This is a genomic window from Paenibacillus sp. FSL R10-2736, assembly GCF_038000245.1.
In the GTDB taxonomy this organism is placed as follows: Bacteria; Bacillota; Bacilli; order Paenibacillales; family Paenibacillaceae; genus Paenibacillus_AQ; species Paenibacillus_AQ phytohabitans.
In genome coordinates this window covers 3,227,570-3,285,240 of record NZ_JBBOBN010000001.1, presented here as the reverse complement: position 1 = coordinate 3,285,240, position 57,671 = coordinate 3,227,570, and the positions used below count along the sequence as shown (strand labels likewise).

At 50.0% G+C, this 57,671-nt stretch carries 57 protein-coding genes (2 of these 57 running past the window's edge); 8 read left to right on the top strand and 49 right to left on the bottom strand.

The genetic code is table 11. The features are described from left to right. The 8 genes from NSQ73_RS14360 to NSQ73_RS14325 all read right to left on the bottom strand — a co-directional run. Positions 1 to 2,872 carry the start of a beta-ketoacyl synthase N-terminal-like domain-containing protein gene (locus tag NSQ73_RS14360; protein WP_340986950.1) on the bottom strand. 3,434 nt of this gene lie to the left of the window's left edge, so only the first 2,872 of its 6,306 coding nucleotides appear in the window; its start codon is at positions 2,870 to 2,872; its stop codon lies beyond the left edge, outside the window. Between the two features lie 5 nt (positions 2,873 to 2,877). Further along, positions 2,878 to 11,337, bottom strand: coding sequence for an SDR family NAD(P)-dependent oxidoreductase (locus tag NSQ73_RS14355; protein ID WP_340986949.1), 8,460 nt, complete (start codon positions 11,335 to 11,337; stop codon positions 2,878 to 2,880). Next, positions 11,327 to 11,917 carry an indolepyruvate oxidoreductase subunit beta gene (locus NSQ73_RS14350; RefSeq protein ID WP_042137642.1) on the bottom strand — a complete coding sequence of 197 codons (591 nt, stop codon included), beginning with the start codon at positions 11,915 to 11,917 and terminating at the stop codon, positions 11,327 to 11,329. Before NSQ73_RS14350 ends, NSQ73_RS14355 begins: the two co-directional genes overlap by 11 nt. A 7-nt stretch (positions 11,918 to 11,924) precedes the next feature. Then, positions 11,925 to 13,673: an indolepyruvate ferredoxin oxidoreductase subunit alpha gene (iorA, locus tag NSQ73_RS14345; protein ID WP_340986948.1), complete on the bottom strand. Its 1,749-nt coding sequence runs from the start codon at positions 13,671 to 13,673 to the stop codon at positions 11,925 to 11,927. A 405-nt stretch (positions 13,674 to 14,078) separates the two neighbouring features. Further along, entirely contained in the window at positions 14,079 to 14,528 is a 450-nt protein-coding gene (locus NSQ73_RS14340; RefSeq protein WP_042137646.1) for a YdeI/OmpD-associated family protein, read from the bottom strand. A 186-nt stretch (positions 14,529 to 14,714) separates the two neighbouring features. Then, on the bottom strand, positions 14,715 to 15,695 hold the full coding sequence (locus tag NSQ73_RS14335) for a patatin-like phospholipase family protein (protein WP_340986947.1): 981 nt from the start codon (positions 15,693 to 15,695) through the stop codon (positions 14,715 to 14,717). A 144-nt stretch (positions 15,696 to 15,839) separates the two neighbouring features. Continuing rightward, on the bottom strand, positions 15,840 to 16,031 hold the full coding sequence (locus NSQ73_RS14330; protein ID WP_340986945.1) for a hypothetical protein: 192 nt from the start codon (positions 16,029 to 16,031) through the stop codon (positions 15,840 to 15,842). 77 nt (positions 16,032 to 16,108) lie between these two features. Then, positions 16,109 to 16,453 carry a hypothetical protein gene (locus tag NSQ73_RS14325; RefSeq protein WP_340986943.1) on the bottom strand — a complete coding sequence of 115 codons (345 nt, stop codon included), beginning with the start codon at positions 16,451 to 16,453 and terminating at the stop codon, positions 16,109 to 16,111. Between the two features lie 242 nt (positions 16,454 to 16,695). Between NSQ73_RS14325 and NSQ73_RS14320 the strand changes: the two genes are divergently transcribed. After that, positions 16,696 to 17,043, top strand: a complete 348-nt coding sequence (locus NSQ73_RS14320) for a ribosomal protein L7/L12 (RefSeq protein ID WP_042137651.1) — start codon at positions 16,696 to 16,698, stop codon at positions 17,041 to 17,043. Positions 17,044 to 17,141: 98 nt separating this feature from the next. Here the strand turns inward: NSQ73_RS14320 and NSQ73_RS14315 are convergent, their stop codons facing one another. From NSQ73_RS14315 to NSQ73_RS14305, 3 genes are read right to left on the bottom strand one after another with little or no spacing between them, the layout of a single operon-like run. Next, the gene (locus NSQ73_RS14315) at positions 17,142 to 17,780 is read right to left on the bottom strand and encodes an ABC-2 transporter permease (protein ID WP_340986941.1); all 639 of its coding nucleotides are present in this window, start codon (positions 17,778 to 17,780) and stop codon (positions 17,142 to 17,144) included. Continuing rightward, positions 17,773 to 18,642: an ABC transporter ATP-binding protein gene (locus tag NSQ73_RS14310; RefSeq protein WP_340986940.1), complete on the bottom strand. Its 870-nt coding sequence runs from the start codon at positions 18,640 to 18,642 to the stop codon at positions 17,773 to 17,775. Before NSQ73_RS14310 ends, NSQ73_RS14315 begins: the two co-directional genes overlap by 8 nt. Continuing rightward, positions 18,639 to 19,019, bottom strand: coding sequence for a GntR family transcriptional regulator (locus NSQ73_RS14305; protein WP_042137658.1), 381 nt, complete (start codon positions 19,017 to 19,019; stop codon positions 18,639 to 18,641). Before NSQ73_RS14305 ends, NSQ73_RS14310 begins: the two co-directional genes overlap by 4 nt. 221 nt (positions 19,020 to 19,240) lie before the next feature. Between NSQ73_RS14305 and NSQ73_RS14300 the strand changes: the two genes are divergently transcribed. Then, the gene (locus NSQ73_RS14300) at positions 19,241 to 20,725 is read left to right on the top strand and encodes a hypothetical protein (protein WP_340986938.1); all 1,485 of its coding nucleotides are present in this window, start codon (positions 19,241 to 19,243) and stop codon (positions 20,723 to 20,725) included. Positions 20,726 to 20,736: 11 nt separating this feature from the next. Here the strand turns inward: NSQ73_RS14300 and NSQ73_RS14295 are convergent, their stop codons facing one another. Both NSQ73_RS14295 and NSQ73_RS14290 read right to left on the bottom strand, forming a co-directional pair. Continuing rightward, positions 20,737 to 21,417, bottom strand: a complete 681-nt coding sequence (locus NSQ73_RS14295) for a succinylglutamate desuccinylase/aspartoacylase family protein (RefSeq protein ID WP_340986937.1) — start codon at positions 21,415 to 21,417, stop codon at positions 20,737 to 20,739. Between the two features lie 157 nt (positions 21,418 to 21,574). After that, complete coding sequence (locus NSQ73_RS14290; protein WP_340986936.1) at positions 21,575 to 24,121, bottom strand: diguanylate cyclase domain-containing protein; 2,547 nt, start codon at positions 24,119 to 24,121, stop codon at positions 21,575 to 21,577. A gap of 276 nt (positions 24,122 to 24,397) precedes the next feature. Here NSQ73_RS14290 and NSQ73_RS14285 point away from each other — a divergent pair, with 276 nt between their 5' ends. Together NSQ73_RS14285 and NSQ73_RS14280 are read left to right on the top strand one after the other, a co-directional pair. Then, entirely contained in the window at positions 24,398 to 24,619 is a 222-nt protein-coding gene (locus NSQ73_RS14285; protein WP_340986935.1) for a hypothetical protein, read from the top strand. A gap of 59 nt (positions 24,620 to 24,678) precedes the next feature. Next, positions 24,679 to 24,801 (top strand): hypothetical protein, encoded by a 123-nt coding sequence (locus tag NSQ73_RS14280; RefSeq protein WP_340986934.1) that lies wholly within the window; start codon positions 24,679 to 24,681, stop codon positions 24,799 to 24,801. Positions 24,802 to 25,246: 445 nt separating this feature from the next. Here NSQ73_RS14280 and NSQ73_RS14275 read toward each other — a convergent pair whose 3' ends face one another. Further along, complete coding sequence (locus NSQ73_RS14275) at positions 25,247 to 25,492, bottom strand: DUF7667 family protein (RefSeq protein WP_340986933.1); 246 nt, start codon at positions 25,490 to 25,492, stop codon at positions 25,247 to 25,249. Between the two features lie 126 nt (positions 25,493 to 25,618). Between NSQ73_RS14275 and NSQ73_RS14270 the strand changes: the two genes are divergently transcribed. After that, entirely contained in the window at positions 25,619 to 25,822 is a 204-nt protein-coding gene (locus NSQ73_RS14270) for a helix-turn-helix domain-containing protein (protein ID WP_340986932.1), read from the top strand. 24 nt (positions 25,823 to 25,846) lie between these two features. Continuing rightward, positions 25,847 to 26,083 (top strand): hypothetical protein, encoded by a 237-nt coding sequence (locus NSQ73_RS14265; protein ID WP_340986931.1) that lies wholly within the window; start codon positions 25,847 to 25,849, stop codon positions 26,081 to 26,083. 57 nt (positions 26,084 to 26,140) lie between these two features. Here the strand turns inward: NSQ73_RS14265 and NSQ73_RS14260 are convergent, their stop codons facing one another. Genes NSQ73_RS14260 through NSQ73_RS14250 form a run of 3 tightly spaced genes read right to left on the bottom strand, consistent with a single transcriptional unit; the run spans position 26,141 to position 26,979 of the window. Next, positions 26,141 to 26,467, bottom strand: a complete 327-nt coding sequence (locus NSQ73_RS14260) for a YolD-like family protein (RefSeq protein ID WP_340986930.1) — start codon at positions 26,465 to 26,467, stop codon at positions 26,141 to 26,143. Between the two features lie 13 nt (positions 26,468 to 26,480). Next, positions 26,481 to 26,804, bottom strand: coding sequence for a hypothetical protein (locus NSQ73_RS14255; protein WP_340986929.1), 324 nt, complete (start codon positions 26,802 to 26,804; stop codon positions 26,481 to 26,483). Beyond that, positions 26,779 to 26,979, bottom strand: a complete 201-nt coding sequence (locus NSQ73_RS14250; protein WP_340986928.1) for a hypothetical protein — start codon at positions 26,977 to 26,979, stop codon at positions 26,779 to 26,781. Before NSQ73_RS14250 ends, NSQ73_RS14255 begins: the two co-directional genes overlap by 26 nt. 298 nt (positions 26,980 to 27,277) lie before the next feature. Between NSQ73_RS14250 and NSQ73_RS14245 the strand changes: the two genes are divergently transcribed. Beyond that, positions 27,278 to 28,411 (top strand): cohesin domain-containing protein, encoded by a 1,134-nt coding sequence (locus NSQ73_RS14245; RefSeq protein WP_340986926.1) that lies wholly within the window; start codon positions 27,278 to 27,280, stop codon positions 28,409 to 28,411. Positions 28,412 to 28,932: 521 nt separating this feature from the next. Here NSQ73_RS14245 and NSQ73_RS14240 read toward each other — a convergent pair. Together NSQ73_RS14240 and NSQ73_RS14235 are read right to left on the bottom strand one after the other, a co-directional pair. After that, the gene (locus NSQ73_RS14240; RefSeq protein WP_340986925.1) at positions 28,933 to 30,273 is read right to left on the bottom strand and encodes a Kelch repeat-containing protein; all 1,341 of its coding nucleotides are present in this window, start codon (positions 30,271 to 30,273) and stop codon (positions 28,933 to 28,935) included. Positions 30,274 to 30,621: 348 nt separating this feature from the next. Beyond that, entirely contained in the window at positions 30,622 to 31,467 is an 846-nt protein-coding gene (locus NSQ73_RS14235; protein WP_340986924.1) for a trypsin-like serine peptidase, read from the bottom strand. A gap of 176 nt (positions 31,468 to 31,643) precedes the next feature. Between NSQ73_RS14235 and NSQ73_RS14230 the strand changes: the two genes are divergently transcribed. Next, positions 31,644 to 31,943: a hypothetical protein gene (locus NSQ73_RS14230; protein ID WP_039291881.1), complete on the top strand. Its 300-nt coding sequence runs from the start codon at positions 31,644 to 31,646 to the stop codon at positions 31,941 to 31,943. Positions 31,944 to 32,069: 126 nt separating this feature from the next. Here the strand turns inward: NSQ73_RS14230 and NSQ73_RS14225 are convergent, their stop codons facing one another. The 30 genes from NSQ73_RS14225 to NSQ73_RS14080 all read right to left on the bottom strand — a co-directional run. After that, positions 32,070 to 32,909 carry a M15 family metallopeptidase gene (locus NSQ73_RS14225; protein WP_340986922.1) on the bottom strand — a complete coding sequence of 280 codons (840 nt, stop codon included), beginning with the start codon at positions 32,907 to 32,909 and terminating at the stop codon, positions 32,070 to 32,072. Further along, positions 32,909 to 33,175, bottom strand: a complete 267-nt coding sequence (locus tag NSQ73_RS14220; RefSeq protein ID WP_340986921.1) for a phage holin family protein — start codon at positions 33,173 to 33,175, stop codon at positions 32,909 to 32,911. Before NSQ73_RS14220 ends, NSQ73_RS14225 begins: the two co-directional genes overlap by 1 nt. Further along, positions 33,175 to 33,468: a hypothetical protein gene (locus tag NSQ73_RS14215; protein WP_340986919.1), complete on the bottom strand. Its 294-nt coding sequence runs from the start codon at positions 33,466 to 33,468 to the stop codon at positions 33,175 to 33,177. The genes NSQ73_RS14220 and NSQ73_RS14215 overlap by 1 nt, the downstream gene beginning before the upstream one ends. A gap of 93 nt (positions 33,469 to 33,561) precedes the next feature. Further along, positions 33,562 to 33,666, bottom strand: coding sequence for a CD1375 family protein (locus tag NSQ73_RS14210; protein WP_340986918.1), 105 nt, complete (start codon positions 33,664 to 33,666; stop codon positions 33,562 to 33,564). After that, on the bottom strand, positions 33,659 to 34,231 hold the full coding sequence (locus NSQ73_RS14205; RefSeq protein WP_340986917.1) for a hypothetical protein: 573 nt from the start codon (positions 34,229 to 34,231) through the stop codon (positions 33,659 to 33,661). Before NSQ73_RS14205 ends, NSQ73_RS14210 begins: the two co-directional genes overlap by 8 nt. Before the next feature lie 151 nt (positions 34,232 to 34,382). After that, entirely contained in the window at positions 34,383 to 38,738 is a 4,356-nt protein-coding gene (locus NSQ73_RS14200; protein ID WP_340986916.1) for a pyocin knob domain-containing protein, read from the bottom strand. Continuing rightward, positions 38,728 to 39,051 (bottom strand): hypothetical protein, encoded by a 324-nt coding sequence (locus NSQ73_RS14195; RefSeq protein WP_152679657.1) that lies wholly within the window; start codon positions 39,049 to 39,051, stop codon positions 38,728 to 38,730. Before NSQ73_RS14195 ends, NSQ73_RS14200 begins: the two co-directional genes overlap by 11 nt. 5 nt (positions 39,052 to 39,056) lie before the next feature. Further along, the gene (locus NSQ73_RS14190; protein ID WP_340986915.1) at positions 39,057 to 39,596 is read right to left on the bottom strand and encodes a hypothetical protein; all 540 of its coding nucleotides are present in this window, start codon (positions 39,594 to 39,596) and stop codon (positions 39,057 to 39,059) included. Then, entirely contained in the window at positions 39,593 to 40,423 is an 831-nt protein-coding gene (locus NSQ73_RS14185; protein WP_039291867.1) for a baseplate J/gp47 family protein, read from the bottom strand. The genes NSQ73_RS14190 and NSQ73_RS14185 overlap by 4 nt, the downstream gene beginning before the upstream one ends. Beyond that, positions 40,420 to 40,860: a DUF2634 domain-containing protein gene (locus tag NSQ73_RS14180; protein WP_340986913.1), complete on the bottom strand. Its 441-nt coding sequence runs from the start codon at positions 40,858 to 40,860 to the stop codon at positions 40,420 to 40,422. The genes NSQ73_RS14185 and NSQ73_RS14180 overlap by 4 nt, the downstream gene beginning before the upstream one ends. Further along, positions 40,850 to 41,191, bottom strand: a complete 342-nt coding sequence (locus NSQ73_RS14175; protein ID WP_340986912.1) for a DUF2577 family protein — start codon at positions 41,189 to 41,191, stop codon at positions 40,850 to 40,852. Before NSQ73_RS14175 ends, NSQ73_RS14180 begins: the two co-directional genes overlap by 11 nt. A gap of 2 nt (positions 41,192 to 41,193) precedes the next feature. Next, a complete protein-coding gene (locus NSQ73_RS14170) occupies positions 41,194 to 42,174 on the bottom strand; it encodes an XkdQ/YqbQ family protein (protein ID WP_340986911.1) in 981 nt (326 codons plus the stop codon). A gap of 9 nt (positions 42,175 to 42,183) precedes the next feature. After that, entirely contained in the window at positions 42,184 to 42,813 is a 630-nt protein-coding gene (locus tag NSQ73_RS14165; protein WP_340986910.1) for a hypothetical protein, read from the bottom strand. A 2-nt stretch (positions 42,814 to 42,815) separates the two neighbouring features. Next, a complete protein-coding gene (locus NSQ73_RS14160; protein ID WP_340986909.1) occupies positions 42,816 to 46,682 on the bottom strand; it encodes a hypothetical protein in 3,867 nt (1,288 codons plus the stop codon). A gap of 351 nt (positions 46,683 to 47,033) precedes the next feature. Further along, a complete protein-coding gene (locus tag NSQ73_RS14155) occupies positions 47,034 to 47,162 on the bottom strand; it encodes a hypothetical protein (protein WP_340986908.1) in 129 nt (42 codons plus the stop codon). An 11-nt stretch (positions 47,163 to 47,173) separates the two neighbouring features. After that, on the bottom strand, positions 47,174 to 47,584 hold the full coding sequence (locus NSQ73_RS14150; RefSeq protein ID WP_340986907.1) for a hypothetical protein: 411 nt from the start codon (positions 47,582 to 47,584) through the stop codon (positions 47,174 to 47,176). 59 nt (positions 47,585 to 47,643) lie between these two features. Then, the gene (locus tag NSQ73_RS14145) at positions 47,644 to 48,087 is read right to left on the bottom strand and encodes a phage tail tube protein (RefSeq protein WP_340986906.1); all 444 of its coding nucleotides are present in this window, start codon (positions 48,085 to 48,087) and stop codon (positions 47,644 to 47,646) included. 3 nt (positions 48,088 to 48,090) lie between these two features. Then, positions 48,091 to 49,443: a phage tail sheath subtilisin-like domain-containing protein gene (locus tag NSQ73_RS14140; RefSeq protein WP_340986904.1), complete on the bottom strand. Its 1,353-nt coding sequence runs from the start codon at positions 49,441 to 49,443 to the stop codon at positions 48,091 to 48,093. Then, complete coding sequence (locus NSQ73_RS14135; protein ID WP_340986903.1) at positions 49,424 to 49,672, bottom strand: hypothetical protein; 249 nt, start codon at positions 49,670 to 49,672, stop codon at positions 49,424 to 49,426. Before NSQ73_RS14135 ends, NSQ73_RS14140 begins: the two co-directional genes overlap by 20 nt. 67 nt (positions 49,673 to 49,739) lie before the next feature. Then, positions 49,740 to 50,711 (bottom strand): DUF4238 domain-containing protein, encoded by a 972-nt coding sequence (locus NSQ73_RS14130; protein WP_340986902.1) that lies wholly within the window; start codon positions 50,709 to 50,711, stop codon positions 49,740 to 49,742. A 56-nt stretch (positions 50,712 to 50,767) separates the two neighbouring features. Further along, the gene (locus NSQ73_RS14125) at positions 50,768 to 51,241 is read right to left on the bottom strand and encodes a hypothetical protein (protein ID WP_340986901.1); all 474 of its coding nucleotides are present in this window, start codon (positions 51,239 to 51,241) and stop codon (positions 50,768 to 50,770) included. Further along, on the bottom strand, positions 51,238 to 51,756 hold the full coding sequence (locus NSQ73_RS14120) for an HK97 gp10 family phage protein (protein ID WP_340989271.1): 519 nt from the start codon (positions 51,754 to 51,756) through the stop codon (positions 51,238 to 51,240). The genes NSQ73_RS14125 and NSQ73_RS14120 overlap by 4 nt, the downstream gene beginning before the upstream one ends. Further along, positions 51,749 to 52,075 carry a hypothetical protein gene (locus NSQ73_RS14115; RefSeq protein WP_340986900.1) on the bottom strand — a complete coding sequence of 109 codons (327 nt, stop codon included), beginning with the start codon at positions 52,073 to 52,075 and terminating at the stop codon, positions 51,749 to 51,751. The genes NSQ73_RS14120 and NSQ73_RS14115 overlap by 8 nt, the downstream gene beginning before the upstream one ends. Continuing rightward, a complete protein-coding gene (locus tag NSQ73_RS14110; protein WP_340986899.1) occupies positions 52,072 to 52,458 on the bottom strand; it encodes a hypothetical protein in 387 nt (128 codons plus the stop codon). The genes NSQ73_RS14115 and NSQ73_RS14110 overlap by 4 nt, the downstream gene beginning before the upstream one ends. Beyond that, entirely contained in the window at positions 52,436 to 52,645 is a 210-nt protein-coding gene (locus NSQ73_RS14105) for a Rho termination factor N-terminal domain-containing protein (protein WP_340986898.1), read from the bottom strand. Before NSQ73_RS14105 ends, NSQ73_RS14110 begins: the two co-directional genes overlap by 23 nt. A 95-nt stretch (positions 52,646 to 52,740) precedes the next feature. Then, positions 52,741 to 53,688, bottom strand: a complete 948-nt coding sequence (locus tag NSQ73_RS14100) for a major capsid protein (RefSeq protein WP_340986897.1) — start codon at positions 53,686 to 53,688, stop codon at positions 52,741 to 52,743. Positions 53,689 to 53,708: 20 nt separating this feature from the next. Then, positions 53,709 to 54,944, bottom strand: a complete 1,236-nt coding sequence (locus NSQ73_RS14095; RefSeq protein ID WP_340986896.1) for an XkdF-like putative serine protease domain-containing protein — start codon at positions 54,942 to 54,944, stop codon at positions 53,709 to 53,711. 373 nt (positions 54,945 to 55,317) lie between these two features. Continuing rightward, a complete protein-coding gene (locus NSQ73_RS14090; protein WP_340986895.1) occupies positions 55,318 to 56,148 on the bottom strand; it encodes a phage minor head protein in 831 nt (276 codons plus the stop codon). Beyond that, the gene (locus tag NSQ73_RS14085; RefSeq protein WP_340986894.1) at positions 56,141 to 57,619 is read right to left on the bottom strand and encodes a phage portal protein; all 1,479 of its coding nucleotides are present in this window, start codon (positions 57,617 to 57,619) and stop codon (positions 56,141 to 56,143) included. The genes NSQ73_RS14090 and NSQ73_RS14085 overlap by 8 nt, the downstream gene beginning before the upstream one ends. Before the next feature lie 3 nt (positions 57,620 to 57,622). Beyond that, on the bottom strand, positions 57,623 to 57,671 hold the 3' end of the coding sequence (locus NSQ73_RS14080; protein WP_340986893.1) for a PBSX family phage terminase large subunit. The gene runs 1,268 nt beyond the window's last position; only the last 49 of its 1,317 coding nucleotides appear in the window; the start codon falls outside the window, past its right edge; it ends in the stop codon at positions 57,623 to 57,625.

The window sequence follows — 57,671 nt, the reverse complement described above, 5'->3', positions numbered from 1 at the left end:
ATTGCTCCCCGGTAACAATCTCACGGGTGCTGACGGGAACCATCTGGATGTTCTTAAAGGACAGCACCGCTTCACCTGACTCATTCAGCACATGAACGTCATAATGAAGCTCACCTCCGGCAGTCTCCAGACCACCCGACTGAAAATGAACATATTTCGCCGATGAGGCTTGGCGGATAAGCTGTATTTCACCGATCTCATAAGCTGCAGACGCCGTGCCGCCATTGCCGATAATGTCCATGTTCAGCCCCTGCAGGACGGCTTCAGTTAGCATAGCTGCCAGGACATCGTCCGCCGAATGGAACGGGCCTGGTGAAATTACCGCCAAGTGGTCTGTCAGGCTGCTGTACAAGCCTGTTATGATCTGTGCCTGTGCTTCATAAGCTATACCTTGATTCTCCAGTACCCGGTAGACTTCATCCCCAGTCCGAACCTGCACTGCTTCCTGCTTGAGCTTGCCTATATCCACCGTTGCCGGTTCGTGAGACGGATAAGCCAGGCCTGTTCTGGCCGTACCTGCTGCCAGGATATTCTGCTGCGGTCCTTCGCGCAGGACAGCGAACCGGAGGGAATCCCCCTCACCCTCACCTTGAAGTTGAATATTCAGTTTCACTTGCTGCTTGTCAGAAGCAGGATGGCAGAATTGAATCTGCTCCAGTGAGGCAATACCCGGAGCACCACTTCCCAGCAGTGCAGCCTGCGCGCCTATAGCCAGCAGAATAGCTTCGCTGAATACCGCTGCCCCATAAATAGACTTGCCGAACACGGCCTTTCCGGCAGCCTCCGGTTCACTTATGAAGCCGATTCCCTGCACCGTTGACACATTGCGGTGAACCAGCGGATGTAGCTGCCCCTCTGCCGCTGCTCCAGCACTTCCGGCAGCCCCGGCAGCTGAGCTGCTTCTGGATACTTGGTCAGCTCCTGTGGCAGCTCCGCCACTTCCGGATACTCCGCGAGCCCCTCCGGCAGCTGCGGTACTTCCGGCAGCTCCGCCATTCTCCGCGCTTCTCTTCTCATCCGCTGCCTCAATCCAGCAGCGCATATAATCGAAGGGATAGCCTGGAAGCGGCACTCTGCGGAAGCTCCCGGCAGCGGACAGGCTTTTGAAATCGGCTGCATAGCCTTTGATGTAATAATTGGCAATCAACTGCGCCGCCTTTGCCCGTTCCTGCGGAGTAAGCCGGTCCTGATGAAACTGGACCAGCAATTGCTCCATCTTGGATTTCAGCGCAGGGTTCACCCGCTCATTGCCGCCCGATCCGCCGCCGCTATACCAGCCTGAGCTTGGCTGCTTATGAAGATAAGCCTCCAGCTCCCGGACCAGCTCTTCCTGGCTTGCGGCAATGAACATGCTGCGGTAGGCGTAATGATCTCTTCCGGCCAGCAGTGTATACGATATATTGGCCAGTCTGCCCAAGCTTGTGCGCTCCTGCAGATAATCCCGCAGATGCTGTACCTTGGCCTCGAGTGCCGTATCGCTTTTTGCTGACAAAGCGAACAGCAGCACTTTCCCGTCATTGTCCCCGGCTTTGCCGGTGACGGCTTCTTCTTCCTGCTCTATATGCTCCGCAACCACCACATGGCAATTGGTTCCGCTCATTCCAAACGAGCTGACCGCTGCCATTCTTGGCCGTCCGGCTTCCCTGCGCCATTCCTCGGTCTCTTTTCCCACATAGAATGGGCTGTTCTTAAAATCGATCAGCTTGTTCCCCTCACCAGAGTGAAGCGTAGCGGGAATTCTGCCGTGCTGCAGGCTCAGGAGAACCTTGATCAGACCCGCCATGCCCGAGGCGGACAAGGTATGTCCTATGTTGCCTTTGACTGAGCCGAGATGGCAATATTGCTTCTTGTCCGTGAATGCGCCGAAGGTCTCCGTTAGGGCAGCGACCTCGATCGGATCCCCCAGCCGGGTGCCCGTGCCATGCGCCTCCACATAGCTGATGTGCTCAGGGTTAATCTGGAATTTCTCATAGACTTCACGTTCCAGCGCTGCCTGTGAGAGACCATTCGGGGCGGTAATGCCATTGGTTTTACCGTCCTGATTGACCCCGATGCCCTTGATGACTCCGTAGATATGGTCCCCGTCCCGCTTCGCGGCAGCATAATTCTTGAGGAGCACAGCGCCCACGCCTTCGCCCAGGCCTATGCCATCCGCCTCCTCGGCGAACGGCTTGCAGATTCCGTCGGTGTTCAACATCCCCAGCTTGCCCAGCGACATATAAATCCATGGCGTGAGCATAAGCTGGACACCTCCGGCGATCGCCATCTCGCTGCTGCCGTTATGCAGGCTGTCACAAGCGAGTGACAAAGCTACCAGTGACGAAGAGCAGGCCGTATCCAGGGCGATGCTCGGCCCCTTTAAATTCAGCAGATAGGAAATTCTCGCCGGAATGACCGACAAGCTGTTCCCCGTAGGGACATGCTCGTTCGTTTCACCCAGGAACCGCTCCAGATACTCCCCTTGCTGAAGGCCCACGAATATGCCGCATTTGCTGCCTGACATATCCTGCAGCGAATATCCCGCATCTTCTATGGCCTTCCAGGATTCTTCCAGAAACAGCCGTTGTCTGGGGTCCATATGCTCCGCTTCTTTGGGAGAGATGTGGAAGAACAAAGGATCGAATTGATCCGCGCCCGGGAGAAAGCCCCCATAACGGATATGTGCCCTCTGCGCCGGGGTCAGCTTGGTCAGCTCCGTGCGTTCAGCAGGCGCTTCCTGAAGACTGCTCACTTCCTGTACAAGGTTGTCCCAATACTGCTGCACATTGCGGGCGCCGGAGAATCTGCCGGAGAGGCCGATAATGGCGATATCATCGCTGCGCACATTCCCATTATTTTGCGTAAAGTCCGGTGTATGTGTTCTGCCCTGCATAGGCATTAGCTCCCCTCCAGTAAGAGTTCAAGTTCATTCAGATCTATAGGGCTATCCACCGTCAGCCCGGAGTTCCCGGAGGCCGCAGATCCCGTTCCTGCTGTCTCCAGAATATGGGCAGTCAGCAGCCGTACCGTGTTGTAATTGAACAAATCATTGGAATGCAGTGCAAGGCCGAGCCGGTCGTTCAGCTTGTCTACCAATTCCAGCGTCAAGACTGAATTCACGCCCAGTTCCGAGAAGGGAAGATCGGCGTTAACCTCTCCGGCCTCCAAATAAATGACCTCCTCCAGCGTGCGGTTCAGACATTGCTCCACCGAGTCTGTAGACGATTCTACATATCCGATCGATTCTGCAGGAGCCACGGTTTGCGGAGTTTGTAAAGTTTGAGGCCGAAGGCTCTTGTTCTGCTCATCACAGACCGGTTCCAATGCCCAATCCGGCTCCGCTTCAAGCGTGTAGCGATTGGACTCAGCGGCAGCTGCCGAGAAGCCATTGCCGATCCAATATCTCTTCTTGTCAAAAATATAATTCGGCAGCGGGATCACCCGCGCACGGCTGCGTTCATCATGCAGCAGCTTCCAGTCTATCTTCGCCTTCAGCAGCCAGAGCTGGGCAATCTGCGGCCATTGTCTGTTACGAACCGCGCTGGCGATAAACTGATGCCCGGATTCGTTCTGGAACAGAATGGCGGCAATATCACGCTGCGGATCCAGGCTGCCTGTGTAGACATCCGGCAAATCCGGTTCTCCGGCGGCAAAACGGTTTAATACTTCCACAAGCTCCCCGATATCCCGGCTGACAATGGCCACTCTCTCGGCAAAAGCTTCCCGCCCAACCTGCAGCGTATAAGCGACATCCTCTAGGCGCAGTGTATATCCATCTGTATCGGCGGCATCCATCCGAGCCGCACTAGCCGCAGCAGTCTCGGCGTAAGCCTGGGTATCAAATCCGATTCCGGCATTCCTCCGGCTAAGCTCAGCCGCTTCCAGATGATTCATCAGCTCACGCAGCGACCGGTTAGCCCCTAACGTGCTGTCGGCGGCATGTTCCTGAACCAGCTCATTGATGGCATCGGCCAGCCTAACCTGGTGTACAGCATCCGCGCACAGCTCAGTCAGAATTTCGTCGTAGTCGATCTGCCCGGGGTTCACGCCTAGCACTTCCGCGACAACGTCCAGACAGCGGTTCCGGACAGCCTGTAATCGGGCGGTTATTAGCTCACTTGTGTCCACAGCCCGTCCACCCGTCCGGTGGCGGGCGATAAATGCCGCGAGCTGCCGGGCCTGCGCCTGCAGCTTGTCCCTGCTCTTGGCGGACAGCAATATGAGCTGCTCCTCACTCTGCCTTGCAGGAGGTACGTCCGGCTCATATTGCTCAATTACGATATGGGCGTTGGTGCCGCCTGCCCCGAAGGAGCTGATGCCCGCCCTGAGCGGCTGAATTTTCAGCCCATCCGGCGTCTCCTCCGTAAGCGGCTTCCACGGCTGGAGCGAACGCTGTACATAGAACGGCGTTTTGGCAAAATCTATATTCTCGTTGAGCTGCTCCGCGAGAATTGAAGGTACCAGCTGCTTGTGCTTCATCTGTAGCAGTACCTTGGTCAAGGAAGCCATACCGGCTGCCGATTCGAGATGTCCGATATTGCTCTTGACCGAGCCAATGGCGCAAAACTGCGTTTTGGCGGTGAATTTCTTGAACGCCTTCGTTAACCCGGCCACCTCGATCGGGTCTCCCAGCGCGGTTCCGGTACCATGGGCCTCAATGTAACTGATCTGCTCGGGATGCACGCCAGACCTCCGCAGCGCCTCCTCTATCAGCTCGGATTGGGCATTCGGATTAGGCACAGTATAAGAACTGACCTTGCCGCCGTGATTGACCGCCGTTCCTTTGATTAAGCCATAGACTGGGTCCCCGTCACGGAGCGCCGCCTCTAGCGGCTTCAGCAGAACCGCGCCAACACCTTCACCGGGAACATAGCCGTCCCCGCCCTGGCCGAAGGCCCGGCACTTGCCTTCCGTGGAGCCGAATCGCTGATCGGTCAGGAAGATATATTTTGCCGGATGCACTAGGGTGTTGACACTTCCAGCCAGTGCCATTTCACTCTCGCCATGCCGGATGCTCTCGCAGGCCATATGGATAGCCACCAGCGCAGACGAGCACATCGTATCAATGGCCAGGCTCGGTCCCTTGAAGTTGAAATGATATGAAATCCGGTTGGCGATGGACGCAAACGAAGAACGGACATCCATGAGCCGGCCGTTATTGTATTGCTCGACACCTAGCAGCTGATAATGGGAATTCATAACGCCGATGAATACGCCAACCTTCTTGCCGGAGAGAGTCTCCGCGGCAGCTCCCGCATCCTCCAGCGTGTGGTAGGTGGTCTGGAGCATGAGCCGCTCCTGCGGGTCCATCAGCTCCGCTTCCCGCGGGGAGATATGGAAGAATCCGGCATCGAACTTCTCGACATCCTTCATGAACGCTCCCCACTTGGTGTACACTTTGCCCGGCTTACCTTTCTCAGGATGGTAATCCTTGCGGTAATCCCAGCGCTCCGGCGGAATCTCCGTAACGCAGTCCTGCCCCCCGCTTAGCACATCCCAGAATTCCTCCAGCGTATCCGCCATCGGGTACTGTCCGCTTAAGCCGATAATCGCAATATCCCCGCTTACTGCTTCTGCTCCCTGATGCCGGGACATGGCGGGGGCAGCTTCCTCTTTTACAGCCGCTTCCTGTACAGTTCCCGTTTCTGCTGACACCGCTTCTGGCATCACTTGTTCCGCCGCTTCTTCCACTACTGCTTCTTGTTGCTCCGTTCCCCCGCTCTGACCGGGCTCCCCGGCGGACTGCTGAAAGAATTCCGCATGATTATCCATAAAGAATGCCGCCAGAAGGGCAATCGTGCTGTATTCAAAGAAAAGCGTGCTTGGTAAATCGGAGAAGTCCTTGCCCAGTATTCCATTCAGCTCCATGATCATGATGGAGTCGATGCCGTATTTGGAGAAGTCGGCTGAGGCTTCAAGCTGCGCTGCCGGAACCCCGGTCGCCTGCGACACGACTCGCTTCAAGTACCGCTGAACAGCTTCCTCCACCTTAACGGTGGAGACAAGACCGCTATGAAGCGGCTGCTGCTGGATTGGCGGAACCGGAAGCTTCAGTGGAGCTGTTGCCCCGCCTGTTACCGTTACCGCTGCTGCCCGCTGCCGCTCATGAACACTCTGCGCGGAAGCATTCAGCACCCTCTCCTGCTGCGGCTTCTCTTCTGTAACTGCCGCAAGTACCCGGCTCACCTGCTGCCGTTCTCCGCAGGCTACAATAATACGGGATTCACCCGTGCGGACCAGCTGCTCCAGCAGTTCAAGACCGGCCTGTGTATCCAGCTGCTCCATCCCGGCCTGCTGGCGATATTGTACGGCTTCCTCTCCGGACAACTGCATCGCACCGTCATTCCACACCGGCCAGTTGATAGACAGCGAGGCACCTGAACGGATCCCCTCCTTAACCTGCTCAGCCCGGAGTAAGGCAAAGCGGTCGAGATAGCTGTTCGCCGCCGCATAAGTACCTCTGGCGAAATCTCCAATGATTGCGGAAACGGACGAGAAAAACACGAAGAAATCCAGCTTCTCCATCTGCGTAGCTTCATCCAGATTGATTGCACCCTGAATCTTGGGCAGCAGTACTTCTGCCATCTGTTCAGGACTGGCTTCCATCAGCGGCTGCTCACCGAGCATTCCGGCACAATGAATGACGCCGTGAATAGAATGAAAAGCCTCTTGGGCCTGCGCCACAATCTCGGCGGCAGTCTGCCGCTCCGCGATATCACCAGGCAAGTAAATAACCTGCCCGGGATAGCTCTGCAGCCGCTCAAGCTCACGGCTTCTCGGTTCATCCAGTGCGGATCTTCCGGTCAGCACCACATTGGCTTCATAATTCCGCAGGGCAAATTCGGCTACGGCAAGTCCCAGCTTACCCATTCCGCCGGTAATCAGGTAGGTACCCTGTTTGCGGAAACCGCTGAACTCTGCTTCCGGTAATGACTCCAGCGGAAGGATCACACGGCCGGCTCTCGCTCCGCCTGTATAACTAATTTCCACAAATGACGCCTGCTTGCGGTACAGCAGCTCTTGCGCCGCGTAGAACGGAATTTCTTCTGCACGCTCGCAATACATCACGGACGGGATGAAGCTGCGGTTGGTGGCCTGAAGGGCCTTGGACAGCCCCCGCAGCATTCCCGCTCCCGGCTCGCTGCCGCTCTGGACTGCGCCAAGCAAGAAGCGGACCTGATGCTGGGAATAGAGCTGAGTAACCGCCTTGAACAGATACAGAACCGGATAAAAGGTGTTCAGGATCTCTGCCTGTTCCCCATCCCACTCATACAGAATAGCGTCAATCCTTATCCCCTTAGCCAGCAGCTCCGTGAGCAGCCTGCCATAATCCGCTTCCCATTCAGGCCGGATGCTGTATTCCAGACTTCCTGCAGCTGCGCTGTACTCCGCTCCCGGATTCACAATAATGATGTTGTCCGGCACCGTATGCTCCCGGGCGAATGCTTCTGCCAGCCGGTGAGCCTTTGCTTTGTCCCGGACCAAATACAGCATATTCTTCACTTCGGCCTTGCTTATCCCATCACTATGGCCGCCAAGCCCCCCGGCTTCCGGAAGCTGGGCTTCCTGCCAGCGCTCGGTGTACAGGTGAATACGGCGGCTTGCCGCACTAACCGCATTGGTTGGCTGAATAGCCCGGATCGTGAAGTCCCTGGCCTCCACCAGCACTTCCCCCTGCTCATTCAGAATATAGACATTGAACCGCTTCATCCCCGCTGCCTTGCCTGCGGTCTCCGGTACGATCTCCGCATAGGAATAGCAGCTTGGCGTCAGTCTGCCGTAAATGCGGACTTCACCTAGTGCGAACGGAATATGCAATCTTAGCTGCTTGTACGCCTCGGCTCCGCCGATCCAGGTCACTGCCCGCAGCGCAGCATCGACAAGGGACGGGTGCAGCATATATTGGCTAAATGCAGGCAGCAGGTCCGGAGGAAGGTCGAGCTTCTCCAGCGATTCTCCGCTTCCGCACAATGCTTCTGTTGTAGCCTGGAAGCTTGGCCCATATTGAAAACCGATGGAGCTTCCAAACACCTCGTTGTAGCAGAAATCCTTGGCAATTCTGACTCCGCCCCGGGCCTGAATAGCGTCAAGATTGAAGCTGTGCCGCTCCGCCTGCTGTGCAGTCCCGGTATAGAGCTTGCCCGTGCAATGAATAATCCGGGTGCCGTTCTCCGCGGTATACACCTGGAACTTCATATGCCCTGATTCGGGAGTGAGCTGAATATAGGCATCCCGTGTATCGGCCACTTCCAGCCGGTTCACCCATAGCACATCTTTAATGGAATGCACCTGCGTCCTGGCCGCGAATTCGCCGGCCGCCCTGACCATCTCCAGATAAGCGACTCCCGGCAAAATCACCCGTTCATCCACAATATGCTCGCCAACATAGAAATCGCTCACCTTAAGTGTCTTCACGAATAGCAGCCGCTCCGGGCTGGACTTCGCCAGATCAATCATCGGATGGCTCTGAGCCGGAGCAGCCTGAGGGGCCGCCATCCAATGCGAAGAACGGTTGAAGGCATAGCCGGGCAATGGCTGCTTCTTGAAGCTTCCGCCGGGATACAGCCTGCTCCAATCTAAATCTGCCCCAGCCAGCCATAGCTTCAGCAGAACCTCATGGAACCCGAAGACTCCGTCACTCTGAGGCGATAATGCTGCCGTTTCCTTATCCCCTGCACACAGCCGGATCACCTCAGACTGCAGGACGCTCTGCCCGGCACATTGCTCCTGAAGCTGTTCTCTCCAGCTTGCAGGCCCGGCAATTTCTGCCATATGCTGATTGGCTTCGTGCAGACAGGTGTAGGGGACATTTAGATTCAGTTGATCCTGCCGTTCATTGAGCTGATTCCGGACTGCTTCCAGCACTCCAGCCTCTTCCTCATCAGAGGAAGTTAACAGCCGGACGGCCATTTCCTTGGATATAACCTCATCCAGAACAAGCTGGACCCATTCACTCAGCCGCACATCACTTAAAGTGATGCGTTCTGACAAATCCCATTTCTGATTCAGCTTCAGCAGCGAACCGTAGGCGATCAACAGCAGAAGAACACGCTGCCGCTCCATTGCCTCGCCGCCCTCACCGGCAGCTAACAACCGCTCCTGATGCAGCAGCGAGTCTGTGGACAGCTTCGCTGCCTGCAGCGCCGGGGATTGATCCCAATCCCGCAAATATTTCTTAAAGGTAAATTGCGTCCGGCTGAGTATTCTGGCTTTCTCCACATAATGCCTGAACGCCGCAGCGTCAGCACCGGTGATGCATACATTGCGCAAGCCGGCAATATACGCCGGGCCAATGTTAATACGGTGAATCTTCACTTGATGAACAGGGTCTATGAAGGTCAGCTCCGGTCTTTGCAGCACCGTTTCCGCAAGAGTAGCCCTGCCGGTCAGAATGTCATACGCCTGAACAGGCGTAATCATTCCGCTGACCGCCATTGCTAGCAGCGTCCCTTGCTGCTCACCGCTCACGGATGCGACATCTACTCCCAGGCTGATCAGGACTTTAGCCAGCGTATAATTAATCAGGAAAGAGTAGGCGGCAAGCTTATCCTTGTTCCATTTGGCAATTGTAAGGCCACTCCGGATAGCGGCCGGCCCGCCGCGCAGCTCGGTTTCGGCAATAACCTCTTCAAGAACTTCGTGGATATACGGCTCTTCCATCACGCTCTTAATCTCCGTGTATCCTGTATAGATGACATTGGTGAAATGTACCGACCAGCTCTTGCGGCCCGGCTCCAGCCGCTCAACAGCGGAGGCAGCGGATTGCAGATACTCGGCTAGCTCCTGCCTGCTCCGGATGACAGCGCCGATTCTGTATTCCCGGCAATGGCGTCTGCCTGCAAGCAGCGTTTTGCATAACTCTCCGATGGATACGTCCGCTATCTCCGGCGAATTCAGATGAGACTTCCAGACGGCTATACTCTCGTTCAAACTGTCGCTATTCAGGGCAGAGAGAGTGAAGAGCTGCGCACCCGGTACGGATTTGTTACTGGCTCTGGCCGGTTTCGGTTGCTCGTAGGCCTCAAGAATCACATGGGCATTGACTCCGCCGAAGCCAAAGCCGCTTACGCCCGCCCGCAGCGGGGTCTGTTCATTGACCGGCACCCACTCCGTGTTGTCCGTGGCTACCTTAAACGGGGTATGCTCCCAGTCCAGCAGCGGATTCAGACCGGTAAGGTTGAGCAGCTTGGGAATAGTCTTATGCTTCATCATCAGCAGCACCCGGATGATCCCGGCAACGCCAGAGGCACTTGCCAAATGTCCGATATTGGTCTTGACCGAGCCAATGGTGCAGAACTGTTCCTGATCGGTGTACTGCCTGAACACCTGGGTCAGCGCTTCGACTTCAATCGGATCGCCAAGAGCGGTTCCTGTGCCATGCGCCTCAATATAATTGACGGTCGAAGCATCTACCCGGGCTTGCCGCAAAGCGGCTTCAACCAATTCCTTTTGCGCTTTCATGCTCGGTGCAGCGATGGTCTGTGAAGCGCCGCAGTGGTTCACTGCCGTTCCCCGGATAATGCCGTAGATATGGTTGCCGTCCCGCACCGCATCCTCCAGCTTCTGCAGCAGCAGGACGCCAACGCCCTCTCCCTGCACAAATCCGTCCGCATTCTCGTCAAAAGCCTTGCATTGTCCGTCCCGGCTCATCATATTCGATTTGGAGAAGGTCACGTACCGCCAAGGATGATATGCCAGGCACACGCCTGCCGCTATGGCATACTTCGCTTCTCCGGCCTGTAGATTCTGTCTTGCTTTGTGAACAGCAACCAGTGAAGAGGAGCAAGCGGTATCCAGAGAGAGGCTCTCTCCGGTCAGGCCCAAAGTATGCGAGATGCGGTTCGCCGCAATACATTCGAAGTTGCCGAGCCCCGCATAATGATCGACCTTATCACCACCGGTCAATGCAATCAGACCGTAGTCATTGCCGGTAACCCCGACATACACAGAAGTCCGTTCCTTCTGGAGTTCGGCCAGCGGAATCCCTGAATCCTCAAGACAATGCCATGTTTCTTCCAGCAGAATCCGCTGCTGGGGGTCCATGCTCGCCACCTCTCTGGGTGACAAGTTAAAGAAGGTATTGTCGAACTTGTCGATGCCGGATAATGAAGCGCAGTATTTCACAAACTGCTCATTGTCCCACCCGAGGTCGGCCTCGTTCTTCAGTCCGTATCTTCCGTTCTGCCAGCGGTCATAACTGATAGGCTTGACGGAATTCACATGATTGATCATGTTGTTCCAGTAGCTGCTGTAATTCTCTGCCTCTGGGAATCTGCACCCGATGCCCACAATCGCCACATCCTGCCCGGCTGCAGCCCTCCGCGGCTTAAGCTTGCTTGCCGAAGCCTTAGAGCTCATATACCGTCTCCTTTTCTCTGGCGACCCGTTGTTCCCTCATCCCTCTAAGCAGAGAGAGAATGCTGTCCTCCTGATACTGCTTCTTGATATACTTCTCCATCGTGCTCTTCCAGACATCGAATTCAAATCCAAGCGCCTGCAGCAGCGCGCCCAGCATGACGAAATTCTCATTCCGCACATTTCCCGTTTCCTTGGCAATGGCAGTTCCTTCGACATAAGTGACATGCTTGTACCGGCTGAAGTTGTCCTCGTACTTTCCTTTGTATGTATCTTCATTCAGCTCTGCCAGATTGACGAGCATCCGCCCCTCCTGTTTCAGGAAGCTTCCCCAGCGCAGCGCTTCGATCTGATCGAAGCCGACAATATAGTCCGCTGTGCCCATTTCAATCAGGGGAGAGTAGATTTTGTCGCCAAAACGAACCTGTGCATGCACGCTTCCGCCTCTTTGCGACATACCGTGCACCTCAGAGACCTTCACGTCATACCCGAGCGCAACCAGTCCCTGGGATAACACATTGGTTACAGTAATGACACCTTTTCCGCCCACACCGGCTAAAATAATGCTTGTAGCTGCTGTCATAGGTCGCTTAAGCCTCCTTAATGCTGTCATAGGGACAAACCTGCTGGCAGATGCTGCAGCCCTTGCAGTCCAGCGGATCAATCATGATTTGGCGGTCCACAATTTTGATTGCCGAGCAGCCTAGCATAGTGCATTTTTTGCAATTCACACAGGTAACATTGTCGATGATGTATTTTTTTGTGGGTTCCGCTTTGCTTTTGAGAAGTTCACAAGGATGTCTGGAGATGATTACGAACGGTTCAGTGCTGTGCTTGGCTGTGTCCACACACTGCTGCATTTCTTGGAGGTTGGTGGGGTCTAGTATTCTGAGGTTGTCCGGTTTAATGCCTAGCGCGAGCACAATATCTTCAATCCGTATGGCTTCCGACGAGCTGCCCTGCAGTGTGCGCCCGGTGCCCGGGTTCTCCTGATTGCCGGTCATAGATGTGGATCGATTGTCCAGGATACAGATGACAATCGGGGTCTTGTTGTAAACTGCGTTCAGCAGTCCGGTCATACCTGAGTGAAAAAAGGTGGAGTCACCGATGAAGGCGAATACCTTCTTGCCCATCGGTTTGAAATCCTGAGTCCGCTGCATGCCCGTTGCCATAGAGATGGAAGCGCCCATGCAAAGCACGGTGTCTAGCGCCTTGATCGGCTCGGTGCCGCCCAGCGTATAACAGCCGATATCCCCGGCGGCAATAATGTCCCTGTGCTGCTTGACTGCGCTGTACAGTCCGAGATAACCGCAGCCTGCACACAGCCTAGGCGGCCTAGGCGGTACTTGGACACCCTCGTAGCAGTCGAATTCTTCACGGGTGATCGCTTTTCTGATAATTTCCGGGTTCAGCTCGCCGCAGACGGGAATGATCTCCTTACCGGTACAGGCAATGCCCATCGCTTTAAGTGAGGTTTCGATGAAGGGCTCGCCCTCCTCGACGACATAGATTGTTTTGGCCCATGCAGCGAATTCTTTGGCCTTCTCGTCCGGAAAAGGATAACTCATACCCAGCTTCAGCACGGATACCGTATCTCCGAACACTTCCTTAACATATTGATAGGATATTCCGCTCGTCACTATGCCGATCTCCGGAGAGCTGTACTCTATTACATTTAGAGGGGAGGCATTGGAGTACGCCTGAATATCCAGGAGATTCGCTTCGATTTCCAGATGCCGCTTTCTGGAGATGGCCGGAAGGAGCAGCCTGTCCAGCTTGTTTTTCTTATAGTTCTTGAATTTCTCCTCTACCGCCAGGTCTTCCTGGAAGTGAACAATCCCCTTCGAATGGGACACCCGGGTTGTGGTCCTGAACAGGACAGGCGTATTGAAGCGCTCGCTGATCTCATAGGCTTCGACAATCATATCCTTGCATTCCTGGGAGCTGGTCGGCTCGAGCAGCGGCATCTTGGCATGACTGGCATAAATGCGGTTGTCCTGTTCGTTCTGCGAGGAATGGATCCCCGGATCATCAGCCGAAACAATGACCAGACCGGCATTTACACCTTCATAGGTCATATTGAACAGCGGGTCTGCCGCCACATTCACCCCTACGTGCTTCATGGTGGTCAGGCTGCGGATACCGGCGATACAGGCGCCTGCTGCTACTTCCAGAGCTACCTTTTCGTTGGGTGCCCACTCGGCATACACGCCCTCATAGACACTGATGCTCTCGACAATTTCCGTACTCGGTGTTCCGGGATAGGATGAAATGATTTTACAATTTGCTTCATAAGCGCCTCTGGCAATTGCCTCATTACCCATCATTAGAGCTTTCATCGGATCGTCCTCTCGTTCATCTCATTTAACAGAACCACGCGGCTGAATTTCTCCCAAATCACAGATTACATATTTAACATTTATAGGCTCTTACTACTTATATATAGGCTATAATCAATATTATAGTGTTACTATTAACTTTGTTACTTTTTTTTAATAAATTCCAGCCTTTCAGTTCCTTAATCTGCTAATTTTCACAAAATTGAAATAATTAAAAAGCCTGCAACCTTTTATTGCAGACTTTTCAAATAAAAACGTATATTTATCTTTTATAGTATTTATTGTCGATTCCCCTTAAAAGGCCAAATGGACCAGACCGTCCTTCATAGATACCGGATTGTGGGTACAGAGAAGCATTCCAAATCCGTTTGCAGCGCCATTGTCCTTTAGGTCCTTCAACAGGATTCATTTATCTTTCAGTGTGTTAATTAAAGCCAGTATGCGGTTAATCTTCGTCTCTTCCTTTTTGGCGAGCTCGATGTAATGAATCTGCTCCCGCTTAAGATAATCTGGCTGATCCAGGAATGGATCAAGCATATCGTGATCTTCAAGGTTTCTGGTGATGTAGTCCGGCACCACAATATTACGGCTCTCCTCATCTTTTGTAAGAATGACATGGAGTTTGTCACCGGGCTTTTTAAGTACGGCTCTTCGGATGAATTCATTATATACAAAATAATGCCCGTTTTTTGACGGCAGCAGCGTATGTTCGAACCGGTGTCCGTCAACGGTAATTTGAACCGGCACTTTACCGTTCGTATCGAATATTTCCTTCACTGCATAAGGGAAATACACTACTTTCCATTTCATTTTGCCTTCCAGCATCTTGATCTCGCTATCAAATTCATACTCCATCTTAAGCATCACTCCTCATTATAAAGAAGCTTCAATATCCACTCTGTTCTCACACTTCGGCATTGTGTCTATATTCTTGATCTCTATAAAAGAAACCTTCCCATTCCCGGCAGTGCTATTGGCAAATTTGTGAATCCCCAGACAAAAGGCTACTGCTCCTCAATGTGGAAGTAGTAGCCTTGGGTTTCAGTGATAAATACCGGACTCCTGCTGCGATTCACCGGAAAATGGCTGAACCGGCAATGCTGCATGATTTTCTCTGAATTTATGCTTATAGTCTTCGAAATCCCATGTCTCCAGGAATTTATCTGCCGCAGTGTGGCCGGATGAGAGCAAGAAATGCTTATCTTCTTCCGTCAATTCGAACTTTGTCGTCGTTACTTTTCCAGTGGGAATAAATATTGTGCGCTCTTCCGCATGTTTGTCTACATGTCTTTGATCATGAGCCTGCAGCATGGTTTTGAACATTCCTTTGAGTAACGAGACCGGACCATTGATCTCTATCGATTGGGCATAGGTTCGCCTTTCCGACAGTCTGAATCCGAAGGTTGGCCACCGCGGGACTCCATCTACGTCAAACAGCCAGATCGGATAATTGCTAAGCATTCCTCCGTCCAGCATATAATAGGGTTTCTTCTGCAGGGGCGTATGCCAGACATAGGGTTGGAAAAAGAAAGGCAGCGTGGTGCTCATCCGTACTGCTGCAGCTATGGGGAATTCGGACGCCTTCAGACCATAGTGAGGCAAATCATTAGGGAAAACTGCAATCCGCCCATTGCTTATATTCGAGACTATAATCGAAAGCTTGCCTTCGGGAATATCTCCAAACGTTACAACTTTCTTACGCTTCAGCCATTCCGACATTACCTGTTCTAAGATGTGGTTGCTGTAAATGCCTGACTTCATCATTAACGGAAGCGTCTTGTTCAAGATCGGAAGGCTGTTCATTCTGGTACGCCCGAGCAGCTTCATATAGTCCAGCGAGCTCATCAGCTCTCTGATTTCAGCACTATTGTAACCGCAGGCCAACAAAGCTGCAATGATCGCGCCGGCTGAAGTCCCCGCAAGCTTGTTCCAGGTATATCCTCTGGATTCCATCACTTCAATGGCTCCTACAAAAGCAATTCCCTTTACGCCACCGCCTTCAAAGACTGCATCTGCCTCCACCTGAGTACCCCTCCTGTTACAAATAAAAGATGTATCTGTAAGTATGTGTTGGATACTCTGATTTATTCACCTGTAAAACAACAAAAAGCGGATGCACCAGGACCACGAAACCAGTCTTGGACAGCCGCTTGTTGGGGAGACAGATCAAAAGATCCACATGATCACAAAAATGAAAAAGGCAATGACAGCTATGGCAATAACCAGATCGGATATTTGCCTCCATAAGCCTGAAGGGCCTTCGGTGTGATACTTCTGCGCATTCACGTCATGGTTGGCTTTATGCCCGCCGGGATCAGTCGAATTCGCATGTGGTCCCGGATTAAAGAAGTCACCCATGAAATCACCTCCCTTTCCATGATTATACACCATTTAATCTCACTTTTGATTCATTTGTCCTGAAACAGCACTTATTGTTAAAAAGCGATTTGCACCGATCCGTCCTCGTAAATATCGACCCGCTGGGTGCATAGGAGCATGCCGAGTCCGGAAGCGGTGCCTTTGGTCTTCAAATCCTGCTGTCTGCGCTCCCACAGCTCGCGGTCGTGGATGATGTCATACAAGTAATAGCTCTCAGCGTTAGCCGCTTCCATCTCCTCCACAAAAATGAACCCGCCCGGGAACATGCTGCGGAACCACTGGGCCGCTTCCAGGTGAGAATGGAATACCGGAAGCTCCTGCTCAAACCGCTCTGACAAATAACGCTGCTTCAGCCGGCCGATCCTTACATAATACTCTTCAAGATTGTACGGAGTTATCACCGGTAAGCCCCCCATCTCCATAAATATTTGAAATTTCGCATAAAAATATCATACTTTTAGAGGGATGAATATGACATTCTGCATGAAACGGGATGAAGTCTGTTCAACCGGCCCCGCAGAACTACGTATGATCTGTTCCTAATTCAAGAGTGAAGTGTTCATTCTTCTGCTCAGCGGGTAGTAGAATATGATAGGTCTAGTTACTGTGATCGATGCTATAAGGGCAGAAAGGAGCCGCTCCCATGGACAATACGGATATTATCGCAATTCTGGCTTTGGTTCTTGTGTTGCTGCTTATGTTAAGTGTGTTCCGTCTGAAAAAGCGCGTAACAGAGCTGGAGTCTCAGTTGGCGCAGAGGGACGCATATGGGGGACCTGCAGGAGCTGGAGGCAGGATGGCCGGCATTCCGACCCCGCTGTTCGTGCAGAACCCGGAGATTGCTCCTGATCTGGAGCGGAGGCTGCATCTGCTGCTGGCGGAGGGCAAGAAGATTCAGGCGATTAAGGTAATGCGGGAAGCACGGAATTTATCCCTGAAGGATGCCAAGGACTTCATCGACAATCTGGAACAGGGCGGCACCTTCCGCTGACCTGCCCCTGCAGAACCAAAAACGACCCCGTCCTCCACTTTATAGTGGAAGCTGAGGTCGTTTTTTATGATGCCGGATTGCCGGCAGCCCGGCTGGGGTTATACGTCCTTTTTAACAAAAATCCGCAAAGAGAGCAGATAAGAGCCGTAGATAATAACAAGATAGGCCAGAACACCAATAACGGGCAGAAGCGTGCTGTCCAGCCTGCCGGTCTGGAACCATTCTGCAAGTGCCGGAAACCGTTCAGATAAACTTTTGAATGCCGTGACGTTCAGAATGATTAACATGATGAATACGAAATTGACGACTTGCATGCCCTTTTGTCCCAGCCAGTAATACAGCGGCAGATAGAAGGAAGCAAGCAGCGGAAAAGACGCGGCCGCAAGGCCCAGCTCTCTCCAGCGGAGCGGAGCGTCTATCTTCCCCATCGCAAATGCAAACAGATAGAGCAGCAGTGTGCAGAGGATGCTGAAGGCCAAGAAAGGAATGAGCGTTAAATATTTGGCCTGAATCAGACGCTGCCTCGGTACCGGAAGACTGACAAGAAATTTCTGATTGTTATGCTGCATATCAATAGTGCAGGCATTGATCAGCAGCAGCATGGCCGGAAACAGCGAGAACATAGTGTAGGCATCCGCATTCGTATATCCCATGAGTATATAATACGGCACCAGCAGCAGAATGAATTTCCGGGTAAGGATGAAGTCTTTGCGGATCAGATGCAGGGAGCTATACATGCGCTTCACTTCCTTTTACCGTAAAATACATGATTTCTTCCAGAGTAGGCGTCTCGCAGATAGCCGTATCCCTGAAATACTGTTCGCCCTCCGCACGGTTGCTGATCAGACCCTCGAACCCCAGTCCGCTCTCGCGGATGCCGACGAACCAGCGCCGGACATCACGGTCGAGCAGCTCCTTCCCGCCTTTGACCAGGAGGTAACGCTCGCTGATACTCTCTTTCATCTCATTGAAAACAATCCGCCCCTCGTTGATGAATACAATATAGTCGGCAATCCGGTCCAGATCCATCGTGTTATGGGTGGAGAACAGAATCGATTTCTTCTCGTCCTGAATATGCTCACTGAGCAGCTCCAGCATCTCTCTGCGGAAAATCGGATCAAGCCCCGAGGTAGGCTCATCCATAATCAGCAGATCGGCACCATGGGATAAGGCGATGGCGAGCGAGAATTTGATTTTCATCCCCTTGGACAGATCCTTAATCTTCTTGCCGGGCGGAAGCTTGAACAGCTCCTGAAACTTCACATATGTATCTTCATTCCAGCGGGTGTAGAACGGCGCGATAACTCTCTTCATCTGCTTGATGGTGAGATTCTCATAATAGATATTCTCATCCGAGACGTACCCAATCCGCTCCTTGACCGCTGCTTGATATAGCTGGTTATTCTGACCCAACATCGTGATATTGCCTTGATCCGGGTAGATCATACCCATCATCATTTTGATCAGCGAGGTTTTGCCTGCACCGTTCGGGCCGATCAGGCCTGTAATAAAACCTTCCTTGATGGACAATGAGATATCCCTCAGCTCAAACCGATCGTAGCTTTTGGTTAAATGGTCTAACCGGATTACATCGCTCATTCCTGTTCCTCCTCATAGAGCAGTTTCAGCATCTCCGCCAGTTCGGCATACTCCATGCCCAGCAGTCTGCTCTCATCAATGATTTCTTTCAGCTTGCCCTCTACAATCCGCAGCCGCTGCTCCCGGATATATTCCTGATCTGCCCCGGAGACAAAAGAGCCCTTGCCGACAATAGAGTTAATCAGCCCTTCACGCTCCAGCTCCTCGTAAGCCCGCTTCGTGGTAATGACACTGATCTGTAGCTCCTTGGCCAATAAGCGGATCGATGGCAACGGCGTACCGGAGACCAGCTCCCCTTGCAGAATCATCTGGCGGACTTGTCCCACAATCTGGGCGTAGATCGGTTCACCGGATGTACTTGATATCAAAATATTCATGCAGCAGCACCAGCGTCCTTTGCGGTATTTGTATTTAATGTATATATATAATATATACACTATGTCCAGTGGTGTCAATCCTCTATTCGCAACGGTCGGGTTGCTGCTGCGCCGCATATTTGGACTACCGCTCTCTCGCAGGTATTGATCTAATCACTTATGGGAAGTGGTGATGCTATATAGAGGCGGAAGCCGAATGCCTACACAGAGGGGAAGTTCATATGTCTAGAAAAACCGCCGTCTACCCGCTCAGCTGCGGGCTGCTGACGGCTGCCGTTATACTGCTCATGCAGCCTAAATATTCGTATAATGATCCGGATACGTTCTGGCATCTGGAGGTCGGACGCTTCATGCTTGGGCACGGGAAGGTGCCGCATCATGCGATACATACCTTTTATGGAGACAAGCTGCCGTATATCCCGCATGAAGCCGGGTTTCAGCTGCTGATTACACCACTGTACCAGTGGTTCAGCTGGCCGGGGATCTATCTGCTGACCGCCCTGTGCCTGCTTGGCTTACTGTTGGGACTTATTCGTCTTGGAGAAGTATCACGTAAAGAGCTGGGTCTGCGGGAGAATCATGTTCTGCTCCTGCCCTTTGTCCTGCTGGTCTCCTGCTGGATCTACTATAACTACTTCAAGGGAAGACCGCAGATGGTCTCCTCTCCGCTGATTGTCTGGTTCTTCATCTGCATGCGGGAGTATCAGCTGAAGCCCGGGGCCAGGTATGCGGCAGCAATGATGATCCTCTCCTGTGCCGTTGCCAATGTCCATACCGGAGTATGGCTGGTGATTGCTGTGTTTACCGGTATGGCCATGCTGGAATCGCTGATTGCACGCAATCTCAGCTGGAAGCGGGCTGCCGTCTTCCTGCTGGTCCTGCTGGCCGGTCTGCCGAATCCGGGAGGACTTCAAGGACTGCTGTTTATCTTCACCGTCACACACAATAACTACAATCTGCTCATTAATGAATGGCAGCCTCTCTCCTTCAGCCGGCCGGGCCAGCTGCCGATTCTGCTTCTGCTGCTCTTTTTCGCGGTCACCCTGCCCTTCTCCCTGCAGCGGAAGCCGTTCCGCTTCTTCCTGATGACCGGTATTCTCTATCTCGGAGTATCCAATTTCAAGCAGAATCTGTTCATGTGGCTGTTCATTCCTTATTTCGCGGCAGTCTTCTTTGAAGCGGTTCCGCTTCCGAGCAAGGTCAGGCTGCGGACAAGCGGAAGAGCGGTTGCCCTTGGACTTGTCACCGGGCTGCTGATCAACACTGTATATATCTTCTCGGTCCCGCCAGTGGTGACTGCTGCAGATTACCCTGTCTTAGAGATGAGCTATGTACTGGAGCATACACCGGCAGGCAGCCGGCCTAAGGTGCTGTCCAGCTATGGGTCTTCAGGTTATGTGATGTTCCGCGGCGGGGATGTGCTCTGTGACGGGCGCCAGGACCCTTTTATCACCAAGGCTTCGATTGGGATCATGGGCTGGAATGCCTTCGAACGCTCGATGTACGGCTTCTCCGAATACTTGCCTGATATCGTGAAATATGATCACCCGGATTATGTGATTGTGCGAAACGGCAGCTCCGGGAGGCTGTATCAGGACTGGGTAAAAGCACTCGGCACTCCTGTCTACAAAGGAAGCTACGGGAGTGTATTTGTTCCCGGCAACGGAAAGCAGCCCAAGGAAGATCCGGGAATACAGAGCAGCTGAACTATACGGCATCAGCCGGTTAAACCCGCAGCCCTCAGGAAATGACTGACAATCTCACTTTGCAGCCGCACCCTTAAGGAGAAATCAAGACTCCAGCAGGTTTCCACTGTAACGGCTCTCGCTCCGAGCAGACGCTGCATAGCCATCCGTGAAGTCCCGGCGCGCTCGCGGCGGCGGATATTGAAGCGGTAAGCTTTATTCGGAACCGACAAGTTCATCTTCTTCACAATATGCTTCGACACACCTGCCTCCCGGCTAGCCGGGCTGATAATCAGCGTCTGCCCTACGCGCCGCGGATTAAGCTGTGACAGCCCGTTCGCTTCATGCAGATCCAAATACCAGGATGGATGATAACGCGCAGCGAGTTGAAACACCGCTGCTGACAGCGGATGTCTAGCCTTAGCGCCTGTACCCACCGGGAAGGTACGGTTCAAATCAGGTATGCCGCGGATACCCTTCCGCCGTGCGGATACATTCACCAGCGGGACAATAATCAGCTTCCCTCTGCGCAGAACCCACTCTCCGCGCTTGAACCGGTTTACGATCCCCTGTGCCGCACGGGTACTAGCCGGTTCATTGCCATGAACGCCGGAGATGATCATAAATACAGGACCGGGCGCTGCACTGCTAACGACATAATAAGGTGTGGCATAGGGAGTTCCTGCTGCCAGCATATGCTTCTCGACAGACACCGCGTTTCACCTCCGTTTACGTATGCAGAAGTACATTCGCTTTATTCTGTAATGTATGCGGATCGCCAATGGTGGATTGGACACATAGACTGGCGCGGCAAAAAGCCGGGTATAGTCCAGACGGACCTTACCCGGCTTCTGTGTTCATAACGGTTATTCAATGAAATACAACCTGGTTTTTTCCGTTGGATTTCGCCTCATAGAGCGCCTTCTCCGACCCGGCAATGAACTCTGAAGTACGGTCCGTTGTAAGAGGGACTTTCAGCAGACCGCCAATACTTACGGTGACCACGCCTTCTTCTTCATAACGGTCGCGGGGAATTTGCAGATCATAGACACCCTTGCGCACAGCTTCGGCCAGCTGCTCCGCCTCTCCGGCGGTTGCCCCGGACAAGGTCAGGATGAAGGCTGCTCCGCTGAAGCGGGCGACGAAGGCGCCGTGCTGCTTGCTGATGATGTTCAGTACATCCGCCACCGATTGAATACACAGATCTCCGCCTTTTAACCCGTGGACCGCATTATAAGAATGGAAATCATCGATGTCAATAGACAGTAATAGAAGTGGCTCCTGCGCGCGCAGGCAATTTTTCCATGTACTAGTGAGCTCGTTCTCGAACGCCAGCCGGTTCGGCAGATCCGTTAAGGAATCCGTTGTCAGGTAACTCTGCAATTGGGTAGTTACACTGGTGTAGGCTTCACCTTTCGCATCAGCGTTAGCCCCCTTACTCAGAACAGCCATGACGGAAGGTTTGCCGCCGTGGATTACAGAGGCCAGTGTCAGGTTCATGTCCAGCGTCAGTCCATCCGCATTCTGAAACTGTCCGCTGCCGGTTACGAACTGGCTCTTGTTCAGGGTGAGCTCCGAGAAATACTGACGCAATGCAGGACGGTATGATTCGTGCACATATTTCAGGAACGGCTGACCCGTTAGGGACTTGCCCTTCTCTATAGCCATCAGGTCCAGCGCACGGTTATTGCTATAGACGATAAGATCATCGGTAATCATAAAGAAAGCTACCGGTGACAGCTCCATCAGCTGGAGATAACGTTGTTCATTATGACGCAGACTTCGTGCATTCTGCAGTGCCTGTTCCTCGGCCTGACGCAGCTGATTCTCCGTCTGTCCGCGCAGGATAGATTTCAGCTGAGGCAGAATGTTGAGATGCTGCTCTTTCCAGGGAAGTGAAGTAGACTGAACGACCTGGCGCCATTTCTCAAAAGATTTCCGGGGAGACAGACGCATCCCGTCATTCTCCTGAATGACAGCCTTGGCCGGATCTCCTGCCCAGTCCACAATCTCTACAACTTCTGGTCTGAACCAGATCATATAGTTCTGCTGTCCGGGAGTCAGAGCCAGATACAGCACGCCGGAGGCTTTGTCCTTGTAAGCTTTGGCTGATTCATATTCCAGACTGAGCCTCGAAGTACAGTAAGTGTAGTCCCTGGCTTTACCGGCCAGCCAGCCCGCAAGCTCCCGTACCTGATCCTGGGAAGGCGTAACCCCGTACAGCATCAGCTTGTCCTGGTAACATACCGCTGCTCCTGAAGCATCCATTAGCGCAAGCAGCGTCTGCTCTTCCTCTCCCAGCTGCTCAATCACCCGGAAGGAGCTTGAATTCCCTGTGAATACATCGACAATCCGCGTCGCTTTGGTCCGCAGCTGCAGCTCTGTCTGATACGTATCCAGCTGCTGGCGCTGGTACAGCTCACTGGAGAAGAAGGAACCCAGGAAATTGCACAGATTGCGGATGCGATGCGGTACATACTTTGGCGAATGGTGATGGCAGGTGATCAGTCCCCAGAGCTTGTTATTATGAATTAACGAGATGGTGGTAGTCGCTCCAACTCCCATATTCTGCAAATATTCGATATGCAGCGGGGAGACACTGCGCAGGATCGACAGGCTGAGGTTCAGCGGCTTGCCGGTTAGGGGCTGAAGCACCGGGATAATCGGTACCGGCGTATAGTGAACATCCACGATGGTCCGCAGCCAGTTGCGCAAGTACAGCTCACGCGCCTGCTTGGGGATATCCGATGCCGGGTAGTGATGCCCGAGGAACGGTTCCAGACCTTCCTCCTTCGCTTCAGCTACAACTTTCCCGTTCCACTCGTCATCGAATTCGTAGATCATCACGCGGTCATAACCGAGCATTTCCTTGACCTGTTCAGCCGCTGCCTGACTGGCTTCAATCCGGCCTGCAGTCTGCTTCATACGGCCGAAGAACGTGCGGATCCATTCAAAATCATTGGCTCCTGCACCCTCCTCTTCTGAGGCAGGCTCCAGCTCGACAATCATCAGCCCTTCACTTTCGTGAATAATGCTGAAGAAATCGGTCATCTCTCCTTCAACTTCAATCTTCAGGACAATATATTGTAAATCTGCGGTTTCCTTGGCGTTCACACTGCGCTCCAGTAAGGCCTGAAGCTGACTATCGCCTACCAGCTCAGCCATAGAAGTTCCAAGCAGCGTCTCTGCAGGAATTCCCAGCAGTACATCTGTGTTCCGGCTGGCCTGGACAATAAGATTGTCCTTGCCCTGCGTCACTGCCAGCAGCACGCCATGCGGCTGAATAAGCCCGGGAATATGGATCGGCTCCTTGTCGCAGTTCGTGAGGTCCAGCGATTCCTTCAGTTCCAGACCGGCTTCGTTCAGCAATGTGCGGTTGAGCGGATCATTTTCGTTATGGGCTTTAGAGTCTGACATGGTGCAACGCCTCCAATGAAGTAAAAGATTTCTATGCATACATTATGCGTAGTTTCATATTATCTTATTTTCAGCAGCGTTAACAAATCGCGCGTACGTTAGGAGAAATTTCTATCTGGGAGGGCCGGGTTATTTCCGGGACAGATGTATACGAAAATCCCGCCAGTTCAGAGCTGGCAGGAGAATACAATCAACGGAGCTTCTTCGCTATGCCTGGAATGGAATAATTATGTATAATATTTATGGATAGAGGAAAGTCTTAGGAGGTTGAATCATATGGAAGAAGTACGGATACAGAAGCATGACCGTTCCGTGAGCTTCAGAGTTGCAACAGATGCAGGGGAATTTATCGTCTTTGATATGTCACTTTCCAGCCCAACCCGTAACCGCACCCTCTACAGCGGAAAAGAGTTTAGTCTGGCTTGGGCAGCCGCAGAAGCGGTTCTGGGTGAAATCGCAGTCCCTGATGAACTCTTGAAATTTGCAACAACAGTCTGATGCCCCAGAGTTGACCCCTCAACAGGGGTCTTTATTATTCATATACGAGGTGACCGTAAATGAGAAAATACGAACGTTCAGGCAGAGACATTGTTTCTTTCCTGCTGGGATTTGCGTCAGTGCTGATCATTGCCTTCTTCGTTATCCGGTATGTTCTTCAGAATGTTTCGTTTGGGCCTTAGGGGTAGCTGAGAAAACCCAGTCACTAATTAGCTTTGAAATCTTGTACGTAATACAACTCGGACTCAAATATATGTGGGAATTCGTAAGGTTTGTTGTATGAAATACAACAATTTCCAAGCACAACAGCATGAATACGGGGAAATCCTGCATTTTGTACAACATTTTTCGTTTAAGCTCAATATTGAGAGAAGAATGTTGTATTTCGTGCAGGATTTTTGGGATTTACCCTCCATTGAAAGTAAAGCTTTCTCATTTCACGCAAAAAGGAGCATTGGGGGAATTCTATAGTCAGCTAAATAGAGTGTATTCAAGTTAAATACTCACACATTATTGCTTATTACTAAACAATTTTAATGAGTTTTGTGAAACACAATGAAATCATCTAAAGGATAGATAGTGATTAATTTTGTGATTTTTGTAGAGTGCTCAACAAATTAATATACGTTATATTTTCGGCACCCTACCTGTCAATCTAAGCATCTCCAGTTTCCGCTGCAGCTCCAGCTGCCATTCGTGGTCGTGAGTTGCTCCGGCCAGCAGGGACTGATTTTGAATCATCAGACAGTCCCAGCAATATCTGGCGTTCTCCCGCAGGCAGTATTGCAGCTCCTTAGCCTCTTCGATCGTCAGAGGCCCAGCCATATTAATATGAAAGATCTCTGCTAAGCGTAAATGTACCGGCAACATCATAAATCACTCTCCTGTATCATTATCCTAATACATTATATGCAAGTGTATCAGAAAGATGATACGCGTATGAGGATATTGATACATTTATTTATGTGATGTATACTTTTGGAAAAAGGAGGCTTGTCCGTGATTAAGAATAACGTCAAGGACATCATGGACCGGCAGAATAAAGGGATACGAGGCACTGCGAGGGAGACGGGGTTAGCCATCAACACTGTATCGGGGCTATATCATAATACATCCAAGCGTGTGGATTTTGAAACGCTGGAGAAGCTCTGCAAACACCTGAAGGTTAGCACTGGAGAACTCATTGAGTACATAGAAGAATGAATTTTAAATGAGGGATGTGGTTTTATGAAATGGAAATACGGTCTTTTTGGAATGGATAAATATGATCTGGGTGGCGGAATGAATGATATGCTCTTGTCCTTCAACACTTATTCTGAGGCTGAGTCTTATCTCAATAGCAAGCATAATTTAAAATACGATTATTGGGAACTAGTCGATTTCAGTACTTTGGATAGGCACGATATCAACAGTGAAAACCCTATGGTATCCATTCAGCAGACTATTAATAAGATTGAGGAGTAAGTTTTCTCCACTCAAAAAATGAAATCCCCCGTCAGAAATATCCTGGCGGGGGATTATTTATGTAATGACCCTGATCACATCATCGATCTTAATCCAGCTGAAGTCCTCTTCCATTTGAAACTTGATTCGACGCAGCTGCCGATCTACTTTCACCACAACCCCGCGCACCTTCAAATCCTTGTAAGGATCAAACAAAACAATTGTCATCTGCTCCTGCTTCAGCAGTGAGTACCCCAGCGCCTGGTCAATCAGCTCCCATTCATCGGAATCGATCACGGGCCTGCTGCGCCGTCCCTGCTCCTGCATTTCATGCCTCAGCTGCTGCACGTGCTCTGGCAGCATGAATCGGCTACCTTCCCATACACTCTCCAGTTTCCTTGCCATGGTGTCTGCCCTCCTAGTAATCGGTCCAATAATCTATATTCCCCGTCAATGGTGCTTGCTGTGGCTTGTGTGGGCCTGCCGCAGCATGATCTTTAAACGGGACGTCCCTTTCCCATGCCTCGATCACAACGGCGGTCTCCACCGGCTGCTTGACATCCCACTGAATGTAGTGCTGTTCGACCAGCTGCAGCATGCCCGCTTTAATTGCTGCCGGCCTGCGGCCACTCAGCCGTTTCAGTTCAGCTAGATTAGGCATTCGGTGAACGTGTCTGTTAAACTGGAACATTATCCGGAGCAGCTTGCGGGCCGTATCATCCAGCATGGCGCGTCTCGACAACCGGTCTCCAGGATAGGATGCTGGCAGCCAAGAACACCCGAGGCGCGCCGGTAGTGAGGCAGGTGGCCCGAATGCGGCCGTCACGGATGCCGACTATTTCAATCTTCCGCTGCGTGATCTTGCCTACTTTGTCCATGTATATGATTTCGATGGTTTGGCCGATGCTCATTTTCATGATTGATCGCCTCCAATAAAATAAGAACGTTTGTTTGTATTATAACCAAACAAACGTTCTTATACAATTACGAGAACATTTCTTTATTTCCACATTTATGTACTTTAGATGAACTTAATCATATATTACCATATTTAAGAAATTTTGCTTTGACTTATTTTTTCAATATTTTAATATTGTTAATGCATGGAAATATAATTATTTCCAAATCAATATAATAGAAAGGAGCAATTGTACATATAGGGGCAGCAAACAATAAAAGACTCATCGAAGAAATTTAAATTGCCGGGGGTATACAATGAAAAAGATAGTTGTAGTTTTAACAATTTTAATGTCAATATTAATAATTGCACCGTTTAGCAATGTTAATGCAGCTCAAGACGCTCCGATTAATTTGATAGCTGGACAACTTGGTAATATGACTGATGGTGATTTGAACACTTTTACATTATTACCATCTGTGCAGTCGCTGCCGTATAATTTCACATCAGTAAAGGCAAAGAGCTTTAAAGTCACGTACAGTTATACAGGCAGTTACAATACCACTTTTCGGACGTACGAAAATAATACATGGACAAATCACAGCATGCCGAAGTCTGCCAGTATTACATCAATAACTGGGAGCTTCGGAGGTGCGACAGTTAATATCAGTAAATTTGAAATTTTTGTGCTCAACGATAATGTAAAAATCTATGAAGTCGAATTTTACGGTGATACCGATATCGCAACACCTACACCAACAGCAACACCTACACCAACAGCGACACCTACACCAACAGCGACACCTGAACCTACACCTGAACCTACACCTACACCTACTCCAACACCTGCGTTGGAACCTGCTCTTGATGTAAATATCGCTCCTGAAAAAATCGGGGTAGGTAAGGAGTTCACAGCAGATATATCCCTTAAAAACGTGAAGGATATCTATGCTGAAGATTTTGAAGTTAAATATGACAAAGAACACCTACAGTACCTTGGATTCGAAGAAGTAACCGGCTATAAGGTATACAACACTTCAACCGATCTCAATGGTAATGTACGATTTGTAGTTGCCAGCCAAGGCGAAGATTACGGTATCAGTGAAGATACTGTAATTTTAAAGTTGAAGTTTAAAGCCAAGGCGATAGGCACAGCAATTGTAGATTCTACAAAAGCACGTATTGCAGACACAGAAGACGAGTATGACCTTAAGACGGATAACTGCCTGCAAGATAGTATTATCATAGAGGCAACTGACGTCAATAAATCAGGAAAATATACTTTGGTCGATCTTGCGATTGACGCCAGGTACTTCAAGTATTTCGCAGCGGACGTTGATCCGGTGAAGTACAATGCGCAGCAAGCCGGTGATGAATATGTTAATGATGATGACCTGCTTTTTATAGTTGATCAGATTTTAAACAATCCAGATTACTTGCCTAATACTTAATTAATGAGACAGAAACAGACCCGTCAGGCATAGGCCCGGCGGGTTATTATATTTATGCTCTAAATTCAAATCGATCTCGTCTAAACCAACTTCCGCTGATCTTAATCATGCCCGCATGATACCCTTCTGCTATCCCACCATAATCATTGATACGACCTTCTGGGTAATCATCATATTGATGCCAGACGGATACCTTGGCCTGTAACATGGCCGCAACCATGAAGTCTGCGTCACTCTTCAGGACTTTGTATGTAGTACTGATGAATTAACACTTCCTCTTCTTCCAATATCTTTTGATTAAATGGACCAGAACAAATCCCATCAGCAACAGGATAAGAACGGTTATCCATAGTACTATTGGGTTTCCAACGGAAAAGTATGTATCTCTATACTGATAGTTATCATTATTCATGAGTATAGAATAAATCATATGGAACATTATGGATATGTGGGTAAGGAAACTTTTCCTAAACGCAAAAAAACACCCCACCATTGCAGGCAGGGCAATCTAAGAGAACATACTATTCAGCAGAATATTCGTCTACGCTGAACGTAAGGATCTTATCGAAGATCATATAATCCTTTCGACTAGTGAACGGCCCTTTATTGTTCTCAAGCTTATCAATGGCGTATGAGGCTGTGCCTGAACCGGCCTGCTTATTTTCGTACCAAGCAATGAAAGCATTTACTTCATCCATGCTAAGATCAAACTCTTTCTCAAGGCCAGTGGTCATCGTTACAACCAGGATTGCACGGTCGCCGGTTGGTTGTTCTGGAGTTGGAGTTGGTGTTACTGTTGGCTCCGGAGTTGCTGTAGGTTCTGGTGGAACGGTAGGTTCAGGCGTTGCGGTAGGCTCTGGTGTTGGCTCTATTGTTGGTACGGGTTCTTCAATAGTAATGGTTTCCACGGTTTTTAGAATTCCGTTTGTTGCTCCAGTGGTACCACCAATAATATACAATTGACCATTTACTACTGCTGCACCACTCTGGTATCTACCAGTAGTCAAATTCGTAAAAGTCGTTACATTGTTTTCCAGTGGATCGTATATCTGAACTGCAGTAAGGGACTTCTCTCCTCCCAAAGTATAAATTTTTCCGTTAAGTGTTGCCACTGCTGTTGCTGCTGTGCCGGTTAGTGAATTCGATTTTGCTAACCAAATGTTTGAAATCGGATCATATTCATATATTGAACTATTATAAGCATTAGTTGTGCCATATGACTTCACTCCACCTAATAAAAAGATTTTTCCATTATAGGCGGCTGCGCTTGGCGCATTAACAGCTACAGGTAATTTAGTTTTTGTTGACCAGACTCCCGTTGTTGTATTTAATGCCTCAACGGTTGATACAATTGCGCTGCTTTCATTTATTCCACCTACGACATAAATGTTGTCCCCAATTACTGCGGATGCAGCCCATGATCTCCCCACGGTCATCCGTGTTGACGTAGTCCAAGTATCAGAATCAGGGCTGTAAACCTCCACTTTGGGAGTTCTTAAAGTGACACCACTCGAATTGTCGTAATAACCTCCAATAACATAAATCTTATCGCCCACAACTGCTGCGGTTGCAGCAGCTCTTGCAGTAGGCATATCACTTTTTTTAGACCAAGAGTCTGATGATGGATCATAAACATATGTAGTTTTTTGTTTTGTGCCGTTAGCTGCTTCATCTGAGTTTCCTACACCCCCAAAAGCATATATCTTTCCTCCATATTCCACTGTTGCTGCTCCGGATCTCGCTTCTGGAAGGCTGGTTTTTGAGGTCCACACATCGCTAGATTCTGCAAATCCTGAAGTGGCACTAAACAGAGATCCAAAGATCATAAGTATTGAAGCTAACCAAATAAATTTTCTCTTCAAAAAATCCAACTCCTTTAATATGTATACATAAAGCCTACACTAAATAAAGGCGAACAAACAGTCTGTTTCTCGACAGGAATTTACAATACACTTAAGGGTTATTGAGGTAAAATGTGGAATATAGTCTATGAACAGAAAAAAACCCATCAACCATTTAAAGGTTAACGGGCTTTTGCCGATGCTTTCGGACTGCACGCTTCGGTGCTTCCAATACGTGTAATAATACAATATCACATTTGGAACATTATGTATATGTGAACATATCACGGGTAAAGGAGAATTAACCTAAATTCAAAGAAATACCCCACCAGCACTGATGGGGCATTTCAACTTATCTATACCTTTTTTTCATTGTTGTAAAATCGTTGAATTTTGTAGTATTGAAGTTATTCGCATACCATAATTAATTGACCTTTCTGAATCACAACCACCATTAGTGTGAACACCTACGATTTTACCATTTGGAAACTGTATAATCGCAGAACCTGAAGATCCTCCCAAAGTATCAATATCGCTATATCCTATTTTTTCTCCATCTAGTACAGACAATGGTCCCGCTTCTATTTTTTTTGTTTTTCCTTCCGGGTGCTGAATTATACAAAGCATATCATTAATATTAGCATCTTCTTTAGAAACCTGGATAAATCCAAACCTTTCCCCAGGATTACCATTTAGTCTAATTAGTGCAAAATCAATAGATCCTTCTCGATATTCTAATAATTCAACAACTTGATAAGACTCTTCTTTTCTTAGAATTCCAGATGAATCTTTCTGAAAATTAAAGTTAACCTTCATATTTAGTGCAATTTCTTTAGGTAAGATAGGATTATTTGTTCCATTTATACGCGGAACCATCCAAGTACCTGGATCAGAATCAAAGCAATGTCCTGCTGTTAGAAATAGATCCTTTGATATGAGAGTGCCTGATCCCCAACGAATATCAGAAACATTTCCAGGATTGCTATATTTAGAAGCCAAATCATCCATCCATTGTATTTGCCCTACTTTAGCTTGTAAATTATCCACAAACTCTTTAGGGACTCCCAAACGACCATCATAACTTTCCACGTCCTGTAAATCTTCCACTCCACATATCGATTCTAGTTCATTTTCCGACACATACACTACAGGTCTTGTGTTGATTTTATTAGTGGATAGTGTATTTACTCTCAAATCCTTGGTTTGTATGTTCATAATATATTCTCCTTTGTAATTTGATAAGTAAATGATGCTCATAGAATAAAAAAATAATACACATCGAAAATAAAATTATATGGTTTATTAGGTATATATTGGTTCATGGAATAAAGACACAACATTCGTTTCAAAATAATCATTGTATCAAAAAAAAGACAATGGAGATGATAAGATTGGCTGAGTTAACACCATATGAAAAAGTTGCTTCTGTAATAGGTTCTGAAATGGATAAAGCATGGGGAAACATTATGCAAAGACTTACTTCCGGGGATACTGAATTTAGTGCAGAATCAGGGGCATTAAATAACGAGGATATCAAAAATTTTTTCTCGGAACTCGGTGGTGCAAATTTGACAACTGAATTCTTTAGTTCCAAGGACAAAGGAATAACGAAGAAATATAATGTCCACGCTCTGTCTTCTGGAACAAATGAGGGCGGGAGTATCACCGTTGGAGCAAGCTGGAGTTTCTAAATTTCTTGATTTGTCAGATTCATAACTGACGAGAATAAAAAAGCCTCTCCCATTATTGTTAATTAAGTAAAATACGCTGCCATCTATGAATGGCAGCGTATTTTACTTCCACTAGATCAATTTCACCTAAGCTTTGAAGTTTTTGAAGAAAGAAATAAGAGCCTTGTTCGCCAGACCTACATTAACCAGCATAGTGATTACGTTTAGTTCAATTTTGGATTTATCGGCCGAGGTAGTGATGATCCCGGCGTCCTTAGCGGCCTGTATTGCCTTCTCATAGTCCTTCGCATATGTTTCCTCGCCAGAGATATTCAAACGTTTCTCCAAGGCTGCTAATCGTCCCTCTTGTTCCTCAATTACTTGCTCCAGCTCCGTGATTTTACTCATATCCTCACTTGCCTCCCCTTGTAATTTATCTATGACGGCATAAGCCGCCGCTACCTTTGTTGCCGCCGGTTGTTGTCCTGCCCGCAGCAGAGTTGTGCTCAAGCCGAAGGTTATCTGCAGGTGGGGGAGATCCTTAAAACTGGTCCAATCTCCGCCCCATTCAAAACCTAGCTTGTTAGCCTCATCTACGACTTCCATCCAGTCCGCAATGCCGTCTTTATCTACGTCAAGTTTGGTATCCCAGGAAACGACACGGCCATCATTAAGCAGCAGCGCGAAATCAATAGCCACCCCGTAGTTATGGTAACTGGTTCCGCCCCGGGCATTGGTGACCTTTGGCTTGTCCGGCTGCGCCTTTATGTGCGATAATCCTGCTTTGTTAAGCTCTGCCTGAGTCCGACCTTGAGCAAATAGGCCATTCTGCTCTGCAATGGTCCGCAGCCCTTGGGTAATGACTATATTGACCCCTCGGGCGTAACATCGTTCAATGAGAGCCACCGTAGCCGTTTCGACGACAGGATGAAGCCCTTTAAGGCGTGACTGAGATTTAAGCTTTACCTTTTCAAACGTGATCGCCATTACACGTCACCGCTCTTTTGTGCCTGCTTGACTAACTGGTTACCATATACAGCCACAGCTCCGCATAAGATACCCTGTAAAAAGCTCTCAGCGGTAAAACCCAGCGTGAGCGATACAAGGATAATGGCTGCTAGGGTAACAAAGTAAATAATAGTCCAGTCTGGTACCCGTGGCGTTTGCTTCAATATATAGCCGACAACCCAACATACAGCGACAATAGCCAACAGCTCCGGCTTAATAAAATTTGCGACTGCATTCCATTCCATTACACTTCACTCCTTTGTTTGTGAATCTCACTGATACGCAGATGGGCCTGTTTTGCTGATTCCTCTACTCGTGTCACTCGTTCGGACAGCACATCAGTGCGCTGTCCCTGCACTCGAACATCTGCCCGAATATCATCCACACCACGCTTGATGTACTCGACGTCTGTGCGCAATGCAGCACCGCTACCGGCCTCTTGGGCAACATCCTTTTTAAATGCAGAGGTACGGGTTACCCACCCAAGTACAACTCCGCTCACTGCAGCGACTATAGCCGTAATTGTTGTAATCTCCACCTGATTTCCCCCTATAAATAAGTAGCCCTCAGATCACAAAACACAATCTGAGGGCCAAAATAAAAACGCCTCAATGGGCGCTGCCGTTTATCTCTACTCAACTTCCAGGATTGCGGCCACATCCGGCCGGATAACCTCCGGTACCTGCTCCAACGTCTTCAAGCCCTTACGGATCAAGCTTGCATATACTTTAGCCATTGTCTACTTCACCTCCCTCTGCGGGCGTCTCTGGCACTTCCGGCTCTATCGGCTGCTGCCCTGCAAGTACCAGCTCGTACAGCTCCGTGATAGCAATCTGAGCGTCTACCGCCTCCTGCTTAGTGTCCTGCAGCTCGGCCTTGGTCGCCTGAAGCTCTTCATAGCTCTCAGTCAGGGCGACTTGGGTATCCATCAGCTGCGCCTTCGTCTCATTCAGGCGGGACAGTGCATCCGCAAGCTGCTGCGCGGTGTCTGCGGCTCCGGCCTCTACTGCCTCCAGCCGTCCCTCTAACGGGTTAGGCTGCTCCCCTGGGTAAGTAAATTCAAGGGTGCCGCTGTCCGGATTAACCCGGTAGCTGTCGCACTCTTCAAACTCCTTACGGTATTGGCTGTATTCGAGCTTGATTACGCCGACTGTTTCCCTGACCCGCTGGGCCAACTCCTTGATGCTGGCGAAATCCTGATCTTCTGTGGTCTCCACATAGCCCCGGCCGACATACTCTCCTGTGTTGTGGATCACATTGCCGGTTGCCTTGTCATAATAAATCTTCATTCCGATTTGCATTTCATCGTCTCCTTGATTACTTATTTAACATAAATAGCCCCCGGGGATCCGAAGGCAAAATAAAAACGCCAGTGAAGGGCGTCATAGATTAGATTATGCTGAGTAGTTCTGTGTTATTGTTCTTCAGAAGTACGATGTACTACTTCTACGCTTACGCTTTAATAAGGAGGCGGTAGTAGTGAGTGAGGTTAAACGCCGATGGGTAGTAAATCGACCACCCATCGGGGTTCATGCGCTCATTATTATCAGGGGAGCTACTAGGGGTTACGTACATAACTCCTCCCGTTTTACGATAAAAGCACCATGCAGTAGAAACTCCGTCATAGGACGGGTTAATAGCCACAAACAGCATAGCCCACTGTGCATTACTTATGGCGTTTATTGCGTTCGTAATCGCAGCAGGGTGCCCTACCCACTGCTGATACGCTACAGTCTGCTGTGCGTTAACCTGCGAAACTAAAGTAGCCCCCTGTACAAGTGACCCTGCTACCCCGTAGATACTTACGCCGGACTTTATGTTACCTGCGACGAGGTCCGGCTCAGCAGACTGTAGCTGTGCCGTGGTCACTTTAATCTCCCCAGCTCCTGCACCACCTTTGCGATAACCTTCAGATGGGTACACCGCTAATGCTCCATCTCCCCATTGCCCTACGCCTTGTGCTGGGTCATCTCCTGCAGTTATGACAGGAACACTCCCATTGACTCCTAGTATAGAGGTACCAGCTAGTATTTTGATTGGACTTACTCCAGACAGAGAATCTGGTATGTGATATGCTGTCATCTCATCAGAAACTATCCACTCTTTACCCTGATAAGCTTCCAAGAAGTAAGTTTCACCAGAACTTCTGTACATGTTTGCCATGTTTTTGTTAAATACTCTTTCCAAAGTACCCGTTACTAGTCCATTATCAGTACCTATAGTAGATCCTAGGCGAACATCAGAGGCTGTCGCCGTTCCATACTCACCTCCTTCACCCTGTAACGTAAAAACTGAACCGTCATAAATAACCGTGTACACCCCGCCCTGTACCAAAGGCGGGTTATTACCGTTTGGCTTTTTGATGGACTTGGCCCCCAGGCCGTTAAGGTTAAGTGTGACCGGCCCTGTTGTGGCTGCATGAACTTTGATGGATACCCGCAGCCCGGCGGTCAGTGCTGCCGGTGCCGGAGTGATTGAGGCGGTCAGAGCTGGCGCAGTACCGGCTGTTACGGCAAAAGCCAAAGAACCTTGTACCACATCGGCCAAGGTTTTTCCAGCGTGCAGGTCGGCATCAAGGCCGCTGCCTGCTCCGTCCACTGTTATTAATTTAGAAAGCACATCATTAGCTGTGTATGAGTAGGCTGGTAATGGAACAAAGCCAAGATTGGCACCCATTACAGGACTAGTGTGCACTCCGACCCCTATGCCTCCTGCTACCACAACAGGCAATGCTATTTGCACAACATCCCCCGGCGTAGCATAGATGTTTGGAGCGCCATTAGCATAACCAACAGCCGCATTAATCACAGTCTCAATATGCATCCACCCATCAGCAGGGGTTATCTGCAAGTGTGTGGATTGGACTAAGCCATTCTTTTTTAGCCTGCCGTCTCTGGCAATCACTACCCTAGTGCCGGACTTTGCTCTGATCCAGAAGGATACAGTGAAATTCTTACCTACACCCCCAGCAGGAAAGCTGCTGTTTGCTGTCATCAGGTATGTTGTAGGAACGACACCATTGGGAGAATTAGTACCACTACCCATTGTGTAGGATGCAATGTGGTATTCAGTACCATATCGCGCCGAAGGGCTACCATACATGCTTGTAAGCAAACTAGTGACATCGGCAGTCAATGCTCCACTCACACCACCATTTGTAGAGTTATCGTGGTAGAACTTACCAGCACCAACTACTGTAGTCCCATTCCACGAGGAAAAGAATGGTATATTGGCAAAGGTATTAGAGCAACTAACAGCCGCTGGATTACTATCTGGTCCTACAAATCTTCCACTGTCACCCAACATGTTTGTGACGCCACCAAATGGCAGGTTATCCACCAACACGTTAGCTGAGTTATCCAGCTGCGGAAGTCCGCCTGCGACGTTGTAAAGACTACTGTTTGGTATGCTCACCCATGTACCTTGCCAAACGTCATTCACTTTTCGCCTAATCCACTCAACAGGTGTTCCCGCATCCGAAAGACTTATTGCTCTTTGCACAACATATTTAGTTCCATCTGATGTGCCTGAGTGCGTTTGTACAATAATGTGGAACCAGCTGCTAGAACTAGCCGGAGCGTTAAGCGCCGCATTTACTGTGTAGAAACCTATGGTAAGCACCGTATTTAGGTCCGTTCCGGATGCGAGAACCAAGGCTTTTCCGCTGTCTTGGGTAAGGCTATACTTCTGAACTACATCTGGAATCGTAGTTAACAGAATATCACCATTCGAATCCAGTCCGGGATAACCCAAAGCAACATTTTTCATAGCTGTAGTTTCAATTTCTGACCAAGTAGTCCACACTGGCCCTACTGAATAGTAATTACGAGTGAACATTTTTGGTGAGCCGGTTGTTACACTGTAGTACGTGACGGTTTGATTACAGCCGTATCCATCTCCACCGACCGTTGTTTTTACTTGAAGGTTAAAGGCGTAATCTCCAACAATAGGTCTATTAGCTATAGTTGCAGATACCGCATTACTAGTGGCTACATATTGACCTTCATATATAAACGTGTTTAAGTCTGAACTTGTAGGAATTGGCGTTGCTCTCTTAGAATCTGAAAACCAATCTCCCCAAATTCCTGCGGCAGTCAAATATCTACTAAATGTTTTTAATCCGGATATATCTGTTATTCGCTGAACAATAGCATTCGTACTTAGTAACTTGTACACCTCACATAATCCTTGCGTAAAAGTTGAAGGAGTCCCTGTAACTGTCGTCGTTATATAATATATTCCCGGAACAGTTATCGTATTAATTGAAACGCCTGTGATACTTTGAGCTGTACCATCATTGTTTGTAAGTTTATGTTTTTGAATTTCATAACCGGATTTTGTAACAGTATCATCCGGTATAACCTGAACGGCCAGCGGTAGCGTAGTTTCTGCTCCAGTGTAGAGGGTACCTTGAGTCCACTGCTTGCCTCCGCTTGGTCCTTGATGTTTTATGTGCGTAGTATATGAGTTTCCGTTATTACTACGAGATTCTAGGGTTACTGTCCACTTACCATCTTTAAAGTAGAGGTCTGAAATGGATAAAAGACCTCTTATTTCCCCGGAAACTTCAGTATATTGTGTGCTCTGGCGATTAATAGTTCCTGCACCACTGCCCATAATATCAAGTCTTTTCGTCAACCTACCCTGTGATGGTTGATTACCCCATGAACCTGTTACCGTCACCTCTATGAAACCAGATACATTAGCTCCTGCTGCCAGCGTATAATCGATCTTTTGGTTTATTGAAGACCCATGTGTAGGAGAGAAGACAAATGCCTGTTCAACGTATTGATCTGAGCCAAATTTTATACCTTGGCCAAGAACTACCGATAAGGAATCGAGGGCAGCTACACCATTGGCAACGTTTCTTTGTGACAAAGGTATAGATGCCGTTTTTGCAGCAGCCTCTGCAGCGTCAGCCTTGGCCTGCGCCCCTCCGGTTGTCTCTTTTGCATTCCATGCAGTGCGCTCTGATGCCGTAAGGTGCCGGGTAGTATCATCTGCATGCGCCTTAGCCGCTTCCAGTGTTGTGGCCGGAGCGGTCCGCCAGGACGATTTACCTGTGATGGATTTGATCATGTTGGCCAGCCAGCCCAGCAGGGTTGTAATCGTGCCAGTATCTCCTGTCGGGGCTGTGGTATCAGATATTGTCCGATTGCCTATAACTGCGTCTGATGCCGAGCCAGCGCCACCAGCTCCCGCCGTGAGACCAGCTAGTTTCGTCTTTTCTGAAGATGTAAAGTCTTCTGTTGAGAGCTGCTTGCCGGGAATCTTGTCGACTTTCCCAGAAAGTTGAGTAGTCATGGTAGCCGCGAAATTCGGATCGTTATTTAATGCATCGCCGATTTCCTTTAGCGTATCCAGGGCGGCCGGAGCTGCACCAACCACGTTCTGAATGCGCTGATCTGTCTCCATCTTACTGTAGGTGGTGCTCTTATCTGCCTTTGTTAGCAGTTGAGTATCGGTGTAGGATTTGGCTGATGCAAGCGAAGCGTCTGCCTTTTGTTGCGCTGCAGCCGGTGTCTCCTTGGCATTCCAAGCCGTCCTCTCCGCTGCGGTTAGATGCTTCACGCCATCACTCGCATGCGTTTCAATATCTTCAGACAACTCCACCATATGAGCATGAGCACCTTCGACTCCATCTTCAATATGGTTCAAACGGGCTGATGTGATCCGAGTTCCTTCCTGGACTAACTCATACAGCGGACGTCCGGTCTGCGGGTCCGTCTTCTGCTTCCCAGAAGCATCCTTGATTGGTTTTGTCAGGTCTGGGATCTCGTCTTTCCAGGTCTGTTTGTTATATGCCACCAGAGCTCAGCTCCAATCTCAATATAAATTCAAAGGCAATCAAAAACCCCTTATCGTTTTTGGTAACGGTAAGGGGCTGATCTGCCAGTATGTTGCCATCCACATCTAACAAGGCAGCTCCTAAAAGCTGTTTTCCAATGGCCTGCGTCTCTGTTATATAAATATACTTGCGTACAGCCAGCCCTGAAACAATCGTATTGTAAATAGGGTAGGCCGTCTGCACACCTCCTATATTCACTCGTGCGCTGGCGATGTGGCCATTCAAATCCGTAACCAACTTTTCCAGAAATAACTGCTTAACTACATCTGCCAAAAACATCAGCCTCCTATCGGCACTTCAAACCCACAGATGGGGAAATCCACTCCGTGAGAGTATCCAGTACCTTTAATATTGATCGTTTGTGAAGGAACGGAGGAACTGACCACTGCCCGGCGGATGTGAACCGGACGAATATATTCAAAGTCTGCCTGCAGGCCAACCATATTAACCGGCTGGGAAAGTGAAAACTCAAATTGAATCTCTTTGGCCAAAAAATCCTCTGAGATGTTCAGCAGCTTACCGTGCTGATTGCCAATATCCCGCAATACAGGCAGCCGAAACGGTCGATCACCCCATCGCTTCCGTCGGATCGCCTCCCGGCGCTCATCATTACTCCCCGTTTGGGTCTTCCGGAAGTATATCCATTCCCAGATCCACAAAGCCCAGGTCGACCTGCGAAGTAAAAACTGGTTACTCAAGTCGTCTATTGTCTGTTCACGTTCTGCCATCTCTTTTTCCATTACAGATAAATGTCGGTCCGCCATATCAATTTCGTACCAATACGGTGGAAGCATTTCTCGATATCTCAATGGAATCATGACAAAATCACCTCCACACGTAGTACAGATGATGGTGGCAGCTCAACATCCTCTGTATCACCGTTAAGCATCAGATTGTCGTAATCCTCCACGCCAGGGATGAGCAAAAGCGCTGCTACATAGTTGTAAACGAGCTTCGCACGGCCACTTGCGTAATCCAATACACGCTGCTGGATGGTTGTGGCCAGCGCGGCCAAATCAGCCCCAACAGATAGGAGCAGTTGTGCTTCCAGGCGAACAGTAAAGACCGGTGCCGGATGTACCGCCAAATCATGGCCGGCGATTCGCCGCTCCTCCCACATCCATGCTTTGACCGTTTCTGCAAAGGCTTCGGTTATCGGCTGCCCCACCAGGTCTGTAAGATAGAGATCAATGGAATTCTCATGCCGTTCCTTCTCCCGGGCGATGGCACCACCAACCCCGGCCATCTCTAACGCCCAGGTTTCATAATCCTTCCGCCGTCCACTTCCGATTTCTGTAGCCGCCCGTTCCAGCATGCGTATCCGGAAGGTATCGTCACTTTCCCCTTCCTTCCTTGTCAAGCCAGCCGCCCAACCGTGACCGTCCAAATACTCAGAATCGGCCCAAATAGGAAACCCCTGAAGGAAACCATAGGTCCATAGCACCTGCTGCTCCGCAATTTCGATGGCCAGCGGATACCAAAGGTCGTAAAAATACTCGCCTTCATCCGTAGGCGGCGGGGGCAGACCACGCTCAATCGCCAAAGCTATCGCTCGATTGACCCACCGGCGGTAAATATCCTCCGGAGTCTCCTCCAGGATAGGCATGCTTGGGAGTGCCGGCAGGTCTGTTAATTTAATAGTCATATGCCAATGACCTCCTCCAGTTCAGCATTACCGGCCACACCTATTAAAAAAATGCTCAGGTGCATCTCCTGGCCAGTCCGTTCCATTGACCTCACTTCAGCCCGCTGGATCTCCGCGTGAGCCATCAAGGCCTCCTCGATATCACGCTTGATCTCTACGTCCTCCCAACCGGACCATTCGGACCGTTCGACACCTACCTCGGAACCGTAAAGGACATAACGGAAACGCTCTGTATTCAGGATTTTCAAAGCTGTCTGCACCAAGTACTCTGGATACGTGCGGGTCTTTGTAGGATGACCAGCATCATCAAACACGGCGCGCCGATTTCGATAATCGATGACGTATGTCCACTTAGTCGCAGAGACGACGGATTCCGTCAATTCGACAGCCTCTAAATCTGATAAATCAAGAACAGGAAACAAGCCATCATCCGCCACTGCTTCCCACATCCTTTCCAAGAACGTAATAACGCTGCCCGGTTAGCCGGGAGACGATGAGACGGTCACCCGACTTCAAAGGGCTGGAAATAAACAGGACACCAGTATAAGTGGAGGTCTCCGGCTGCTTCACTTCAAAAACAGCATCCATTCGACGTTCCTGTAGGTACTCAGCAAAGACAAGCTTATCCGCAGGGTAAGGCTCCTGATCGCCATCAACTTGTATAGATGGACTCCCCGGCCAACTGAGCAGCGTTGCACGCTCCGTGTCCCGGGCATCGATGTGACCGGCTGTCTTCTCCCTCAGCAGCTTCAGTGCATCGTTCAACACGGCTATTCCCTCCTTTCCAGTTCAAGCTTCACAGTATACAATCCGTTCTTAAAACTTGATTCTGCACTCTCCACAATCCATTTCGAAGTATGGTCCGTTTTAATCAGCACCATCCAGCCGGCGCGTAACCCTGCAAGTGTATGGTCCTCATGCTTGACGGTAATCTTTTTAATCTGTTTTGCCTGCGACAGAGCCTTCAGGCGCTGCGTGGCGATCGTGGCCGGGTCCTCATCTTCCTCAACCTCAATGATTTCCTCCATTCGGCCCATGGCCTGTACTGCGCCTGCTGCTGTCTTGGTGACAGAGGAAGCCAGCTTATCATCCTTATACTTTTGAGCTGTGACGACAGTATAAGTCTCATCCATGCTATACCCTGCGGTACTGGCCTCCATTTGTTCAGGGATGAAAACAGGAACGCGAGAATTAGTACCCTCTCTTACGACCTGCAGGTAGAAGCTCGTATCAGTCCGGACGACATCGATGTGATATCGGTAGCCGCTGCGCTCATATGCTTTTTGCAACACATCCAGGATGAGTTCTGAGTGTGAAATCGTTCCATACCGTTCGTCCAGGCTAAAACCAAAGGCGGGACAGCGGAAATCAATGCCAGTGGTCTTGATGTATCGCTGCAGCTCCGCGCCGGCTTCCCCTTTAAGATAAGGACGTATACCCTTGTTTTTGGACAAATACCAGCCGATCTCCCGAGCATCAATTTCCCACTCCTGGGAAAATTCATTTTGCTCGTATTTGATAATAGGTCCGTAGAAGAACTGGTTTTTGTGATGAAGCACTCCAACCCCTGATAATTGCTGTGAAAAACACATCAGCAGACCAGCAACCTTAACGTCAGTAGCATCTCGCACCCGTACGGTCATACTCCGGGCTATTTCATCCCTCGCTGATGACCAGGCCAATTCGACAATTGCATCCGTCAGTAAAACACGGTTGCTTTCCTTCCCATATACAACCGCAAAGTTATCCATTTACACTCCTCACTTTTTAGTAGAGGTTTTATCCAGAATTCTTTCCTTTTGAGTCAAGTAATCGAAATTGCCTTTGGCATTATCAGCTGCAGCCTTTGCCTCGGCCTTCTTCTGCTTGTCACTTTTCGCAGTTTCATTCTTTTTGTCTGTCTTACCGGTAGTGTTCGGACGGCTTTTGGATGATTTGGTGATAATCACGCCCGGCTTCAATAGCTGCTGGGTGTTGGAGTAGGAAACGATTTTCACGGGATCGAACTCCACAAAATTGAATGTAATATGCAAATTAGCCCGGCCATCTTTGTACGTGGCTTCGAAACTCTCAAACCACATGGTCTGTGAGAACAGCGATTCGAAGTTGATCACAACCGGTTTGGCCTTCCACTCCTCCATCAGTTTCCACGCCTGTTCCGGAGATTGGTAGGCCACCGTCTCTTTGCCGGTTTCCCAAATTTCCTCCCAGGCCCGCGGGAAGATGACAGAAAAAGAGACTCGCTTCAGCTTCGAAGTGAGTCTCTTACTGGTCTTCTCCTCCCCAGTGATTACTGTGAAGGAATCAATTTCATTGCTGCTGGTAATCTGGATCTCCGCCGGCGTAATCGGAAAGGTGAACCGGTTCTTGTCTCGAATCATGGTCAGCATGCTTATCCCCCGCTTTCCAGAGCCTTGTACAGCTCCTCGCCAAATATCTTCCGGAACAGCGCCCTCCCCTGCGGGCTGGTCAGCATTTTCGCAAATTCAGCAAAGTTCGTTATTCCCTTGGCCAGTTCGCCAAAGTCGATATTGATATTCTCGATTACGATGTCGCGGATTGCTGCAGGTGCCTGCGCCAGTGTCTTCGCCACCGGGATGCTCGACGATCTCATACCCACCGCTCCGCCATCGGCATAGGGCCGCACACCAAGCAAACTACCGGCTTGCTCCCATAACGCTCTCCCCCGCTGACTCCGCTGCCGTGACAACGGTATGATCATCTCTGGACCGGCTTCACCGACCAGGCCCATGTGAGGTGAACTGATCAGACCACCATCGGCATACTTCTTCTTACGTTTCTTCCGGCGACCAAAGAATCCGGAAATGCCGTCATATATTTTTGTGGCCAACTTCTCTCCACCGATCGTTCCCAGCAGGCCACCAATCGCTCCGCCAACAGCCGTACCTACTCCCGGCATAAGGAAGGTTCCGAGCAGAGCGCCCGTTGCTGCGCCGCCTGCCATGCCTCCCCCGATTCCTCCAGCTACTTTAGCGGCCTGCCGTCCACGTTTTCCCTTACCTGCAAACAGGATATCCCAGCCATCCATCGCATAACCAACAGGTCGGACCACTTTACCGAGCAGCTTTGTCCCCTTGGCAAAAGTCTTCATCTTGGTAGCCTGCCTGCGGAGCTGATGGCCTGTTGCGCGTATCTTATAGGCATCGGTAAGACTGCTCGCCTTGCTCATGGCCTTGGTGTAACGCTTCAACCCATATTTCTTCACCATTTCAAGTGAACCATGGATGCCCTCTGCGTAACCGGCACCGTAGCCAATACGGTCATTGTTATCATCAATGTATGCTTTAGCCTGATAAGCATGAGTCCGCAGCGGCTGAGCGCCAACAATACCGCCGTTTGCATAGGCACGGACGCCCAGCATTGCACCCGCTCTCTCCCAAAGCTTCACCCCACGCTGCCGGCGCCCTGCCGACAGAGGAATAATAGCTTCCGGCCCTGCCTCACCGACCAGCCCGATATGAGGCCGAGTGATAATATCTCCGTTTGAGTAAGCAGCACCCCCGCTGGACCTTGTTGATGCAGGAGCAGCAAAAGATATTGTTGCTCCTGCTCCAGTCAGAGTCGACAAGATACCCATAGCTCCGATCGCAGTCGTCCTGAGCTCTGGAAATTTGCTCTGCATTCCCTGAGATAAGCCTGTAATAATTCCGCTGCCCCAGCTTTGACTTTGGCTTGTAACCGTTTGGATCGATTGCAGCTGCTGTTTGGTCTCATCTGCAGCAATTCTTGCAGACGTCCCGACACCGAGTAAGCTAAGCCCTGCAGCACCGGCTCCCGTGACAATACCATCAGTACTTGTCTTGGTAGTGCTTCCCAAAAGCTTCGCTTGAACGGATGTCCCCTTCGCAGCAGTTCCCACTGCAACAATACTACTCTGTGCAGTTGTGGATTCAGTGCTTTTCCAAACTCCGGCAAGCTCTGTCTTCACTTTGCCTACATCTTGCAGGACGCCACTCTTCTCAATAACGCCGTTGAATGCGGGCAGCAACCCATTTTTCGCAACCTCTGAACTGAACCGACTAAAGGAAGCTTTCAACTTTTCCTCTTGCTGCGGCGTCATGTTACCGAAGGTCACTTTCGCTTCTGGCGGGACTTTGACAGCAGCTGCAGCAGGCTCGTCCTTCTTCTTGTCCTTCCCTGTTATCCAGTCCCCAATAAAGTAAATACCGTCGACTGCCTTCTTTGTCCACCCCGCATTGTCAGCCATGGAACCAAGCTTCTCACCAACCCAGCCGCCGGCAGCGGCACCTGCTACAGTACCAATTGGGCCTGCTAATGATCCGACTAAGCCTCCAAGGGAGCCTCCAACAAAACTTCCTGCCATTGACCCGCCAGTATTTGATAATCCGGATTTTAACCCTTCATCTTTGGAAGCCTGGTATAAGTCATAACCGGTTAGACCGACAGTTGCCACAGTACCTGCGATTCCAGCAACCTTAAGAGCTTTTTTTCCACCTTTAAATACGCCCTTCAGGAGACCGCCCCTTGCAGGAACATCTGATACATCCGAGATAATTTCCGGAATAGCTGATGTTCCCCGGAGTCGAGCCGTATTTCGGTATGTGACCCGCCCACGCCTCGCAGCAACATCTGGAATTGAATCCACATCTGGAATATTAGTAGTTCGTGTACCACGGCGGGCTCTGATCGAGCCTCCTGTGCTGCTGCCACCCGTCGTTGTTCGGGTGGTTGAACCAGATGTGCCGGTGCGCCCACGCCGGGTTAACCTACCTCCTGTTCGACTTCCCTGCCCTCCAAGAGAGCCTCCCAAACCACCCGCTTCATTAAGATAAACCACACTTGCATTTACAGTCATGGATGATAAAGAGTTCAGTCCTCCACCCAAACCACCAAGTGATCCACTAGTCGTGCCACGACGGAGGGTAAATCTACGACGGGTAGGAGTGCCCACTTCTTCAATAGCAGGTGAAACCGTTCGTCTTTCAAGTATTCCTTTGGCAGAGCTTAGGACTCCTTGTCCCGTATTCCATACCTTTTTGCCTGTTCTCACTGCCTTCGCAGCACCAACAGTTCCAACAAGTACAGCAAGCCCAGTATTGATAACATTAAAGTTATCACTATAAAAACTGGTAAGCTTGCTGACAAATCCAACGACCTTTGAACCAAGCTCCTGTATTTCGTCCTTATTTTCTGTGATAAGAGTATTGAATTCTTGCAGTGCAGGCAAGACAGCCGTCGAAAGATTAGCCCCCAGGTCCTGCATCTGCTGATCGATCTGAGCACGGGTCTGAATGATATCTTGCATCGGATTGGCAGCCTGTTGAGCTTGTACCATTCTCTCTGTCGTTCCAGAAATCCCGGTGGGCGCCGGCTGAAAAGGTACTTGAAAGGTTTTAAGAACAGCAAGCCCGTTGTCCTCCGCAGTTGCCGAGCCTAACGAAACCAGCGAAGCTTTCAGCTGACTCTGCGTTTGACTGGCTAAATCAGCAACCAGGGCCATCAGAGCACCCTTTGCACGCTGTTCATCTCCGGAATTGATATCACCAGTGAATGCCGCGGCTTGCTTCGCTGCGTCGTTCTTCCCAGCTCCGCGCAAGGTAAAGTACTTTTCCATGTCCCCTGCATCGAGGGCCTTTACGCCGAATGTTTCTTTGATGAAGTCGGCGGGCTTGTCGAAATTGAAGGCTCCTTCCTTCACGCTCTGCGTCAAGAAGTTGGCCATCTGTCCAGAGTTCGCTCCGGTGTTCTTAAAATATCCGGAATACTCCCAGAATGTATCGAAGAGGTCCTGCTGCCGATCGCCAACCTCTTTATAGGCATACATCATGCTGTCAGCAACGGAAGCGTATGTTTCGCGGAAGGTATCTGAAGATTGTGCCAGCGCACGGTTAACTTCTTCAGCTCCTGCATCCGGCCGGATATATTGAATCTTTGATGAAGCACTCAGGAAATCACTGGATTGCGATTTATCCCGGACCAGTGGAGCCAAATCAGCTAATTGTCTGGCCCCTTCCGTCTGAGAAGGAATAATACCCTGAGCATTTAAGTCTTTGACAGTCTGAAGGCCTTGATCACGCGCAGCTGAAGGCAATAAGGCCGCACTGCGGGAAGCTTCGGAATAGTAGTCCATCACATTTCCGAATAAGGCGTCTTTGATTCCGCCGCCGATCAGAATTGCGCCAGCTGTTGCCGCCAAAGTGGTTAATCTTGAGGAAATTCCGTCAATGACTGGGCTGACCCCATCTTGCGCTTGAATATGCACCCGTGAATCGCTCATACCACGGATCTCATCATCTGCACGAGATGCAGAACGTCGCAGATCCTCTGCTCCAGAACGCGCACGCCGGAAGATATCATCAACGTTCGCTCTTCCCAGCCGGCGCGCCTCGTCCGAAGCGTTACCGACCCGGCTTCCTAAATCATCCGCTGCGCTCCGGGAACGCCGAAGATCAGATACCAGGTTGTCCCCCATCTGTCCTGCAGCCCGGCGGAAGTCGAGTAAATCATCAGTTGCCCCGCGGAGTGCTGTTCGTATATCCCGGACAGCACCGGATATAAGGTCCTGCGCTTCGAACGGGACTGTCACTTTTGTTGTCGCTGCTGCTATGGTTGTTCACCCCCATCCTGCCTATTTCTTGTTGGCCAGGCGTTTGGCTTCTTCTTCAGCAATCATCCCAGCGGCAAGACAGAAAAAATACTGCCGCTGCTTGTCCACCTCATAAGGCAGGACCTCAGCCGGCAGTCGCTTCTGGTTCATCCAAAAAGATGCTACCCAGCTTGCTTCTCCGTCTTGCTTAATGAGTTTTTTGCTTCTTTCAACAGCTCATCCTTGGTTTCCTGGAAATTGCGTACAGCCTTACTGAGCTCAGCGTAATCTGCAGGGTTATCCAGGACGCGTGGCGGCAGCTCATATTTACTGATGCAGCTATAGGCCAGCAACAAATCTTTATTGTTCCAATCGAAATCGTGCTCCGTTGCCTTGACGATCATCACATCGATCTCGTTATAGGATTCCTTCGGATCACCGTTTTCCTCATAGGCCAGTTCGTAAGACCGACGCACTTCGATGGTGGTCAAACGGCGAACAGACCATTCTTCTCCGTCCGCCGGCACAGTAATGGTATCATCGTTCCGGCCTGCTTTGCCCTTGGATAGATATTTTTCTAATTTATCGCTCATTATGTTCGTTCCTCCAATTTTTATAGATATGAGTAAGAAAAAGAGACGGTTGCCCGTCCCTATGCCATGTAAGCTGGGAACTGCTCTATGAAATCAAAGTCATTGGCAGTACCAGACAATGTAATGTCGATACCGTTGTTCTCATCGATCTTGGCAACGAGCAGATCCATTTCATCATGGATATGCACACCGCTGATCATCACCCGCTCCACATTCCCGCTTTGCATATCTTCGAGGGAACCGGTGATTCGGTCCAGGTACATTGTCTTACCCGCCTTGAAGTCGGCCAGAAGGCGGTAACGAAGGGCAGACTCCAACTTCGACATAACCAATTTCACCGTGATTTCATACCCAACAATCTGCTTCGTCTTGGACATCTTCCGCGCACGGATAATGTCCAGCGTCTCCGGCTTCAGGATAACTTCTACTTCTTTGATGGTCTGAATTGAATCTCCGTTATCATCCTGCACAGATAAATTACGGCCAATCAGCTCGCGTTCCATGGATTACGCCACCTCCCAATCAATATTAAAGATTTCAATCGCATCGAGCGGCTTTGCCGACAGGGAAAAGTATGCGTAATCTGCGTCGCTCACCTTTGTCGGGTGCTCGGTAAAGGTGAATTCATCACCGATGGCCTTCTGTTGCGCCCGCACCTTCAGATAGCTGACGACCGCAGCAATAAACAGCCCCCGGCCGTCCTTGTCATTGTCCAACTTGGCCTTATTGGCTTTACCGGCAGCGTAGATGTCGTTCAAGATCTGGTCGATTGTCATCGACACGCGGATTTTCCCAAAGTCTTCCCGCTCCCCAGCTCCCAGGGTGGTCAGAGTGTTCACAGCAGACTCGATAATATAGTCGTAGCCGTCTCGGGTGGCCATAAGGGTGCCTTCGGACAGACCTTTCAGCACTTCACTATGGCTCCAGTCCACCTTTGCTTCAGTCATAGGCACCTTTACTCCAGTGAAGGACTTATTTGCAGGCGTTCCCGCCACCAAGCCGGCCACCCATGCCGCCCACTGAAGGGAACCGTAGCTCTTACCGTTGATGTGCTCACCAGCCAAAGAGCAGTTAATGATAAAGCGGGCGTTTGCTGCGCGGCTGCGGGTATTGTGGATCTCAATATCGTCGTCTGCAGAAGCTGCACCAGCAATGACCAGCTGCGCCAGCTTGCGGGCCTTACTGCGCCGATCCAGCAGCCACTGCTTGGCAGCAGCCTGCACCGCCGCCTCAGAGGACGGCAGATAGACCACATCAAACACCAAGCCGTCGATCCGGTTGAAAATGCCACTCCAGTTTGCGGCGGTGATTGTCGCAGTACCCGTAACCCCGCCGGCTAACTTCGTGTAGGCCACATCTGCCCAGGCTGTTGAACCGGTGCTTTTAAATCGGACCATGTTGGACTTCTTCAGTTGTTCAACAGCTTCGGACTTGTCAGCTACAAGAAACGTCTCGGTATCAAAGATGCCTTTGGTGTCCCGGATGACAATTTCCTTCTTACTGGAATCTACCAGGGCGGCACGAATCATATATTCAAAATCATTGCCACGCGTTCCAGGGTAACGGGCTTCAATGGTGTAGCTACTGGCGACGGAAACGGATGCTGCTACCTCGCTACCGTTGGTGACGCGGTAACCAACCACGGTCGCCCCATTCTCTGCCGCCAGCTCCAGTTCATCAACCAGCAGCCCGCTCTCCTTGAACCGCTCCGACTGATCCGCCATATCCACCGCTTTGTTCGGCAGGCCCCACTCCGCTTGATACGGTATCAGTACGCGACCGGATACTGACAGGATACGCGACTTCGCCACTGCCTGTAGTTCCACATACGCACCCGGTCTACTCCGTTGTATCGACATTCACAATTACCTCCTTTGTTGTTAAGCCAAAATAGGACTCCACTTTTTGAATAACCTCCTGCTGCGATAGCAGGGCATCATCAACACAATCAAAAAGAGCGCCAGCGATCTCAAAGCGTTCCCGCTTCATGACCACTGCGCTCTCGATCCATTCCTGTTTTGTTCGCTTGTTTAACTCACCCAGGACCATCCCATCAATAGGCTGGCGAATCTGTTTTTTAATGTTCATGATTAAGTTCCTCCTTCCTTTTTTGGACAAAAGAAAAACCGCCCTACTGATAGGCCGGTTTCTTACTTCAAGAATTTTCACCTAATCTTCTTTTAAAATCCTCCGCTGCGCAGACTTTTTCATGTTTGTCCCACCAAAGAAACTCTTGATTCTGAGAAAAAACATATCTTTCCGAATACATAGCTGTCCAACTATTCAGCTTAGCAACAAAGCTTCTGTTCGGTGCTTCTCCAATTATCGGATGAACATCTTCGAAACGTCCCAATAATACTACTCTAGGACTCAAGGGAACACTTACTTCTGTCTTTAGAAGCGCGTGGCCTGGGGAGCTGTATATTCCTTCGAAAGGAATAACATTTCGAAGACACACTGGATTATCAGAAGACACAAAATCACCTAACTCTGGCGGGCTATAACATACGCTCCATCTCCGACGACCAAGAGGCTCAATAATAGCATCTAGTCGAGTCATAAAGTTTTCCATATGAAAGTTGTTATGAAAGCTTATTTCATAATCATCTCTGTTAATAAATTCTTTCAGTTGCTCATGAGTCAGATTGAGCTTCTCTCCAGTTTTATTCTCAAAATTCCTTTTTTGATGCTCAAAATACTCTTCATGGTGGAACCCCACTTGAGTCGCCAATTTGTATAACTCAGCAGTTTGTTCACTAAAGTGCTTTCTTCTCGCGGGAGTGCGTTCACTTAAAAGAGCAATGAAATTTATAAGCCAATTGTAATCCTCAGATCCTGGCAATGGTATTTGGAATGTTTCAATAATCCCTTTAATTATTTGCTTTGCTCTTCCTTCTACCATGGAGAAAATATCTTCAAATGTTTTTGAATCTTTACCGGTGATTGTCTCAACTGTATGGAAGTCTTTCTCGAATGCTATACTTTTGGGCCTAGATCTCCATTGGTTACCATTGGTTTGATCAAATACCCAAAGCTTAGAATGCTGAGTTCCATCATCTGTAAAGTTAGAAAGATAAGAAACAGGTATATAATGATGTCTTTTAGGGTTATTCGCTTTTTCGTCCAATGAACACACCTCTCTATGAACGGCTACTTCTACAATGATCCAGTTACAAGTATATTCTAGCTTAGATCGACATAAAAATCATTGATCTTTTTAGTTGTACCACCACTGGTCTCATGCTGTTTCGGGACATGTAGTAAATATGAATACCTGAAGGTGACTTCCGTCCGGTCATTCAATGACCGCGTGCGCGGAGCCTCGATCACCATCATAATGCCGAATCGTTGTGAAGCCACGCAGAACCGCTGCTGACGAAGGTACAGGAAGAAGGGAGATAAATCCAAGGAGACCGGCTCTCCTGCGTCCTCTGCCCCACTATGTACAGTGTCATAATGAAATACCAGGCCCACATCCTCAATGATCCGGTCTGCCCGCGGCGTGTGCGCCTTATCAGAGACAAGATCCGTCTCAATGAATACACTCGGACGATCAAACTGCCCCCCCAGCCAGAGGGAACGATCTCGAAGAATCGGCAGCTCCGGGTATATCCGCTGCACGAGTTCTGCCCATGCTTTCAATCCCACATCCATCATGACAGTATCCTCCCCAGCTCCTTCTCCAGCCGCTTCGTAATCAGTGCATTCATACCGCCTTCCAACTGCTGAACAGCAATATCAAAGTAATGACGGCCAATGAAGGAACGAGGCTTGGCCATAAATCCGCCCTTCGCTCTGGGATCATAGACAAATGTTCCATTGGATGCCCAATAGCCCGGGACAAAATGAGCCTTGTGAATAGTGTAGCCGTCATTCAGCAGCCTTGGATACCCGCGCTTACCGGGGTCGCTGCTGCTTGTCCCCAAATTCGATCCGACCTCCAGCGTAATGCTGTTCCGGTCGACATCCCATTCCCAGACGTTACCGTCGGCTCCGCGGGTAAAGGAGTTCCACATGGTCCCGGTATCGATGAGGTCCTGCTTGTCGATTTCATCGATGATAAAGTTTAGCAGCGTCTCGCCCACGGCCTCTGCAATGTTACGAAGAATCTGATTCACACCTTCGTCGCTCAGCTTCTTGAATTTCTTGGCCAAACCATCAAAATCATGCATGTTCACTGCCCTTCACCTCGCAAGTCACCAATAGCTCACGCCAGTAACGGCGCGGGTTTGAGTCAATCACCAGATACCTGCGTCCGAACAGTAACACTTCGTCACTGATCCGGACGTCCGCTGTCTTCGGAACACCGATTGTCTTTTTGACAATGTACAAGACAGGTGTGGTTTCTGCCTTGGCATCCGTCTGCGTCTTAACAACGAAACACTTCAGATCCGCGACCTTCCCCGCCTTCCGATCGCTAAAAAGGTTGTCCGCATCCGACTGGCGGCCGACCCGGTAAACCGCCAGCGGGGTATTCATGCGGTGATTCATAGCAAATAAGCCGTGATGTTCCCGTCATCCGGCCCAGACTGCTGCTTTTTGACCCACAGGAAGAGGATAGAGTCCACATCGGCATTCCCTGTAGTCTTCCCTTCTACTGCCTGCCGGGTATATGTCCAGGCACCGTCACTTTCCGCTGAATAGCCACGGGCGACGGAAGCAAGGTATTCTTCGCTGTCCTGCAGAGCCAGAGACTCCGCCAGCTTCACCCAGGCTAACATGAGCTGCTTGTCTGCCACCTCCGGGAATGGTAAGGGCAAATACAGCTCGATACGGGTCTGCGCATCATCGATGTACTGCCCGAGCTGAACGTCCGTAGCCTCCTGCACGGCGCTGACACGGCTGCGGACCTTAAGGAGTATTGGTGTTAGCATCCGGCACACCGCCGCCTTCCAACGCCTTCAGGGCAGCAATTAACTCCGGTTTCTTCAGGTCAGTAAAACCTTCAATGCCGGCCTTCTTCGCCTTATCCTTCAACTGGGAAACGTTCAGATCTTCCAAAGGAATGACCTTCTCCGCTTTCACCTCAAAATCAGGATGATCATGCAATTTTTCCAGCACTACCGAATCTTCCACCAGTACCGGCTTAGCCGGCTCAAAGCGAATACTATACAGCCTCAGAGAAGCGTTTTTTCCCCGGTAAGTTACGTATGGCATTAGAATTCCACCCCTTCCACATAGGCAAGAGCTTGCGGCTCTTCGAAGATGGCATCAAAGTCAGAGTGGATCGCATAGAAGCGCTTATCGGTCCAGATTGCTTCTTTGCCCTCGGTCGTCTTCCGGATCTGCATATCGTAGGTATGGACCATTGCGAAGTTTGGCTGATACGTAAAGAGAATCGCACCTTCCGGCATACTCCAAACCTCTTCGACATCATAAGCATTGATTTTCTTTGTGCCACCCATGATCTGCAGCTGAATCGATGCACTGGTATCTTTCTCGGCCAGCATCTGAAGACGTTCGCTGAAGGTATTTGGGTGCATGAAATATTTGAACACGCCGCCGGCTCTGTACCGGGTCGGGATTGCCCGCTCCACTTCAAACAAAACCCCAGTCTTCTCTTTCGCCGAAAGCGTACTCCAATCCAGATAATGTCCCGTTGTTCTGGCCAGCTTCAGCCAGCCGTCATTAATCGTCAGGAATTCGTAATCCGGGTCTGTGTTAGGTGTATTCGTATCCCCGTTAAAGGCAATGTCCTGCATATTCTCTCCGTAGTTGTTGGCCATGTTGCGCATGATGATTTCTTCAGCATTTTGACCGCGAACCCGCTGCGTCTGGCGGATAAACTCTTCAGTGATGTCGAAAGGTAGCACTACCGGTTCTACCGAATAAGGAATCTGCGGAAAGGTCAGCCCTGGTGTATTGGTCGCCATGATGTTCTCTTTTTTACCGCGCATGTTCCGGCCACGTACACCGACCTTGTCGATGGTCCCTTTGGAGCTTTTCCGGTTCTCATGACGAATGCCTTTTAGAAAGTTATTCGCCTCATAAGCCATATCGGTGAAGGCTTCGACTTCCTCATAGTTCAAGGCATTTTGGTCCATCGTGGTTACAATGGTGGATTTCTGAATGCTAGATCTGGTGATAATACCGTTTGTTTTCATAGTATGCCCTCCTCCTTCGATTACAGGAAGCGTCCGAAACTAACGGCGCCTTCTGATTTGCTGATTTCTTCTTCATCACCTTGTGCGGAAGCACCGCGACTATTCTTCACCAGCTGTACATCAGCTGCCAGCGTCTGCATCTGCTCACTCAACGGTGCCAGGGCTTTGGTGATGGCATCTGTAATAGCAGTCTCTTCTGCGGTCTCAGCCGGAGCTGTGCCGCCTGCAGGTTGCTCACTCTCGACGCCTTCCTCTTTCTTCAACTCCGCAATCTCTGCAGTCAGGCCTTCTACCTGCTTGGCGATCGGGGCCATTGCGGCCGTTACAGCCTTGGCAATATCTTCAGCTTTCAAATTGTCTTCCTCCTCGTGCTCCTCTTGTACGGGAGCCGTCTTATTTTTCAATTCAGTCAGCGCTGCGATTGCATCATCGACGTGTTTCAGGTTGTTGGCAGAAATCTTCTTGCCAGCCTTGGCGATTTGCTCTGGCGGTGTGCCGATGGCTTTGACGATATCCTCCTTAGTAAGCACATCCTCAGCAATATCAATAAAGTCCTGCAGCGCCTCCCGGATGGTCTCCGGATCTGTCTCCATGCCACTCTGCCAAGTGTCCCAATTAAAAAGAACCGAGTTGAGGGCATCTTGCGCCGCCCAAAATTCTCGGTTCTTCCGGTTCTTATGGTATTTATCAGCGACCGCGCCCTTCTCAATCAGGCCCAGCGCTTTGGCGATTCGGTTCAAAATTCCCTTGGATACCTCCTCTTCCTCTTCGATTTCTTCCCGCTTCCCTACACCCCACATACTGAAGCCAGTGATCTCGCCTTTCTTGATGGACTCCCAGGTTTCGTCATCCGTCACTTTCACGGCTGCCACCCAAGAGCCCTTCACAATTTCCTGCTCACCGAGCATCATGTCGCAGGGAGCAATGTAGGATTCAATGACAAATCCCTTGTCAACTTCGAGATCATGCTGCTTGTCGATGTTGTAGGTGTGCTGCTTCTCCATGAAGAGATGAGCAGCCTTCTCAATCTCGACTTCATCCATTTGATCGTTATGAGCATCGGCCACATCGGGCTGATACACCACACCTTTAACGATACGCTTGTCATCATCAATCTTGGCGATCTGGACCTGCTTGTGTATGGCGCCGGCTTGATTAGCCTTTTGGGCCTTGATAATAGCAAACGGTACGCCGTTGGCTCCCTTGTCTACCAGAGAGATATGCGTGATCTTGGCGTCTTTTAATTTGTAAGACATGTCTTCTGTTTCACCTCCTTTCACAAATAGGTAAAAAGTGGTATAATTCCATTAATGTATGTTGAGGCCAGGGTCACTGGGGTTTAGGAATCTTGCACATCCAGCGAATATCGCTTTTGCCGTCTCTCTTATTCTCATGCGTTTCGCAAGTCATAGACTAACATCTAATACTTGTAAAACAAAAAAGGGGGCGATGCCAATGAAGAAAAGAGTTATGAAATTCAGCAAAGAAATGTTGGCTGTGGGGCTTGAATCGATATGGGCATTTTCAATTAGTTGCATCGCTGGCATGGTCCTAGCCTGAGCGTATATTAATACCAAAAACCGCTAGCTTCTAAATGAACTAGCGGTTTTTGGTTATCCATCTTTTAAATCAGTTCATCACTGACTGCATTGTGCAGCGGCAGCGGATGATCTCCTCAGCGCGTCCGGACGGATCTCCCGGAAACATCAGCTTACTCTTACCGACAACAAAAGGCTTATCCAGCGGTTGCACTTGGCCGTTAGCTTTACGGTGTGTCTTCCGGGTGCGGTCACCCTTGGAAGAACGCCATTTCTTACCGTTGACCACCTCGGACTGCTTCCAGCCCTCCAGTTTGCCGCCGTTGGCTGCTGCCGTGCTCATGGTCCGGGAAACAGTAATAGCCCGCTCCATGTTAAACGGGCCGGCTTCACCTTTGACAGCCTCCGCGCTGATCTCGCGGACCAGCAACGCCCGCTCGGAAGGTGTCTTCCCCTCCTTGATGGCTTTCTGGAAGGAACGGGTCATGACATCCGCGCTGGTGCCGTTCATATCCGGAACAAGTTTCTGCAGGTTCTTCGCAAAACGGGATGCAGCCTTGTTCTTGGTGGACCAGGTCTTGTCGGTATTCAACACCGTCAGCTCCGATTCACCAGCCAAATGATACAGCGGCGTGAAAGAGTCATATACCGCCTGCTCAAACTGGACAGTAAACAAATCGCCGCTTTGTACGGACTTTATAACCTTGCCCAGCTCCCCGATATCAAGCAGCAGATCCTCGCTGAGCTCTTCAATGGCATCATGCAGGGCCTTCCCCTGAAGCTCAAGGATCTCGGCTATCCGGGTTTCACCCTGCTTGTACAGCTCCTCCAGTACGGCCCTCTCGGCATGGGTCAGCTCCAGGCTGTCCAGGAACTCGGTGTCGTCCGCTTTTGCGATGAGCTCCCAGCATTCCTTACACATGGCCCGCGGTCTCCTCATGGCTCTGCCGCAGCAGACGTTTGGCAATAGTGGCCACACGTTCCTGCAGATCGTTCACATCGGAATCAGGTTCAGGCACGGTTATAGCCGGCTGGCTGTTCACAAGCTGTGCAATCGGTGTATCTAGGTATTCGGTGCTGTACTTGGATTCATCAATAGTGGTATCCAGCACTTCTTCTGCAATAGGAATCAAATCCCGGACCAGCATAATACCGTTATCTGCGATAAAGTCCAGCAGCGCCTTGCGGTCTTCCGGATCGATAATCCGCGGCCCGCGCAGGGTCGCCCGCACGCGGAAGATACCCATGGCCGGGAATAGCCGTTTATTGAAGATCTCATCCATAATCCACTTACGGTAAGGCTCAAAGACTTGCTCCTCTGCAAACCGCAGCGCGGCCTGCGCCGTGGCGCGGTTGTAATCGGAGCTCTGGCCAACCAGAATCGGCGGCAGCCGGAACGATGATAGAATGTCGACCTTCTTGTCCTTCCCATATTCAAGGAACAAGGCATCCTGCTGGAGCAGATCATTCAGCTTATCCAGCTTGATGGCCACCTTCTCGACCTTCTCGTCCAACGGCCCTCCTGTTTCCTCCCCTATTGCTTCTAGATAGAGAATGCCGCCTTGTGACTGAGCCCCCTTAACATTCCGTAGTAGCTCCATGGATTGCTTGGTAAGCCGGCCATTGGTCACTGTCAGCAGCATGGAAAGCATACGGCCATTTGAGAAATAGGAGACGTTTAGTTCCTCTGCTTCTCGGCTGCCGACCACTCCCGGCGCGTTCCCGAACCAACGCGGTTCCCCATATGGACCGTCATTTCCTAGCTTCAGGGGGATAATCTGATTGCCCTGACCCTCTGTTCCGAACGGCCTGAACCATACCACTGACTGCCCGCGCTTCATAGCATACTTCCGGGAGTAAATATCCTGAGAAAACTCCTCGACCTTCTTCGATGATCGGATCAGCCGCTTCCGTTTGATCGTCACCTTATCGGTTTCCCGGGTACAACGAACGAACTTCGGATTGATCCGGTACAATGTAGGGAACTCACTGCCTGCAGGCCAGGCGACCTCCACATTTGCATTCCCGCTGCTCTCAATATCCTCAATGAGAGAGCTGATGATCTCATCCGGCGTATCCTCAAGGTTGCAGGTCTCCAGAAACTTGTCAGCCTTGTTCCACTCCTCCAGTGCCGTCTGGTCGCTCTCCCCCGGAATGTACTCCAAGGCAATGCCGTATCCGGCAATGTTCCGCTTGTATGCCTCAATGCACTGCGGGATAATGTTGCTGTTCTTGACCAGCAGCTTGCAGGATGCAGGGTCGTTCCCTGGCGGGAATGGCAGCAGCCCGTGCTGGTCGTAGAGGTTTTCGAAGCTATCCGGCAGTTGCGCGCTGGAAGGGATATGCCGGTCCTCTGCTTTTGATATCTGGAACCACTGCGCTTCACCGCTCATTCATTACACCCACCCCACATTTTCATCTGATCGCTCCTCTCTGTCCTTTTTC

Coding starts and splice junctions, on each gene's coding strand:
- NSQ73_RS14110 (WP_340986899.1), bottom strand. CDS start 52,458: ATGCTAACACCAATACTCCTTAAGGTCCGCAGCCGTGTCAGCGCCGTG.
- NSQ73_RS14155 (WP_340986908.1), bottom strand. CDS start 47,162: ATGAACCAGAAGCGACTGCCGGCTGAGGTCCTGCCTTATGAGGTGGAC.
- NSQ73_RS14095 (WP_340986896.1), bottom strand. CDS start 54,944: ATGTCTTACAAATTAAAAGACGCCAAGATCACGCATATCTCTCTGGTA.
- NSQ73_RS14125 (WP_340986901.1), bottom strand. CDS start 51,241: ATGATGGATGTGGGATTGAAAGCATGGGCAGAACTCGTGCAGCGGATA.
- NSQ73_RS14185 (WP_039291867.1), bottom strand. CDS start 40,423: ATGACTATTAAATTAACAGACCTGCCGGCACTCCCAAGCATGCCTATC.
- NSQ73_RS14275 (WP_340986933.1), bottom strand. CDS start 25,492: ATGATGTTGCCGGTACATTTACGCTTAGCAGAGATCTTTCATATTAAT.
- NSQ73_RS14305 (WP_042137658.1), bottom strand. CDS start 19,019: ATGAATATTTTGATATCAAGTACATCCGGTGAACCGATCTACGCCCAG.
- NSQ73_RS14085 (WP_340986894.1), bottom strand. CDS start 57,619: ATGAGCGGTGAAGCGCAGTGGTTCCAGATATCAAAAGCAGAGGACCGG.
- NSQ73_RS14220 (WP_340986921.1), bottom strand. CDS start 33,175: ATGGAATGGAATGCAGTCGCAAATTTTATTAAGCCGGAGCTGTTGGCT.
- NSQ73_RS14235 (WP_340986924.1), bottom strand. CDS start 31,467: ATGAACATACAAACCAAGGATTTGAGAGTAAATACACTATCCACTAAT.
- NSQ73_RS14290 (WP_340986936.1), bottom strand. CDS start 24,121: ATGTCAGACTCTAAAGCCCATAACGAAAATGATCCGCTCAACCGCACA.
- NSQ73_RS14300 (WP_340986938.1), top strand. CDS start 19,241: ATGTCTAGAAAAACCGCCGTCTACCCGCTCAGCTGCGGGCTGCTGACG.
- NSQ73_RS14160 (WP_340986909.1), bottom strand. CDS start 46,682: ATGAGCGATTCACGGGTGCATATTCAAGCGCAAGATGGGGTCAGCCCA.
- NSQ73_RS14355 (WP_340986949.1), bottom strand. CDS start 11,337: ATGAGCTCTAAGGCTTCGGCAAGCAAGCTTAAGCCGCGGAGGGCTGCA.
- NSQ73_RS14245 (WP_340986926.1), top strand. CDS start 27,278: ATGAAAAAGATAGTTGTAGTTTTAACAATTTTAATGTCAATATTAATA.
- NSQ73_RS14120 (WP_340989271.1), bottom strand. CDS start 51,756: ATGCATGATTTTGATGGTTTGGCCAAGAAATTCAAGAAGCTGAGCGAC.
- NSQ73_RS14260 (WP_340986930.1), bottom strand. CDS start 26,467: ATGGCAAGGAAACTGGAGAGTGTATGGGAAGGTAGCCGATTCATGCTG.
- NSQ73_RS14265 (WP_340986931.1), top strand. CDS start 25,847: ATGAAATGGAAATACGGTCTTTTTGGAATGGATAAATATGATCTGGGT.
- NSQ73_RS14145 (WP_340986906.1), bottom strand. CDS start 48,087: ATGGAACGCGAGCTGATTGGCCGTAATTTATCTGTGCAGGATGATAAC.
- NSQ73_RS14135 (WP_340986903.1), bottom strand. CDS start 49,672: ATGAACATTAAAAAACAGATTCGCCAGCCTATTGATGGGATGGTCCTG.
- NSQ73_RS14165 (WP_340986910.1), bottom strand. CDS start 42,813: ATGCTGACCATGATTCGAGACAAGAACCGGTTCACCTTTCCGATTACG.
- NSQ73_RS14285 (WP_340986935.1), top strand. CDS start 24,398: ATGGAAGAAGTACGGATACAGAAGCATGACCGTTCCGTGAGCTTCAGA.
- NSQ73_RS14190 (WP_340986915.1), bottom strand. CDS start 39,596: ATGATTCCATTGAGATATCGAGAAATGCTTCCACCGTATTGGTACGAA.
- NSQ73_RS14250 (WP_340986928.1), bottom strand. CDS start 26,979: ATGAAAATGAGCATCGGCCAAACCATCGAAATCATATACATGGACAAA.
- NSQ73_RS14210 (WP_340986918.1), bottom strand. CDS start 33,666: ATGGCTAAAGTATATGCAAGCTTGATCCGTAAGGGCTTGAAGACGTTG.
- NSQ73_RS14315 (WP_340986941.1), bottom strand. CDS start 17,780: ATGTATAGCTCCCTGCATCTGATCCGCAAAGACTTCATCCTTACCCGG.
- NSQ73_RS14320 (WP_042137651.1), top strand. CDS start 16,696: ATGGACAATACGGATATTATCGCAATTCTGGCTTTGGTTCTTGTGTTG.
- NSQ73_RS14350 (WP_042137642.1), bottom strand. CDS start 11,917: ATGACAGCAGCTACAAGCATTATTTTAGCCGGTGTGGGCGGAAAAGGT.
- NSQ73_RS14100 (WP_340986897.1), bottom strand. CDS start 53,688: ATGAAAACAAACGGTATTATCACCAGATCTAGCATTCAGAAATCCACC.
- NSQ73_RS14140 (WP_340986904.1), bottom strand. CDS start 49,443: ATGTCGATACAACGGAGTAGACCGGGTGCGTATGTGGAACTACAGGCA.
- NSQ73_RS14330 (WP_340986945.1), bottom strand. CDS start 16,031: ATGGGTGACTTCTTTAATCCGGGACCACATGCGAATTCGACTGATCCC.
- NSQ73_RS14310 (WP_340986940.1), bottom strand. CDS start 18,642: ATGAGCGATGTAATCCGGTTAGACCATTTAACCAAAAGCTACGATCGG.
- NSQ73_RS14225 (WP_340986922.1), bottom strand. CDS start 32,909: ATGGCGATCACGTTTGAAAAGGTAAAGCTTAAATCTCAGTCACGCCTT.
- NSQ73_RS14150 (WP_340986907.1), bottom strand. CDS start 47,584: ATGAGCGATAAATTAGAAAAATATCTATCCAAGGGCAAAGCAGGCCGG.
- NSQ73_RS14205 (WP_340986917.1), bottom strand. CDS start 34,231: ATGCAAATCGGAATGAAGATTTATTATGACAAGGCAACCGGCAATGTG.
- NSQ73_RS14170 (WP_340986911.1), bottom strand. CDS start 42,174: ATGGATAACTTTGCGGTTGTATATGGGAAGGAAAGCAACCGTGTTTTA.
- iorA (WP_340986948.1), bottom strand. CDS start 13,673: ATGAAAGCTCTAATGATGGGTAATGAGGCAATTGCCAGAGGCGCTTAT.
- NSQ73_RS14280 (WP_340986934.1), top strand. CDS start 24,679: ATGAGAAAATACGAACGTTCAGGCAGAGACATTGTTTCTTTCCTGCTG.
- NSQ73_RS14090 (WP_340986895.1), bottom strand. CDS start 56,148: ATGTGTAAGGAATGCTGGGAGCTCATCGCAAAAGCGGACGACACCGAG.
- NSQ73_RS14115 (WP_340986900.1), bottom strand. CDS start 52,075: ATGAATCACCGCATGAATACCCCGCTGGCGGTTTACCGGGTCGGCCGC.
- NSQ73_RS14340 (WP_042137646.1), bottom strand. CDS start 14,528: ATGGAGTATGAATTTGATAGCGAGATCAAGATGCTGGAAGGCAAAATG.